This window comes from Salmonella sp. NW38 (assembly GCF_051807745.1).
In the GTDB taxonomy this organism is placed as follows: Bacteria; Pseudomonadota; Gammaproteobacteria; order Enterobacterales; family Enterobacteriaceae; genus Salmonella; species Salmonella enterica.
Map to the genome: position 1 here is coordinate 1 of NZ_JAMMTO010000005.1, position 56,856 is coordinate 56,856.

General features: G+C 52.8%; 63 protein-coding genes (2 of these 63 cut by a window edge). 2 read left to right on the plus strand and 61 right to left on the minus strand.

Annotated features, from left to right (window positions below):
- Nucleotides 1–83: 83 nt before the first annotated feature.
- The 57 genes from NA624_RS10125 to ripC form a co-directional block, all read right to left on the minus strand.
- Entirely contained in the window at nt 84–359 is a 276-nt protein-coding gene (locus NA624_RS10125; protein ID WP_234947416.1) for a hypothetical protein, read from the minus strand.
- A gap of 102 nt (nt 360–461) precedes the next feature.
- Nucleotides 462–839, minus strand: coding sequence for a hypothetical protein (locus NA624_RS10130; protein ID WP_000089017.1), 378 nt, complete (start codon nt 837–839; stop codon nt 462–464).
- Nucleotides 836–3,634: a conjugative transfer ATPase gene (locus NA624_RS10135; RefSeq protein WP_000459281.1), complete on the minus strand. Its 2,799-nt coding sequence runs from the start codon at nt 3,632–3,634 to the stop codon at nt 836–838. The genes NA624_RS10130 and NA624_RS10135 overlap by 4 nt, the downstream gene beginning before the upstream one ends.
- Entirely contained in the window at nt 3,634–4,059 is a 426-nt protein-coding gene (locus NA624_RS10140; protein ID WP_000815287.1) for a TIGR03751 family conjugal transfer lipoprotein, read from the minus strand. The genes NA624_RS10135 and NA624_RS10140 overlap by 1 nt, the downstream gene beginning before the upstream one ends.
- Nucleotides 4,060–4,072: 13 nt before the next feature.
- The gene (locus tag NA624_RS10145; RefSeq protein ID WP_000224029.1) at nt 4,073–5,560 is read right to left on the minus strand and encodes a TIGR03752 family integrating conjugative element protein; all 1,488 of its coding nucleotides are present in this window, start codon (nt 5,558–5,560) and stop codon (nt 4,073–4,075) included.
- Nucleotides 5,560–6,417: a TIGR03749 family integrating conjugative element protein gene (locus NA624_RS10150; RefSeq protein ID WP_000750313.1), complete on the minus strand. Its 858-nt coding sequence runs from the start codon at nt 6,415–6,417 to the stop codon at nt 5,560–5,562. Before NA624_RS10150 ends, NA624_RS10145 begins: the two co-directional genes overlap by 1 nt.
- Nucleotides 6,414–7,076, minus strand: a complete 663-nt coding sequence (locus NA624_RS10155) for a PFL_4703 family integrating conjugative element protein (RefSeq protein ID WP_000051877.1) — start codon at nt 7,074–7,076, stop codon at nt 6,414–6,416. Before NA624_RS10155 ends, NA624_RS10150 begins: the two co-directional genes overlap by 4 nt.
- The gene (locus NA624_RS10160; protein WP_000190809.1) at nt 7,073–7,462 is read right to left on the minus strand and encodes a TIGR03750 family conjugal transfer protein; all 390 of its coding nucleotides are present in this window, start codon (nt 7,460–7,462) and stop codon (nt 7,073–7,075) included. Before NA624_RS10160 ends, NA624_RS10155 begins: the two co-directional genes overlap by 4 nt.
- Nucleotides 7,463–7,470: 8 nt before the next feature.
- Complete coding sequence (locus tag NA624_RS10165; protein WP_000770371.1) at nt 7,471–7,809, minus strand: TIGR03745 family integrating conjugative element membrane protein; 339 nt, start codon at nt 7,807–7,809, stop codon at nt 7,471–7,473.
- 23 nt (nt 7,810–7,832) lie between these two features.
- The gene (locus NA624_RS10170) at nt 7,833–8,069 is read right to left on the minus strand and encodes a TIGR03758 family integrating conjugative element protein (RefSeq protein WP_001070658.1); all 237 of its coding nucleotides are present in this window, start codon (nt 8,067–8,069) and stop codon (nt 7,833–7,835) included.
- Complete coding sequence (locus tag NA624_RS10175; RefSeq protein WP_234947418.1) at nt 8,066–8,347, minus strand: RAQPRD family integrative conjugative element protein; 282 nt, start codon at nt 8,345–8,347, stop codon at nt 8,066–8,068. Before NA624_RS10175 ends, NA624_RS10170 begins: the two co-directional genes overlap by 4 nt.
- A 189-nt stretch (nt 8,348–8,536) precedes the next feature.
- Entirely contained in the window at nt 8,537–9,301 is a 765-nt protein-coding gene (locus tag NA624_RS10180) for a TIGR03747 family integrating conjugative element membrane protein (RefSeq protein WP_000797044.1), read from the minus strand.
- The gene (gene traD / locus NA624_RS10185; RefSeq protein ID WP_001549880.1) at nt 9,294–11,450 is read right to left on the minus strand and encodes a type IV conjugative transfer system coupling protein TraD; all 2,157 of its coding nucleotides are present in this window, start codon (nt 11,448–11,450) and stop codon (nt 9,294–9,296) included. The genes NA624_RS10180 and traD overlap by 8 nt, the downstream gene beginning before the upstream one ends.
- Nucleotides 11,451–11,568: 118 nt before the next feature.
- On the minus strand, nt 11,569–12,123 hold the full coding sequence (locus NA624_RS10190; RefSeq protein WP_024134575.1) for a restriction endonuclease: 555 nt from the start codon (nt 12,121–12,123) through the stop codon (nt 11,569–11,571).
- Nucleotides 12,124–12,151: 28 nt separating this feature from the next.
- Nucleotides 12,152–12,682, minus strand: a complete 531-nt coding sequence (locus NA624_RS10195) for an integrating conjugative element protein (protein WP_001549879.1) — start codon at nt 12,680–12,682, stop codon at nt 12,152–12,154.
- Complete coding sequence (locus NA624_RS10200) at nt 12,679–13,368, minus strand: lytic transglycosylase domain-containing protein (protein ID WP_000024014.1); 690 nt, start codon at nt 13,366–13,368, stop codon at nt 12,679–12,681. Before NA624_RS10200 ends, NA624_RS10195 begins: the two co-directional genes overlap by 4 nt.
- Complete coding sequence (locus NA624_RS10205; protein ID WP_000843672.1) at nt 13,347–14,087, minus strand: TIGR03759 family integrating conjugative element protein; 741 nt, start codon at nt 14,085–14,087, stop codon at nt 13,347–13,349. The genes NA624_RS10200 and NA624_RS10205 overlap by 22 nt, the downstream gene beginning before the upstream one ends.
- Nucleotides 14,088–14,105: 18 nt before the next feature.
- Nucleotides 14,106–15,026, minus strand: a complete 921-nt coding sequence (locus NA624_RS10210) for a hypothetical protein (RefSeq protein WP_000214160.1) — start codon at nt 15,024–15,026, stop codon at nt 14,106–14,108.
- Between the two features lie 526 nt (nt 15,027–15,552).
- Nucleotides 15,553–15,825, minus strand: a complete 273-nt coding sequence (locus NA624_RS10215) for a glyoxalase superfamily protein (protein WP_000019903.1) — start codon at nt 15,823–15,825, stop codon at nt 15,553–15,555.
- A gap of 16 nt (nt 15,826–15,841) precedes the next feature.
- Entirely contained in the window at nt 15,842–16,363 is a 522-nt protein-coding gene (locus NA624_RS10220; protein ID WP_000799127.1) for a hypothetical protein, read from the minus strand.
- A gap of 57 nt (nt 16,364–16,420) precedes the next feature.
- A complete protein-coding gene (locus tag NA624_RS10225) occupies nt 16,421–17,071 on the minus strand; it encodes a hypothetical protein (protein WP_000193306.1) in 651 nt (216 codons plus the stop codon).
- A 64-nt stretch (nt 17,072–17,135) separates the two neighbouring features.
- Nucleotides 17,136–18,332: a conjugal transfer protein TraF gene (locus NA624_RS10230; RefSeq protein WP_000671040.1), complete on the minus strand. Its 1,197-nt coding sequence runs from the start codon at nt 18,330–18,332 to the stop codon at nt 17,136–17,138.
- 145 nt (nt 18,333–18,477) lie between these two features.
- Nucleotides 18,478–19,353: a hypothetical protein gene (locus NA624_RS10235; RefSeq protein WP_024134443.1), complete on the minus strand. Its 876-nt coding sequence runs from the start codon at nt 19,351–19,353 to the stop codon at nt 18,478–18,480.
- A 212-nt stretch (nt 19,354–19,565) separates the two neighbouring features.
- On the minus strand, nt 19,566–20,033 hold the full coding sequence (locus tag NA624_RS10240) for a hypothetical protein (protein ID WP_000332229.1): 468 nt from the start codon (nt 20,031–20,033) through the stop codon (nt 19,566–19,568).
- A gap of 98 nt (nt 20,034–20,131) precedes the next feature.
- Nucleotides 20,132–21,283, minus strand: a complete 1,152-nt coding sequence (locus tag NA624_RS10245) for a site-specific integrase (protein WP_000113650.1) — start codon at nt 21,281–21,283, stop codon at nt 20,132–20,134.
- A gap of 414 nt (nt 21,284–21,697) precedes the next feature.
- Nucleotides 21,698–23,125, minus strand: a complete 1,428-nt coding sequence (gene pilV, locus NA624_RS10250; RefSeq protein ID WP_000744278.1) for a shufflon system plasmid conjugative transfer pilus tip adhesin PilV — start codon at nt 23,123–23,125, stop codon at nt 21,698–21,700.
- Nucleotides 23,125–23,784 (minus strand): prepilin peptidase, encoded by a 660-nt coding sequence (locus NA624_RS10255; RefSeq protein ID WP_000214977.1) that lies wholly within the window; start codon nt 23,782–23,784, stop codon nt 23,125–23,127. The genes pilV and NA624_RS10255 overlap by 1 nt, the downstream gene beginning before the upstream one ends.
- A complete protein-coding gene (locus tag NA624_RS10260; RefSeq protein ID WP_000954133.1) occupies nt 23,781–24,260 on the minus strand; it encodes a lytic transglycosylase domain-containing protein in 480 nt (159 codons plus the stop codon). The genes NA624_RS10255 and NA624_RS10260 overlap by 4 nt, the downstream gene beginning before the upstream one ends.
- Nucleotides 24,261–24,272: 12 nt before the next feature.
- On the minus strand, nt 24,273–24,866 hold the full coding sequence (locus tag NA624_RS10265; protein WP_000665948.1) for a type 4 pilus major pilin: 594 nt from the start codon (nt 24,864–24,866) through the stop codon (nt 24,273–24,275).
- Nucleotides 24,867–24,907: 41 nt separating this feature from the next.
- Nucleotides 24,908–25,993, minus strand: a complete 1,086-nt coding sequence (locus NA624_RS10270) for a type II secretion system F family protein (protein ID WP_439040266.1) — start codon at nt 25,991–25,993, stop codon at nt 24,908–24,910.
- Nucleotides 25,990–27,705: a GspE/PulE family protein gene (locus NA624_RS10275; protein ID WP_001289223.1), complete on the minus strand. Its 1,716-nt coding sequence runs from the start codon at nt 27,703–27,705 to the stop codon at nt 25,990–25,992. The genes NA624_RS10270 and NA624_RS10275 overlap by 4 nt, the downstream gene beginning before the upstream one ends.
- Nucleotides 27,698–27,889 (minus strand): hypothetical protein, encoded by a 192-nt coding sequence (locus NA624_RS10280; protein ID WP_023262087.1) that lies wholly within the window; start codon nt 27,887–27,889, stop codon nt 27,698–27,700. The genes NA624_RS10275 and NA624_RS10280 overlap by 8 nt, the downstream gene beginning before the upstream one ends.
- 9 nt (nt 27,890–27,898) lie before the next feature.
- Nucleotides 27,899–28,492, minus strand: a complete 594-nt coding sequence (pilP, locus tag NA624_RS10285; protein ID WP_001125685.1) for a type IV pilus biogenesis protein PilP — start codon at nt 28,490–28,492, stop codon at nt 27,899–27,901.
- The gene (gene pilO2 / locus NA624_RS10290) at nt 28,479–29,768 is read right to left on the minus strand and encodes a type 4b pilus protein PilO2 (RefSeq protein WP_000808019.1); all 1,290 of its coding nucleotides are present in this window, start codon (nt 29,766–29,768) and stop codon (nt 28,479–28,481) included. Before pilO2 ends, pilP begins: the two co-directional genes overlap by 14 nt.
- Before the next feature lies 1 nt (nt 29,769).
- Nucleotides 29,770–31,452: a PilN family type IVB pilus formation outer membrane protein gene (locus NA624_RS10295; RefSeq protein WP_024134573.1), complete on the minus strand. Its 1,683-nt coding sequence runs from the start codon at nt 31,450–31,452 to the stop codon at nt 29,770–29,772.
- Nucleotides 31,453–31,463: 11 nt separating this feature from the next.
- A complete protein-coding gene (pilM, locus tag NA624_RS10300; protein WP_000539772.1) occupies nt 31,464–31,901 on the minus strand; it encodes a type IV pilus biogenesis protein PilM in 438 nt (145 codons plus the stop codon).
- A 2-nt stretch (nt 31,902–31,903) separates the two neighbouring features.
- Entirely contained in the window at nt 31,904–33,133 is a 1,230-nt protein-coding gene (locus NA624_RS10305; RefSeq protein ID WP_001095935.1) for a TcpQ domain-containing protein, read from the minus strand.
- 95 nt (nt 33,134–33,228) lie between these two features.
- Entirely contained in the window at nt 33,229–33,453 is a 225-nt protein-coding gene (locus tag NA624_RS10310) for a hypothetical protein (RefSeq protein ID WP_000765638.1), read from the minus strand.
- A 163-nt stretch (nt 33,454–33,616) separates the two neighbouring features.
- Entirely contained in the window at nt 33,617–34,579 is a 963-nt protein-coding gene (locus NA624_RS10315) for an Rpn family recombination-promoting nuclease/putative transposase (protein WP_000368218.1), read from the minus strand.
- 65 nt (nt 34,580–34,644) lie between these two features.
- Complete coding sequence (locus tag NA624_RS10320) at nt 34,645–35,181, minus strand: single-stranded DNA-binding protein (RefSeq protein ID WP_000157065.1); 537 nt, start codon at nt 35,179–35,181, stop codon at nt 34,645–34,647.
- Between the two features lie 12 nt (nt 35,182–35,193).
- Complete coding sequence (locus NA624_RS10325) at nt 35,194–35,412, minus strand: hypothetical protein (RefSeq protein ID WP_000958196.1); 219 nt, start codon at nt 35,410–35,412, stop codon at nt 35,194–35,196.
- A gap of 80 nt (nt 35,413–35,492) precedes the next feature.
- Nucleotides 35,493–35,942 carry an STY4534 family ICE replication protein gene (locus NA624_RS10330; protein WP_000032522.1) on the minus strand — a complete coding sequence of 150 codons (450 nt, stop codon included), beginning with the start codon at nt 35,940–35,942 and terminating at the stop codon, nt 35,493–35,495.
- Between the two features lie 705 nt (nt 35,943–36,647).
- Complete coding sequence (locus tag NA624_RS10335; protein ID WP_070794302.1) at nt 36,648–38,666, minus strand: DNA topoisomerase III; 2,019 nt, start codon at nt 38,664–38,666, stop codon at nt 36,648–36,650.
- Between the two features lie 28 nt (nt 38,667–38,694).
- Nucleotides 38,695–39,534 (minus strand): PFL_4669 family integrating conjugative element protein, encoded by an 840-nt coding sequence (locus NA624_RS10340; RefSeq protein ID WP_000662487.1) that lies wholly within the window; start codon nt 39,532–39,534, stop codon nt 38,695–38,697.
- Nucleotides 39,535–39,844: 310 nt separating this feature from the next.
- Nucleotides 39,845–41,125 (minus strand): STY4528 family pathogenicity island replication protein, encoded by a 1,281-nt coding sequence (locus NA624_RS10345; RefSeq protein ID WP_000035552.1) that lies wholly within the window; start codon nt 41,123–41,125, stop codon nt 39,845–39,847.
- A 135-nt stretch (nt 41,126–41,260) separates the two neighbouring features.
- Nucleotides 41,261–41,509 (minus strand): ParE family toxin-like protein, encoded by a 249-nt coding sequence (locus NA624_RS10350; protein ID WP_000362955.1) that lies wholly within the window; start codon nt 41,507–41,509, stop codon nt 41,261–41,263.
- Nucleotides 41,509–42,081 (minus strand): DUF2857 domain-containing protein, encoded by a 573-nt coding sequence (locus tag NA624_RS10355; RefSeq protein ID WP_000122404.1) that lies wholly within the window; start codon nt 42,079–42,081, stop codon nt 41,509–41,511. Before NA624_RS10355 ends, NA624_RS10350 begins: the two co-directional genes overlap by 1 nt.
- A gap of 63 nt (nt 42,082–42,144) precedes the next feature.
- On the minus strand, nt 42,145–42,867 hold the full coding sequence (locus NA624_RS10360; RefSeq protein WP_001276345.1) for a DUF2786 domain-containing protein: 723 nt from the start codon (nt 42,865–42,867) through the stop codon (nt 42,145–42,147).
- Nucleotides 42,854–43,117, minus strand: coding sequence for a hypothetical protein (locus NA624_RS10365; protein ID WP_000167458.1), 264 nt, complete (start codon nt 43,115–43,117; stop codon nt 42,854–42,856). Before NA624_RS10365 ends, NA624_RS10360 begins: the two co-directional genes overlap by 14 nt.
- Nucleotides 43,114–43,338: a TraR/DksA C4-type zinc finger protein gene (locus tag NA624_RS10370; RefSeq protein ID WP_000020906.1), complete on the minus strand. Its 225-nt coding sequence runs from the start codon at nt 43,336–43,338 to the stop codon at nt 43,114–43,116. Before NA624_RS10370 ends, NA624_RS10365 begins: the two co-directional genes overlap by 4 nt.
- Entirely contained in the window at nt 43,328–45,127 is a 1,800-nt protein-coding gene (locus NA624_RS10375; RefSeq protein WP_001029722.1) for a ParB family protein, read from the minus strand. The genes NA624_RS10370 and NA624_RS10375 overlap by 11 nt, the downstream gene beginning before the upstream one ends.
- Nucleotides 45,120–46,484, minus strand: a complete 1,365-nt coding sequence (gene dnaB-PI / locus NA624_RS10380; RefSeq protein ID WP_000078394.1) for an SPI-7-type island replicative DNA helicase — start codon at nt 46,482–46,484, stop codon at nt 45,120–45,122. The genes NA624_RS10375 and dnaB-PI overlap by 8 nt, the downstream gene beginning before the upstream one ends.
- A complete protein-coding gene (locus tag NA624_RS10385) occupies nt 46,481–47,503 on the minus strand; it encodes a ParA family protein (protein WP_000551878.1) in 1,023 nt (340 codons plus the stop codon). Before NA624_RS10385 ends, dnaB-PI begins: the two co-directional genes overlap by 4 nt.
- A gap of 313 nt (nt 47,504–47,816) precedes the next feature.
- Nucleotides 47,817–48,197: a VOC family protein gene (locus NA624_RS10390; RefSeq protein WP_000582672.1), complete on the minus strand. Its 381-nt coding sequence runs from the start codon at nt 48,195–48,197 to the stop codon at nt 47,817–47,819.
- A gap of 63 nt (nt 48,198–48,260) precedes the next feature.
- Nucleotides 48,261–49,586: an itaconate CoA-transferase RipA/Ict gene (gene ripA / locus NA624_RS10395; protein WP_000982331.1), complete on the minus strand. Its 1,326-nt coding sequence runs from the start codon at nt 49,584–49,586 to the stop codon at nt 48,261–48,263.
- A gap of 24 nt (nt 49,587–49,610) precedes the next feature.
- A complete protein-coding gene (ripB, locus tag NA624_RS10400) occupies nt 49,611–50,138 on the minus strand; it encodes a (R)-specific enoyl-CoA hydratase RipB/Ich (RefSeq protein ID WP_001094307.1) in 528 nt (175 codons plus the stop codon).
- A gap of 23 nt (nt 50,139–50,161) precedes the next feature.
- Nucleotides 50,162–51,004 carry an itaconate degradation C-C-lyase RipC gene (gene ripC, locus NA624_RS10405; protein ID WP_001112900.1) on the minus strand — a complete coding sequence of 281 codons (843 nt, stop codon included), beginning with the start codon at nt 51,002–51,004 and terminating at the stop codon, nt 50,162–50,164.
- Between the two features lie 91 nt (nt 51,005–51,095).
- Here ripC and ripR point away from each other — a divergent pair, with 91 nt between their 5' ends.
- The gene (gene ripR, locus NA624_RS10410; protein WP_000423179.1) at nt 51,096–51,974 is read left to right on the plus strand and encodes an itaconate degradation transcriptional regulator RipR; all 879 of its coding nucleotides are present in this window, start codon (nt 51,096–51,098) and stop codon (nt 51,972–51,974) included.
- Between the two features lie 47 nt (nt 51,975–52,021).
- Here the strand turns inward: ripR and NA624_RS10415 are convergent, their stop codons facing one another.
- Nucleotides 52,022–53,761 (minus strand): arylsulfatase, encoded by a 1,740-nt coding sequence (locus NA624_RS10415; protein WP_000745176.1) that lies wholly within the window; start codon nt 53,759–53,761, stop codon nt 52,022–52,024.
- Between the two features lie 68 nt (nt 53,762–53,829).
- Nucleotides 53,830–55,014 carry an anaerobic sulfatase maturase gene (locus NA624_RS10420; protein WP_000933443.1) on the minus strand — a complete coding sequence of 395 codons (1,185 nt, stop codon included), beginning with the start codon at nt 55,012–55,014 and terminating at the stop codon, nt 53,830–53,832.
- A gap of 511 nt (nt 55,015–55,525) precedes the next feature.
- Here NA624_RS10420 and NA624_RS10425 point away from each other — a divergent pair.
- Nucleotides 55,526–56,209, plus strand: coding sequence for a helix-turn-helix transcriptional regulator (locus NA624_RS10425; protein ID WP_001275364.1), 684 nt, complete (start codon nt 55,526–55,528; stop codon nt 56,207–56,209).
- A gap of 104 nt (nt 56,210–56,313) precedes the next feature.
- On the opposite strand, the gene NA624_RS10430 is transcribed toward NA624_RS10425, so the two are convergent.
- Nucleotides 56,314–56,856, minus strand: the 3' portion of a protein-coding gene (locus NA624_RS10430) for a DUF3156 family protein (protein WP_000100109.1). It continues 15 nt past the right edge of the window; 543 of the gene's 558 nt are visible here — the last part of the coding sequence; the start codon falls outside the window, past its right edge; its stop codon occupies nt 56,314–56,316.
- Nucleotides 56,849–56,856: the 3' portion of an APC family permease gene (locus tag NA624_RS10435; protein WP_000475960.1), read on the minus strand. 1,492 nt of this gene lie beyond the right edge of the window; the window shows 8 of its 1,500 coding nt (coding positions 1,493–1,500); its start codon lies off the right edge, out of view; it ends in the stop codon at nt 56,849–56,851. Before NA624_RS10435 ends, NA624_RS10430 begins: the two co-directional genes overlap by 23 nt.

Genomic DNA, 56,856 nt, shown 5'->3' on the forward strand with positions numbered 1-56,856 from the left:
GCCGGAGGAATATCGGCAACACAATCATTTGGCCGGGATCTCAAAAAATGCCTGGAACTAAAACGGGTCTATTTACATTATCATCAAACAACTGACAACCTCAAAAGTGAATCAATCATTTTAGCAAGACGCATACTATAGAAATTTAGTAGATTTAAATGATGAGTTAACGTCGCGGCCGCAAATGCCGCATCCGGATCATTGCTCATCATTCCCTTATGCATATCATCATGCATTTTCTGCATTGAGGTCCTCAGTTCCTGATGCATTTGTGCTGCTTGTTGTGCAGCCAGATCGCCGGCCCAGGAAACAGTGGCTGACAGGCCCATCAATAAAACAGCAATAGTTGTAATTTTCACAGGAAACCCCTCATGGTTCATTATGTGAAGCCATAACCCTAAACCTTCCCACTGATGGAAGGTCAAGCCACTATTTTTATCCCGGCAATAAATGGGGAGGGATTATATCTCACTCAGCCAGAGCACCAGATACATTGCATCCACCATATCTGCGACATCGATATACCAGCGTGGAGAAAGGTAATCTTCTTTCTGGGGGAACTGCGCCCGGCCGCTGACAGTGATCAATACATCAGTCCTGCCCTGTTCCCCCTGAAAACACAGGGACACACAACCACGATGGCCAATACGATGAGGGTGGCACGTCATCGTCACCTCACCCGTCAGCCGGGTTCGCAACGCTGACTGAAGCTGCTCCCACTCTGTCTGCAGCGTTGACGGTATCACCGGAGCAGACTGCGGGGTGATATCAAACAACGCGCCATGACCGTTTTCTTCTGTCACAACGGGTTCAGGATATTTGAGAACCAGCCTGCTCATACACTTACCCCACGTCTTTCATCCAGATTTCGCGCAACCATAAATACAGCCTCGAGTTCACTGCACTGATGCGTTTTCATCAGCTTCCGGCGCTGCGCCTTTTCATCTTTCTCCGTCATCCCCAGCGCCAGATACAAACTGGGCGGAACAGACCGGAAAAGCGCGTTCCAGTTTCTCGCCAGCACCACACCCTCGGTATAACAGGGGATACCGTTCTTTTTCTCCCCTTTTCTGGCCGAGGCCAGCATCGCTTTTTGCTCCTCCGTGAGACTACGGAACCGCGCTATCTGCTCTATCTCATCCGGCGGCATGGTGAGGCAAATCCACCACTCCGCCATATTCAGCATTTTTTCTGCCGTATCGGGGTAATCCTTCAGGTTTTGTGTCGCCAGCCACAGCCAGGTACCGAGCTTACGCCACATTTTTGATATCTTCGCAAAATACGGCGACACCAGAGGATTTGCTGTCACCACGTGTGCCTCATCGATGGTGAAGACAATATCGCGGTCATCATGCTGGTCACGCTCTGCAATATGATTCACCGTGTTAGCCAGCGATATTACCGCCAGCGCCATCTGTGATTCATATCCTTCACGTGCCAGATACCCGAGATCGACAATGGTGACGTCCGCCTCAGGCCAGGCTTCACCCTCCCGGTTAAATAACTCGCCCTCAAATCCCTCCGTCATCAGTTCAAGCGCCAGCGCCATTTCCGACGCTCTCGACTGCATCTTCGGATGCCAGCGGGAACTGCCCTTATCGTTGAGCGATTTATCTGTCGAAATAGACTCCAGAACCGTTTTCAAATCTTCCGGCAGCATCTGACGGTTTTCGTCATACGCCATATCCGCCGCCATCTTCAGGGCCTTACGTAACAGCCCACGATCCGCGCGGCTCAGTTTCTCGTCCCGGTCGCCTCCGGTGACCATCAGAACCGCGGCAATCTCCATTTCACCCAGAATATCGCGCTTCTCTTCGTCATCATCCTCTTCGTCATCATCCACATCATCGATGTCGCGCAGCTGACTTTCATCCAGGGCCTCGTCGGAAATATCCCTGAGCAGGTGCGCATCAGCAAATACCGGCAGACAGGTCCCTTTCCCGGGTTTAATACTGACCTTGTTGACCGTCAGCCCCAGACTGCTGTAATAGTCTGCAAGTGGCCCAAACGAGTTACCCGACTCGACCAGGAACAGCCGTGGGCGGTGTATGGCCATCTGCTGGCACAATTCCACCGTCAGCGTCGCGGATTTTCCGGCCCCCGTTGGCCCGAAAAGCAGCTTGTGCGCACTCTGGATACGGTCCTTTATCGGGTCAAAATTGAGCAACTCGCCGCCCCGGTTAAAAAAGGTGAGCCCCGGGTGCCCTGTCCCCGTTGAACGGCCGTAAATGGGAGCCACACCGGCAAAATGTTGCACAAACGTCAGCCAGGTGTACCACCGGTTCGTATCCATCTCCGGGTTAAAGCACATGGGCAGGGCGCGCAAAAGCGTATTCAGCGGAGTCAGCTCGTGTTCCGGATTCACCGGCTGCAGGCCGTCATTCATCAGGGTGGTACTGAGTGACAACTGATATCTGTCCAGCGTACTCATGTCTGGCGCCCTGATAATAAACGTCAGCGCCCCCCGGTAGAGTTTATGTTTCTGTTTGAGCCACTCCAGCGCTTCTCCCACCTGCTCCCTGGCCATCTCCGAATCCAGATTGTCACCCAGCGACTTCTTCCCCTGCTGCTTAAACTCCTCCTCCAGCACATTCTGGGGCTGAACCATCAGAGTAAGACAGGCCAGTGTGCCCGGCGGCATCATATCCATCAGCGCATTGATATGTTCCCCCCGGGGCTTTTCACCGGTCAGACACCCCGAGCCAGGCGCTGAGGTCAGCCGTTCGACCGGTACCGCACGATGCGCCATATTGTCGAACCACCACACCCCGTTTTCCGCGTCGCTGCGGGGCGGTGTGAAAAACAGCGTTTCACTGAAATCGTTATTCACCGGCAACGCATCCTGCCGGTTATCACGCCATGCCGCCGTCCGGTACAGCGTCTGCGGGTCAATCCATTCAGGTGCCGGATTAAATAACCGCAGCAACCAGGCATGGATCTGCTCGCCGTTCTGCCGCTGGCACACCACGCCCGTCTGTCCCAGTGAGGCAACCAGCCGATCACAGACCTGACGCAGTTGTACTGCAGGAGGATAAGGCTCCCGGGTTCGGGGATTGACATACCGGTATACCACCATCCGGGTACGGCGCATCTGTCCGCGCCAGTCCACTCCCGTCACCACATTGTCTTTAAACAGGCCTTCCGGCCGGCTTATCTGCTTAAGATGGCGTTCGGTTTCGCCAAGCCAGGCCCGGGTAAATGCAGTACCCTGTGCTGCCGGGCTGACGTACCCGCGTATCCGGTCCATTTCCACCGTCAGATCTGATTCATCCTGACAGAAGAACTGAACCACCCACTGGTGAGTATCCCGTTCGTCCAGCGAGCTCTGTAGCGCTTTTTCGGTCATATCCCGAATTTCATCAAGCCTCTCCTGTGTCCTGCCCTCTGTTCCCGCCGGCGTTATCAAAAAGACCGCGCCGACCGACACACCGTCATCGAGCAACAGGCACTCATCTTCGGGCAGGTACTCAGCCCAGGGCAGAAAATCAATCACTGACGGGCCATGTTCATATACTTTCGCTTCTTCCCGCCGGCTCAGGTGCCGTTCCCTTTTCAGGGGGGTACGCCCCGATGCAGGCGTCACCGTATTTTGTGCCGCAGGAGACGGACGTCTTCCTGTCAGAAAATCAAACATTACAGCGCCTCCGTGCGTTCACCCGGAAGGGCATACTGCGTCTGAGTGTAAAACGGAAAGACGGTGCTGTACCCCGGTACCGGGGCACTGCCGCCTGCCAGATGTGGAAAGACATACATCACCATGTCGGGGTTCGGCAGTCGTGGAAACTGCTGGCTGATTTCGCTCTCCTGAGTGCGGCTGTAGCTTTCAGCCAGTGAGGTGTCACCGCGCTGCTCCGTCTGTGTCAGGGGGCGACGAAGTGCTGCCCGCGCCTGTACTGCCGGCTGTCCTGACGGCGCTTTGTTCTGCCACAACGCCAGCATGGTGTTATCCCCTGCCGGTAAAATCGCCTCTTTACTCGTGCCGCAGCCTGACAAGATGACCACCGATACCAACATAGCCACCGGCATAACCGGCCAGCGGCATTTTGTTGTCTGCTTCATTGTTTTCCCCTGCTTAGTCAAGACCCTGCTGTGTCGTCCCGGTACCCGGCAACGTAAAGTCATACTTCACCCGGCGCCCTTTTTCGGCATAGTCAATGTTCAGCTGGCGGGTGATATGAACGGCCACTTTTGCCCCGGGAGGGACATACACGGCATCAAACGTCTGGGCATAGCGCTCTTTGACCCACTGGGCGACTTCCTTAAAACCCCCGCCCAGCGCCTGCCCCAGTACCGCCTGCCCGGCGTTGCCGGTCAGTGCCGAAGTGATACCACCACCGTCAGTGGTGTTACTGGTATACTGGTTGGCCGTCAGCGCATCACCGGCCGATGTCCCTAACCCCAGCAGTCCGATGGTCGGCAGATACGTAGACGCATTGCTTTTAAGAGTGCCGCTGATACACGGTATACCGTTATCATCCGAGAGCCAGCCAATGCTGCCCCCGTTGCCGGATGTGCCGCCGTTATCGCTCCCGCTGTTACCGGTTCGCCCCGATGGCGCAGGCACGGTACGCACCGTGCCGTCAGAAAACACGAACGTGATGGATTTCACATCGCCCCGAACACAGGACAGCGTCCAGTCGCCGCTGGCGGTCCCTGACACAATAGCCCCTTCCACATCCGGCAGTTCGATACCGTTTGCCGTCAGGTTGTCCCGGCCAATCATGACCTTGAACGGATAAGGGTCGGTCACCTTGTTATTGACAGGAATTCGTCCCAGCAGGGCAGTCATTGCCGTGCTGCCCACCAGTGTCGAGTTCTCCGGCAGCGTGTAAACCGGGTCAACCAGCCCCTCATCCTGCTCGTTGTTCAGGCCCTGACGGTTATTCGCATTCCGTTCCAGTTCGTTTTTTTGCCGGGTAAGGGCATTGTCATCAAGAAATGAGGTGGCAAAACGGGGTGGCCCGCTCTGGCTGTTCTGAGGGTCGACCGGAACCGTATCCTGAGGCTCCACCCACTGGTACCCGTCTCCGGAAACCTGTCCGGTACCACCGGCATCAAGCCCGAGTCCCACCGGAATGTCACTTCCATTCATGTTACCGGTGCCGGACGTGTTCGCCTGCACTTGCGCGGATCCCCCCTGAAGCCCCGCCAGCATCGAATCAAATGTCTCCGTCAGCGACTTTTTCTGCGTCTCCAGGGCCTTTTGGGTCTTTTCCTGCGCATCACTGACCGCTTCATCAATGCGTTTATCAACCTGAGACGTACTTGCCTGTAAGGTCTTATTCTCTTCTTTAAGCTGTTTATTCTCCTCAAGAATATCGCCCTGCTGGCGCTGGATCTCTCCCAGTTTCCCCACCAGAGTATTGAGCGTGTCCTGAGCCGTATCCCCTTCCACGCCCAGTTCGCGCAGTTGCTCAGGCGTAAGCGTGGGCAGCGTCGTCACCGCAGCCTCCTGCTCAACACGTTTGTCACTGCAGGCACGGATCCCGATAGCCACTGCGCCCAGCGCGACCACAGGGATAATAATTTTGACCAGCGTATTAGAGCGAAGTGTGGCCATCAGTGAGCCTCCCTGCGATAAACGGGTTCAGCCGGAAAAGCACTCTCCGGGCGGCCCTTTATAACCAGATACAACGTTGTGGTATCCTCCGGCCGGCCCGCTTCACCCAGCCATCGATGCTGAAATGTGGCGGAGATAAACTGGCCAGACAGGATCCGGGGATCTAGAACAATTTTCTGGCTGCGCGGATTTCGAACCTTAAGCGCCACCACGCTATATTCACCGAGTGCCCAGGCCGCCAGCGGGGTCATCTCCAGCGGTGCAGCCGGGTATAATGCGGTCAGTCTGGCAGGAAGACGGAGCGGGAGTGCATGGATCCCTGCGACGGGCTCCACTGTACGCAGTGGTGCATAAAGCGTCTGGGCAGCATACCGGGTCAGAACGACGGGTACCGGGCCATTAAGTACGGCCACTTTTGGTTTTGCGGCCTTGTCTGGCTCCCGGGTCTGGCGGGTTCCTCCGGAGGCTGAATCATCTGGCTGGCCGGCTGAACTGGCCGTACTCACCGTTCCCTGGTAAACCAGCTGGACGGGTTCCCGGACAATTTTCCCGTCGCCTGCACTCACGTCCAGCAAAATCATTTCCCCGTTTTCCACGTTTTTGAGCACCAGGCGGGTGGCCGGGAAAGCGGCTCGTGCATCCAGATAAACCGTGCCGCTGTTGCTCTGAATACGCAGCTTACCGTTCAGGCTCGCAGGAAAACCAACACGCACATTTTTATCCACAAAAATGATACGTTCCTGGCCGACGGTCAGCGGAATTTGTAAGGGAATACGTTCCCACTTCATCAGTTCAACCGCCCCCGCACAGGTACAGAAAAACCAGAGCACACTCAGCAACGAGACAGACTTTTTCATTGTGTCCCCCCGGTTCTGGTTTTATCGACTTCATCAAGACCTGCGACCTGCAACCGCTGTGGGGTGCTGGCATAACAGTCGAGAGCCAGACCAAAAGGATTACGCTCCGGATCGCCTTCCCAGCGCACCACATGCAGGGGGTAGCGGGTCAGCGCACGCTTAATGAGCACTGACTGGTAGTATTCATCTGCGACAAGATCGAGATCTACCGTCCAGTTATCCATTCCCTGCTCGTGCACGCTGTTACTGCTGTATCCGTGCATGGGAATTTCATAGACCATACGGACACGATCCTGAAGTTCGCCGTTAGTGCGGCGTAACCTGACGTCTTTATTGAGAAAATCCTGACAGGCTGGCGTCAGGTAAGGACTCAGTTGGGCAATCCGCGCCGGATAGTCCACGCTGCCATTTTTGGGCCACGCGTTAAGCTGCTGAAAGATATAAAATCCAAAGCTGTAAACTGTCGACGCGGGGACTTCCCACCATTTCTGTGTGCTGCCGGAACGCAAATCCGGAGGAATGCGGATCGTTAAATCCCGGGGGGCCATATACCAGCCGCCCATAGAGACAGCGGCCAGAATGCCCAGAATGACACAGGCCAGACGCAGGGTATGAATATGACTGTCACGGGCTGAAACAGCATTACGAAAAAGACTCATATCAGCCCCTTACGACGTGTACGTTTGAGTTCCCAGGCCCGTGAAAGGGTGATAAAACGATAACTTCCCGTAGCAAGACTCCCGTGCTCTCCGGGGCTCAGTAAACGTGCGCGTAGCAGAGAAACCCGTTGCCAGAGATAGTGGTCTGGTTTGTTGCGCTTGTATCTCATCAGCCAGCCACCACTCACCCAGGCTGTCGGTATGGGCATCAGGATCATCAGCATGGGAAACGCAATCCAGCTGGTGAACGGCATGATAAAAAAGGCCAGTACAAACCCGATAGCAAGACCGGCCAGAGCAGTCAGCCCCAGTTCTTCAACAGTAAACCCCCGCCAGACTACCGGACGGGTATTGAGCTTATCCGGAATAAAATCAATCGTAGCCATGGCTGACCTCAGATAATGGTGACGGCTTTATTGAGGAAGTAGATGCAAAGCACGATCATAATGGCGCCGACCACCACCCTGACGCCGAAGTCAAACCAGCTGGCTTTGCCATCGCCGATTTTGTGATAAGTCCCCACACAGGAAATCACCACCACAATAAAGGCGATGGCGCATATCACCAGGGCACCGTAGGCAACCCCGTCCTGGCTCATCTTTTTAACGTCCCCCATCACATCGTTGGAGCTGCTGCCTCCCGACAGTTTGGGCAGGTCAGCACTCGCATACGCAGACCAGAACAACCCACTTCCCACAAGGGAGAGCTGGCGAAAACGATCGAGCAGTTTCATATCGACATCCTGTATTTAATTGACTAATAGCTGAAAAAAAGAATGGCCAGTTCAAGCAGAATGACCGCACGAATGACAAAAATGCCGACGGCATCACCGCGAACATCCTGGTTTGACCAGCCCACATAGACGGTACGTAATGCCCAGGAAGCCCAGAGGAAAAGGAGGGCAAAGAAGATCGCAACGACCAGATGTTTAAGATCCGAAGGCGCAATCCCGCCGGCGCCGGTACTGAATGCTGATATCTGCGCTTGGTTCATTGAGCGCGTTCCTGGCGATAGTGCCCTTCCACGGCGGCAACATCACGCGGCTGGGCACGGGAAGGGTCAAGATAGTGTGAAATGCCCTGCTTCATCGATACGATGTCCTGGCTGGCGCGGACGTAATCAAAATAAAAGCGCCCGTCATCGGCTGACTGGGCACTGAGCGCCCGGGCACGTTCAAGCGAGGCCTGAACCTGATCGAGCTGGCGTATCACCTGGGCAAGTTCATCTTTTTCTGAGGCCTGCGCGATAACAGGCAAACAGCTGCAACTCATCAACAGCACGCCTTTCAGCGCCAGGCGGGTAACGTGGTACATATCGCATTCCTCTGATTTCGGACATAGCGTCAGAGTGGCGAATCTGAAGGGAGAAAACAGCAGGAAACTGTTGAAAGGATTTTGAAAATTAAATGACGATGAAGTCTCAGGCGCCGTTGAAACCGGCGTAATAACGCCGGCACATAGCTAAAGATATTTCTTAAACGTGGACATAAGCACAGTGACCGAAGCCCCAAGCAGCAGGGCTGCCGGTAACAGAATCAGATTAGGATATATCGCCGTTGGCCATGACAGATAAAGCATACAAGGGTATATGACAGAGGGTTTGATAAACCGCTTGGCATGATGATAGAGAAAGCTGGACTCATAGCCGGCACCATAGCGGCGTAGATCACGACGGCTTAAGCCTTCAACCATAGCAACCATAACCACCATGACAAAGAGGGGAACTGAAAGCACCAGAATCGATACCCGCACAACAAAGACCACAGTGATATAGACCGTTGCCTGAAGAAAATCCCTCAGGTGTGTCAGTAGCCAGTTCCCCAGAGCCGATATTTCCGCCGTTAATAACGTATTCGAACCACTTCCCGCGTCTGTCCCCTGGGAAATAAACCGGATAAATCCGCTGTCCACAAATATCCAGTGATAGCCGAGGTTTATCCAGGCCATTGCCGTCACCGCAGGCTCCGGTATGAACAGGCTGCGGGTAAAATTCGAAGACAGGTATCCGAGTTCTGTTTCCATCATTCCCCGGGCGTGCAGGCTTCCCTGCTCCGGCCACCAGAAGATTAACCCGACATATTCAATCAGAAGACTGAATAACAACGATGCCAGCAGGATCCCCACCACATGCCACGGCAACTCCCATAGCAGAAAACGCAGCAGACCCGGGCGTTTTGTTCGTGCAGACGCGTCCTGTTTCGTCCCCTGAGTCTGTTCTTCAGCCATTCAGTCCCTCCCCGGGCATCCCCGCAGAAACCTGAAAATCCTTTGCCGCAGGAACAGTAACCTGTGCTGGCGTATTATCAGGGAGTGTCGAAATAACAGGCCACCAGGTGTCTCCCGTGCGATAGCTTTTACGCATAGCAGTGACCATCGCGGCCATATCGGGCGGCATCATATCGTCATTTTCAGCGGAAGGGAGAGGCATGCGAATTTTCCATAACCGCCCCCCCTCCAGTAACGCAAAGGCCTGCCCTTTCGGAAGATTAATCAGCTCAGACGTGGAGAGAAGGGGCGTGCGTACACTGCTCACCCTGTCCTGGGTGTTCGACGTGAAGTCACTCCCCTGTTCCGGATTTGAAATATCGGTAAATCCTGACACCAGCGTTTTGGTGTAGACCTCCACCTCAGGGAGCTGAGTTGTCAGCAGTTCCGCCGTCATTTTTTCTCTGACCCTGAGCATGACCAGCGTATTGAAGTTCCCTGTCACCTGAGCGGCTTTCGCCGCGTTACCAATACGCGCCTCAATATCTGACCACGTCTGCGTATAGGCAGTCACTTCAATCCCTGCCCCGCCTCCTTTGTTAATCATGGGAATGAATTCAGGGCCCATAAGTTCATTAAACTCATCGCAATGCAGGCTTATCGGCAGTTTTTTCGTTTTACCTGAGCCATTTGAGGGCAGATCGCCTTCCAGCCCGAATTTATAAATATGCCCCGCCACTGAGACCAGATCTGCAAACATCGAGTTCCCGACAGCGGATGCCACTTCAGCATCTGACATAGCATCAAGCCCGATGTACACAATGCCTTTTTTACGGATCACCTGCTGCCAGTCCAGTAACGGACGGGGATCTGACATATCTGTATAATCCGGAGAAAGGAGCGCGGACACTTTCCCGCTGGTCAGTTTTTCAAGCAATGGCAAAAGGGAAGCGACGATTTTATCAAAGTACTTCTGGTCATAGCGAACCGCATTGCGCAGGCTCTCCAGGATGGCATCATTCAGATTTTCAGCCTCTTCACTGTCGAGTACCTGTTCCGTTGCAGCTTTGCGTAACAATGCCTCCGGCGCACCAGCATTTTGTTTAACCTGTCTGAGCAACTCAGTTTGCGTGTCTATCAGAGCCAGCAGATGGGGCGCTTTTGCCTTCAGAAACCAGGCAACATAACGGTCGTGCAGACCCGTGATGTTCATGACATAACGACGAACCAGGTTATAGTCCGGGCGTTCCCCCAGAGCAACCAGAGCCTGAGCGATAATATTGACAACACGCCACGCAAATTCTTTAAACGCCGCACTGTTCCCTTCTCCACTGAGCTGGTTTGCCAGTCGGGTCGGCACTTCCGATGTACGGCCGAAACGACCTATACCGTTATAACGAGCGCTGATTTCTGGCCATCCCAGGTGAAAGATGTAAAGCTCATCATCACGCCCGGCGCGGTGAGCCTCTGCCCATACCCGCTTAAGCAGATCGGCGTCACCTTTGGGATCAAACACAATAGTGATATTTCCACGACGTATATCCTGGGTAATCAACAGCTCCGCCAGACGCGTTTTTCCTACACGTGTGGTGCCAAGAACCAGCATATGGCCGACTCGCTCGCCTAAATCCATACTGACATCAGTTTCATCCGGCTCGACACCATGAATCGCCGGATTACCCCCCACTGGCGGTAATGGCCTCACAGGATTAAAAACAGAATCCTTACGCAACAACTGACTGACGAAAGGTAATCGGTATTCTGACCACCGCTCAGTCGTTCTGGCCAGACGATAGGATAATGAAGGCTGAAGGAAAGCCTGTACCTCGGGACGGCGGGTTTCGAGCAGTCTTTGCAGGTGCTTTTGCTCCCACATAAATCCTTTTCCCAGAAACAGACGATGACGGCTGACGGGAACCTGCCGGCTTGTCATCACATAGCGGGGTAGCCGTTTGAGGTTGCGTCGGTAACGCAGGATCCTCAGCCCCTGTCGTGCACGGACCACAGACAACACAGCAAATCCCCCCGCGGTCACATAACTCACCGACGGGGCAAGAGCCACCGCCCATGGCGCGCAGACGCAAACGAAAGTTGCACATCCTGCAGCTACGGCCGAGTTCAACTCCACAGCAGGACGCAACATGGCCTCCATCACATAACGGTCGCTCATCCCTGCACTCCCCGGGGAAATGCGGCACTCAGCGATACGGGTCTAAAGTCAGGCAACGTACCATCAAAGGGAATAACGTCTATGGACATTTCTGCACTCTCCATTTCATTTAACTTATTTAACGCTTCCGGCACACGGTCTGTCGCGTCTCACATCCCGTCAGCCCCCCGGACAGCAGATCCAGCAATCTCTGACCGCTGATGATGAGAAGACGTGGAGAGGCTGAACAGAGCGTCCGACTCATGTGGCCGGTACGTCCCGTGTGAATGAAAAAACCGCCACAGCCCTCCCGGGCAAGTAACTTGCCAAATGCCTGAATATGCTGGGGAGAAATACTCCGGCTATTGCGTTTGGCCTGAATCAGCCAGCGCTCACCATTAATAAAGACCTGCCCGTCCAGACCGCCATCACCGCTGTAGGAACGATTTCTGATGACCTCCAGTCCCTGTTTTTCCAGTGCCAGTAACAGCAACTCTTCAAACACATACGGGTTGATTTTCCGCAGATAGCTCAGACGCGCCCCGTCAGAGGACAGTTGCGGCAGACGTCCAAGTACCCGCTGCGCAGTTTTGCGGTAACGTCGGTGCCGGCGGACACGGGTTGATACCGTTCGCCGCCCCCCCCTCGCCGCGACAACGATGAAACACAGCAGCAGGAAAAGAAAAATGGCCATAAACATCATCAGCCTCTCTGTCTCAGCGCTATTGCGCCAGCCCGGTCGAGGTGATCAGTACCGGGTAATGACTGAGCTGAAGCCGGCGCGCAATTTCGCTGGCGGATGCCGGTAACAACGTCACGCCAGGAACCCGCTGCTGCAATTCAGTGAGCACGGCTTTATCGCTGACATTCACCACCAGACCGGTAGCATGAAGTCGCTTAAGCTCGTCATGGCGCAATGTCAGCCATTCACGCGACAACTGATCATCGCCCACCAGAAAGACCGGCGTCATACCGGCAAGATGCAGTTCACAGGAGACCACCTTCCCTGCACTCATCTCTGGCGTGGTCACCGGCAGCATGTCACTGATATCAGCAGGTGCCGGGGCAGGTTCAGCACTCAGGGAGCGGGGTGGTGTGAACTCGTTATTTTCATTGTTGATGGCATCAAAAAGCGGTGCCGTTGACTCACCGCCCAGATCAGCAATTACATTGAGTGCCGCCATCGATGATGTGGTCAAAAGCACACTGACAACGAGAGTTCTGAGATAAAAACCAACGGAATACAATTTCACTGACGAGACTCCCTGGGTTCAACCCATTGCAGTTCACGGTTTTGGGGTAATAAATGACGTTGTGGAGACGGTATCCGCGCCAGCTGAAGTTCGGCGTAGGAGACGGGTGTGCTCAAATCCAGTGTGGCCAGCTTGCGTTTCACGATGGCCTTATAGGTTCTGGCAGGCTTTCCACCGGCAGGATGGTGATAACATCCGCCTGCCTGCATCCAGCTCCCCGGATTGCTGTCATAGCAGGATTTAAGAATACGGGCTGCCACGCGCAGATTGGTGTAGGGCTCCAGGGCCTCGTAGTAACTGCTGAAATAGGCACCGTTCCAGCCGAGATTGACCTGGGCAATACCCACATCGATGCGCTTTAACGGATAGCGACGCATGAAGGACAACAGTGCGTCATACGCCTCCTGACGGGTGTTATACCGGTACCCTTTCCCGGCGACGTTCAGGGTCCACGGCCACGGGCGCTCACCATGAGGTAACTTTCGGGACGTTTCTGCGAGAGAGACCGAATACAATGCCTCAGCCGGAACGCCAATTTCACTGGCCACCAGATGGTAGCCGGGAGGGATAGTCTGCAAACCAGGCCCCTCCCCTGCTGCAGTAACTGTGCTGCCGAGCAACCCGGCCAGCAGGCTCAAAACAGGAAGTATTTGTCGGGACGTATTCAGAACGCTGCTATTTGCCATCCTGATGCTCCCTGCTGAAGCACGACTGGCATACGCCCCTGACCGTACTTCAGCCAGTTACCATTATCGTGGTTAAGGGTTATTTGCCGGCTACGAACCTTATCAACGGGAATATGGTGTGCCAGTGCCCACTGGCGAATGGTGTCATCACTGCCGGCACTGTCGACCAGATAAATATCAACCGGGCGGTTATCCGCCAGAACAGCACTGAGTCTGGCATCGCACTGAACACAGTTTTGTTTTACAAATAACGCCAGCCTTCCCTGCGTGTCATGTGCAATGCCGCTGGCATTCCCCATGTTGACGGAGAGCGTATTGGGATAAAGACGTTTCCAGGCCGCATCCACTTCCCGCTGAAAGGCCAGCTCCTTTTCAACACGTGCATACTCCTCCCTGACCCACATTTCCGCAAAGTGACGGCGTTCACTGGCAGATTTTGCCTCCAGACCCAGCGCCATCAGCGGATCGATGCCCGGAGACTGGGTGGCCCGTGGGCCCTTTAACACCTGCTGATACTGCTGCCACTCTTTATCACTGAGTCCCCATGCCGTACCGGAAGTCTGCATCCGACCTTCCGTGGTGGTATTCTGCTGCAGTGGTGCCGTGACGCTGTTGCCGGTACTGACAGAGGCCAGCGCTGTCTGTCCGACGCCTACCAACACCGTGGCTAACAGCCCCCAGGTGAATAAAAAATTGCGCTTGTGTATCACCGATTTCATCGATTATTTCTCCCGGATTCAGAGCGTTAAACGCTGAACCTGACCATTGACCTGGAACTCTGCGTGGTTACCGCTGACACTCACCAGTGCCCAGCCGGATACTGAGTCTCCAGGACTCAGCATCCGCAACTGCGCCCAGCCACCTTCCCCGGCAGGTAAAATCACGGCATAGGTCTGTCCCCCCCGAAGCTCAGTGCTCACCAGTGTGAAGGGGGGCGTAAGTTTACGGGGCCGGGGTTTTGACTCCTTTTTTACCGGAGACGGGCTCCCTCCCGGGGCCTGAACCGTTTTGGTCGTGGCAGGCGCAGACCGTTTATTCCATGCTTCTTTCCAGGTCTCCAGCGCATCGATGCGCAATGTTTGCGTATTAAGCGCGTTCTGCAGCGCGTCGAGTTTCATGCCTGTGTCATCCTGCCCGGCAACAGCCCTTGCGGCCTCGGCCCGGGCTGCCTTAACATCCGTGGCCAGCGAGGAAAGTTGCTGCTGAAACGTGGTGAGGCTCTGCGCCTGCTCACTCAGGCTCTGCTGCCATTTTTCGGACTGAGATTTGAGAACGTACTGCTGCTGCCTGTCTTCAATAGACTGCATGCGGTCAGGGAGCGTCTGCAGCTGTCCGCTGCGAAATGCCGCATCCAGCGTCGTCAGCTGTATCTGCTGCTGACGCACGGTGAACCAGAGAAAAAGGACTGCGCCCAGCAGTACACAGAACACCAGAACTGAGAGCACTTTAAGCATGAGAGAGCGTTGGTCTGAAGAAGGTGGCCAGCTATGGCCCCCCTTGCCGCCCAGTCTCTGAGCGGCAGACTGCGCTGAATTGCCTGGTGCGACCGGGATTTCCGGCATGTCAATGGTCGGTTCGGCGGGTTCAGTAAGGTGCGCGGATAAAGTTAAATCATTATCTGACGGAATATCGACAGTAGATGCCGTCGTGGTCGTCATGGTCAAAGTCCTCCGGAAACAGTTTTCGCCATGACTATGCAAAAACCGCGATGCGGATACGACCAACAAATCAAAACTGAGAAATGAAAATAAAAGCGATGAGGACGATTAGCTGATGGCAGAAAAACATCGACGCCCCCGACAAACCATGTGCCCGATGCCGTCCTTCTGTACCGGGAGATACATTTATCAGACTAACTACCTGATGTTATCCTGTCCAATAGTAGAACCACGGCCTGCCTGGCAACTCCCGTTTCTGAACACAACTCTTTTGAGTAACTGACAAGTGGCGAAAACACACTTTATTGCCAGGATTGCTGTTGAAATAACTGCGAAGATAACACCAAAAAAAAGGATTAAAAAAATCCCTCCATCTGCCATTAAATCTGGCATCGCTCACACCCCCTGAATATGGATTTAAAACGTCGACGGGGCTCTTTGCCGCCCCACCCCCCGCAGACTGCGTCGCCACCCTTCCCCGCCAGCGGGCAATGCCGGCAACGCAGTGATGATGAAACCCCGTGAGTCACGGCTTCAGCCCGACAATCGCCGCCTGCCAGTTCCTGAAACCATGCTTACAGGCAACCAGCTCCTGTGCATGCGTGGTTTTCAGCGTGGTACCTTCCGCCTGCAGTTTTTTTCGCAACAAATGTGCATGCAGTTTTAACTGGGTGATATCCAGTTGCCCTTCAACGACAAACCCTGTAATAACCTGCTTTATACTGTCCTGAACTGCTGTCAGCTTCAGCGCCTCAATACGGGTACAGAGCAAATTGTCGTTATTTTCTGTATGACTCATTTGGTCTCCTGCGCTATTAGTGATTCGGTGGTACCTCTTTGACCAGCATTACCGGCGGTTCTTTTGTGTCTTTTGTACAGCCCTGAATGCGAACAGCCAGCCTGTCACCCGGATGTGCCTTCTCCTCGAGCAACAAGTTGTAGGTGCGGGTCAGGTGTATTGACATCTGAGGGTCAGATGACGGCGAATACTGCCTTGTAAAACAGTTGAAAGTCCCTTTCAGTACCATCTTTGAAGTTCCGTCCGCATTAAAAACAGGCGTCGCTACCGCCTGAAGCCCCACACGAAACGGCTCAGTGAGCGCCTTACGGATAATCTGTCCGTCTTTTCGGTTATCCGTACTCACGTCTTTCGTGATGAATATTTCATCGTATCTCGCTACAGGGATATCCTTTGCAACGTCACGACTGGCCGGGAATTCACCCAATGAGAGGTATGATTCTGTCGACGGTTGTTCTGTCTGGTCATGACTGTGACTACAGGCAGACAAGAGAAGACATGCCAGTGCCAGAGGTGCAAAAGTGATTGTATTTTTCATATTTTGTTCCGTTTAATTCACTATCGGAAAAGTAGTAAGAAGGCCACACGCAGAACATCACGAAGTTAATTGCGCATGCTGACTGCTGGCCTCAATACTGGTGTCTGAATGAATGTCGCGAATATAGCGAAGCGCTGCCTCCAGCCCTGGAAAACCGGTACGCTCTTTTTCCCGGCCATACACCCGCTTCATCACGCTAACCGCCTGAGTTCGTGCATCCACCATCAGGGACAGCGCAAATTTATCGCGCTGCGGCTGGCAGATACTGATTTCCCGCTGGCCCTGGCTCCCGGCTTTCACAAACGGCAGGATAAACTGCACCCCGCGCAGCTTCTGCTGCAGTTCGGTTTCACTGTCCGTGCTGAACCCCAGCCAGACCACTCGCTGACCGGTTTCCATGTTAATCATCGATGTCCCGAGCCCCAGACGTTCCAGACCATCGCGCGCCAGCTCATACATCACTGGGCTCCGGTTTTCATCGCCATCCAGCAGTGTCAGCCAGTCGGGCGTGTCGCCCCAGGAGGCAACCAGAGCACGGTCATACCGGTACTGAGCAACCGCCTGCGCATCCTCCGCTGCCCCATGGCGTTTTTCCGCTTTCTCCATCGCGGTCCTGTATCTGGCCGTCACCTTACGAGCGGCAGTCAGTTCAGCTTCCAGTAGCTCCAGTTGCGTGGCTGTCTCTTTTTTCCTGGCAGGTTGTGTCATCGCCGTTTCTCCTCTCGCATAAGGGGATACGCTGATAGCGTATCCCCGTAGTTGTACTTACAAATCAGAACGTCACGCTCAGCTGTGCCACCGCGCCATACGTACGGTCAGTCCCCACCAGTCCGGTCAGGTCAAGATGCATTACATCAAACGGGGAAATTCCAATACCAGCGGTGAAAGCACTGCCTTCTGAGGTGGCCATATTCTGGCGATAACCGGCGCGCAGCTGCGCCCATTGCCAGGCATTGAATTCAGCCCCCAGGGAAGCGAACTGGCGTTTTTTGTCCGACGTGAAGCCACTGGCCGGGGTCAGGTCAACATCGAGCGCCGTTGTCACCAGTGTGTTGTGCCATGAGGCGCCAGCCGTCGCCTGAGGGCGAATTTTGAACGTTTCTTTTAACCCGTTGACTTCTTTGGTATCGATACTGCGCGGAACAATATTCTGAGCCACCAGGCCCAGTGTCCAGTTAGCGTTCAGGTCTGTGGCAAAGCCAATGTCGGCGTTAAATCCGGTGGAAGTGTTGCGATAGTCACTGCTGCGGAAATCATGGCTGTCATAGTTCTGTACAGTGACGTTGTAATTAAACAGGTCAACGCGCTGGTATTTTGGGGTTACGCCCACTGAGTATTTAAATCCGTCAGTACCAAACTCGCGGGCCATCGAAATCCCCACATCACTGACTACCGCGGCACGGCCATAGGCACGGGATGTCAGCGAGTCACGGTCAGCGTCAGTCGGGATAATTTTGCCGTTGGCCACATCATCCAGATACTGCAGGTCATGGTCGCTGACTTTGCCGTCCACTGATGCCGTTCCCCACGATTTAACCATGAGTGCAAAAGGCACGACTTGATTCGGTACGGTCGCCACAATACCCACGCTGGCCTGCGCACTGGCATGCGTGTTTTTGAATTTCAAAAGCTGCTGCTTCAAATCAGCTGCTGAACCCGGTGACAATTCATTGTCATAACGATCCCAGGCATCTTTAACGTCATCCACACCATTCTGAAGATGGTCCGGATCGGATACCTGCGCGCCAACAGACGGCAGAATAAGACTGAAATCATCAGATGCGCCAAAGTGAGTCAGCAACGCAGGGTTTGCCAGCGCTGCCGTTCCGTAATGAGACGATGCCACACCGGTTCCCCCCATGGCATCATTTCGAGCCTCCATATACGTTGTTGCCGAATGGGCGGTTCCTGATAAAGCGATAAGAACAGAGATAGACGCCAGAGAATATTGACGAGCATTAAATTTCATTTTTCATCCTTAATAAATATATACGCTACATGTTTCAGATAAAGGGATCCCCTGCCCGACGCTATGCCGGAAAATAACAGGGATTTTTTTGGATATTACAATGACAATTAAAATTACAATGAAATACGTTTGAGTTTTATCCCTGTTATGGAATTCCAGGATATTCCCCCAGTGGTTTATTAAATATCATGGCAGGTATAATTTCCCCGTTGTCTAATGCCTGCATTTGTCGGGCTGAAAATGAGAAGCAGCGCATCCGGACAGGCGGATACTTTTCCACGTTCTCTTTGATATGCCCGGACGGGGTGATACTGGTTACGCGTTGCAGCTGGTTATAAGCCTGCCGGACCTGTTCATCCCGCCAGTCGAGAGACTGATAAACTCTGAGCAGTGTGACTGGCTCTCCTGAGATAACGGGGCGATAACGCAGACACAATCCCACATTGTGGGGCTGGCGCCCCTGTTGCCAGAAGAAGATCAACTCAATAGGGTCTTCTGACTGCAGTGACTGAAGGCGACACAGAATTGAAGGCGTCTGCATACTCCAGTCCCGCAACCCGTCGGCCATATCGACGGGATAAGATGAGTCACCCAGCAGCCAGTTGACGTCCACATCAAACCAGGTCGACAATTGCTGCAGTAAGGGTTTATTAAGCAGGTCCAGCGTACGATCCTGACTCGCCAGTACACTGGTCCGGATCCCCCAGGAAGCCAGTAACTGTGCCTGCTCGACAACATTCAACCCATGCGCATCCATCAGCAGGCAGAATCGCTCATAAAGGGTGGATGCTCTGTCCGCGATACTCCCTCGCACCTCAGCCAGAATACCATCGATACACAGGCCAAACAGGGCTGCACGGGAAATGCCCAGATGCTCGGCGCACCGGTCCAGAAACACCCGACTTTCTGGTCGTATTCTGACCGAAAACTGCGCACTGGATGCCGGCAAAGACTCTCCGGGTTCCATTGAGATCTCACCCGATCGCATTAATGCAATTAACGCTGTATAAGTTGCATTCATATTAACAACCTTAATTATTTATCCGGAATGTAAAAATAAAAATAAACTCATTTCATTTTTTAACTCATGCGTTCCAATGTAATAGAAAGATTAATCCCATTTATTCATGAGGTATAATGAATTATTTCGATCGGTTCGATCTAATGTATGCGGAAGATTAAAACCATGTCGTACTGAAATCGACGGTAAAATATAATTCTGAAAAAAAAGATTTATTGCGGCAAACGGTGAATGACCACCATGACCGCATGAGCGGGAGGTAACCGAACAAACCGCCACTCCTGTAACAGCATCTGCGCAACGATGGCAGTACGCTCCCACCGCGGCAGCGTCACAGGTACAATACGACAGCGATATTCAGCACGGTGAGAAAGAACCTGACAGACAAGCGCCACCTGAGCAGGCCGCATAAGGTGTGAGCGAAAAAAAACGGGCCGCACCGGCCGTGAAGTCAGGGCTTCCTCCAGCGCCTGAACAAATGCCTGATGATAACGCCTTGCACGACGGCGATTCATGGTTCCCACCCGGTCCAGTAATGCAAGATGAACAGCCCGGTACTGACGGTGCCGGTGCTTCACACTGAACACCGCAAATCCTTTCCAGGGTGTAACCAGCGCAATTAACGTAAAGAACGGGCAGTACAGCGCCAGACAGACCAGTACAAAGACCACATACGCCACCAATCTGAAACCTCTCTAAAGACTAACGAATGGCAGCAGCGTAGCCCTTCAACAGCGTGAAAAAATCATTTAAATGACTACCCGTAATGGCAAATTATCTAAGCGGTGCTCATAAGAGGGTGGATCATCACCCGCTCAAGTTTTCCTTCAGGCAAATCTCCCGGCCTGGGGACACGTTCTCCCCGCTGTGCGGCGTTGGCCAGCGTCCGTAACAACAGAACACCTGCCGCCTCCAGCGCACTCGCCCTCGATGCGCCAGATGCCGAAAGTCCATCAAAATCGGGCAAATGAACACGATAACCATGGTCCTGACCCGCCTCTTCATTAACAGATTCAATGCAGGCAGGATAAGGGACAAAATACGGCGCTATCTTTTGGGTTTGTCTTCGGCGGGCATCAAGCTTACTGACCAGTTGGTAAGCCCTCAGGTGAGTATATCGCTTGAGCATATTGAGTGAACGGTGCCCTGAAATTGCCGCCACCTCCATAACATTGAGTGTTCCCAGCTCAAACAACCGGCTGATCGCCTCATGTCGCAGGTCGTGAAAATGGAGGTCAATGATACTCAGACGCTGCAGGGCCACCCGCCAGGCACTTTTAAAGCCGGATGACGTATAGTTGAAAACACTACCAGTAAGGGCAACCGTCATTCCCTGTAGTAGCTGACGTGCTTTGCGGGATAAGGGGACGTCCCTTGAGCTACCGTTCTTGGTCAGTGGCAGGTGCGCGACCCCGTGCTGCAGGTCGATATGTTCCCAGCGCAGTGAGAGGATCTCCCCCTGTCGCATGGCCGTTTCAATAGCAAGATGAAATATGGCGTGAAGGGCAGGATTCTGATTCTGAAAATAGCGGGATAAACACCGCTCTTCATGCGATGTCAAACGTCGATCCCGTCCACCTGATATTTTTGGTTTACGAACCATCTCAACCGGATTGGTCCGGCATGTCCCCCACTCCACACTGGCCAGATTGTACAGCGATGACAGTAAGGCAAGCTCCAGTCGTACTGTGTTTCCTGAAATGCACCGCCCGGTGCGCGTATTCATCTGAGCCAGGCGATCATCGCGGTAAGATGCAATATCCACGGTGGTGATTTCATCCATCGCTTTTCTGGCCAGGGGATGCCGCTGAATGACATTAACACGGTAGAATTCCTGCCGATGACCCCGTTTGTGAACAGATGCTGTGGCGTAATATTTATCGAGAGCTTTTGACAGAGACATTTTTTTAATGCGTTGAGGACGGGCCATAGCGTATTCCTTCGCGAGCAAACTTAAGATTTTTCTCAACCCTAACTAAAAATCTCAATGTACTCAATTTACTGAAGGACATACGTGCCAATCCGGTATCTGGAAAAATATTAAATTTTCTTTCAAAATCGGGGGGACGTTCCAGGTCTGGCCTGGGCAAACAGTAAATCTTGGGCGGTTTAAACTATGTATTAATACATACCGCATTGACGGCCGCGAGTTGGCAATTACTGAATTAATTCCTACCGATGGCCCCGACGAGAACGGTTATATGAACTGGCGAGCTACGAACGCAACTCAGTATTCACCTTACTATATGGGTATTCACTGCTTTATTTGATGTGCTCATCGAGAGCACATAGCGTAGGCATAAGTAGCCACTGATACAGACGAGACTCAGCTTTCTTAGCCCGATCAACCGGCCTTTACAATGTAATTAAAAGCGATATTTTTGGGCCTGACTTCGCGACTGTCAGTATGATAATAATGGGCCATCCCACTGTGATGTCCCTGAAGATGTCCCCCCGGGTTATAGATCATATCGCTCTGGTCAGCCTGATAACTCAAAATCGTTCTTCCGTTATCAAAACCTCGTCCATTATCCCATCCCCGGATAAAAGCCCCCCGAAGATCGGGTAAAACACACCCAGGGTATACACGAGCAAGTCCGGGATAGGAGCCGCAGGGAAAACGTTGTCCGGCCATTAAAAAATATCCAGGGGGAGGTGTTACAGAGGGCCATGGGATGGGGCTGCCGATGGGGTAACCTTCCAGTTCTCGCCAGATACCGGATTGGCACGAAAGTGGGGCACCTGTTGCGGTGCGGCTTACAGACCCGTCTTTAGGACAATAAGTGTTGGCAACATTGATTTTATCAAGGTCCAGTACCCCGCCGACAGACACATCACCATCTGAACGAACTTTACCTCCGCGAATTTCACCACCGGTATAAAATCCCTTGTTATTCAGAATACGTAACCAGTCGTTATCCGACATATAAAGACCGCCGCCGTGGGTTTCGTCCATCCACCCTTTTCCGCTGCGGGTCACTATCCAACCCCCTGTGCTGCGGATATCGCCACCCGCCGTGACCGGGCCGTTACTGACCAGACTGACGCCAAAGTTACCGTTCTGAGCCGCGACGTTACTGGCCGTAACCGTACCAACGCTGTTCAGGTTATTCCCGCCCATATCAATAGCCGTGTGCATCTTGTTTAAATCAGGACGGCCGTTAACCTGAAAACGATACAACCGATCCCCGTCTTCACGCGCCCCGGACAGGTCATCGGTACTCAGCATGACGGCCAGATGGCCCCTTCCGGTGCTGGTCCCGTAGGAGGACAGGGCAATTCGCCAGCTGCGCATCGCCCCCACCGCCGTTTGCCCGTCTTCAACGTATCCCCCGAAGCCGGCAGTAATATCTTTCGAAATCTGGTTGAGCGCGGTAAAGGGCATGGCATGCCCGCCCCGGCTGACCACCATGCCCTGAAGCAGTTCCTGGTTTTGCTGATTCCGCACTATCATCGCCTGATACTGCTGACCATAGCTGTTAGTCTCGCTGAAACTCGCCGGCAACAACCCGGTGTTCTTCAGCATCTGGGAGGTGACCACCACCGGCTTGGTTGTGGTGGCTGACGCCAGTACCGTCGGGTAATACCGTCCGACATAGGATGAGGCCGCCTGCGTGAAGCGATTCGTTTGCATGGCCACAACTTGCCACTCACGGGATTTCAGGTAATCTCCCATGTATCGGGCGGCCATCGAGGCCATCACCAGAACAATCAGTAACCCGGCGCCTACGCTCATCGCCACAAAACCGCCATCATGTTTTTGTTTTTTCATCACAGTATCCACTCTGGCTGGTACAGCCGCTCTACAATGACTGGAATACACCCGGCACACAGCCAGGGGCCCAGAACCCCACATCGCTGACAGTTCCGATGGACTGTCCACTGCCACAACATAAAACCGCTCAGCCCCATAAAAGCTGCCTGCAGGGCATCCGTTACCCCCATCCAGGCAACCAGAGCACAGAGCAGCCAGACATCGCCCACGCCCAGCTGTGGGCGCCGGCGGTTCACGCCGTGACAGACTGCCCCCATTACCACCGCCATCGCCGCAGTTTCCATCACGCGAATCTCCGGCTCCCGATGAAAGGCGAAACAGAACAGTAATCCGCTACACAGACAGGCAGCAGTAAACGGCCGGGGCAACCACCCACTGGCCGCATCCATCACCCCCAGTTGCAGCAAAAAACCGCACATCAGCAGCATCCCGATACGTATCATCCCGTCCTGCGGCGCCATGAGTATCAATAAACCCGTTACCGCAAACAGCCAGATACCGACCACACCGGCGCAGTGGCGTGAGATATCCACCTCCGCTGCGGCCAGGTAAAGGCGTACCGGTAGTAAAAGCACCGCCCCCAGAATGGCGCTCCCGATAAACGCGGGTATGGCATACACCGTGGGGAAAAAGGTACCGACAAGCGCGACCGTCATTGCGCCCCCTGTTGCTGCTGGTAAATTTTCCAGATCCGGTTGGCATAACGCTCCCGTGTTTCATGCCGGTCAGCACGGAAGCCGGCGTTATAAGAGCCCAGGCAGTTCCAGCTCACCCCACAGACTTGGAAATGTTTCGCGAGGATCCATGTTCCAATCTGCACATTCAGGCAGGGTTTGTTCAGCAAATCGTTTTTGTCCCTGATGACGCCCATCGAGACAAGGCGGGGAATATGCGTCGAATTAATCATCATCAGTCCGTAGTCGGTACTTTTGATTTTCCCCGTTTTTTTATCCCGGTTATCATTTGTCGCATGTGGATCAAGATTGCTTTCACCGATAGCCATGGACTTAATCAGCAGCGGAGAGACATGGTATTTCGCCGCAGCCGCATCGAAACAAAAAGCCTGCGCCCACAGAGGCACTCCGCATAGCGTCAGCACCAATAACGGACGAAACACCCGCCAACTCAGCATCCGTCTTCACCCTCAGCCGTTAAACGTGAATACCAGCGTGTTGGTACCCGTACGTCCGTTATCCGCTGTACACTCACTGCCGGCGATTTCCGCCGTCACTCTGGCATCGGTATGGTTGTTGCCATTAATTTTGATACCAGAGGTACCGCCTGAACGGCTCATGCCGGTTGAAATAGAGACACAGGCTGACTGCGGAACCTTGCTGGTCGTGATAGTGAAGCCGTTGTTAAACCCGGTTCCTCCGGTCGCATCCGGCGCCACAACCACGGGACCGCCCCATGTATTTGCCAGCGTTGCTGTGCCTGAAGCCGGGTCTCCATTAATCGTCATCCCTTTTGCCGCACCGTTTTGAATCAGGATCCCGGTCATTTTTGCCCCGCTGCTGAAGGCATAGCCATCCACACCCTTCATCAGTCCGATGGTATTGGTGGCCAGATTCTGATAGTTCGTCAGCTCCGACCCTGCATCCTTTTTCCCCCACATAGCCCATACACCCGCCGCAACCAGACCAATGAACACCAGAATAAACAGTGCGGTCGCACCAGCATCGACCGACATTCCCTGGTCTGGCCTGTTATATGCGTTTAATACTGATACCTCTTTCATTGTCTTTCCCTCTGTTTCGTTTTTCATTGAACTGAACCTCATCAGTACTGCCCCAGACTTTGGGTCATCGAATTCACCTCCATCACCGCCATGACCACCACGCCGATAAGCGCAAACAACATCACCATCGAGAACAGCATCACGGCTATTCCCCGCCGGTTAACTCGCTTAACCGTTTCCTCCAGCCACTCCTGGCCAAACCGCGCAATCATCTGCGCCGCACCGTCACCGTCCACCATAGACAGATAGTTCACGGCTTCCTTTGAAGGGAAGGCATAACCGCATTCGCGCAGCGCCATACCGAAAGAGGCCCCCTCCGCCACCTCCTGCATCACTGCATCGAGACGAACGGTGAGCCAGGGAGAAGCAAAACGCTGGATAACCTGCAGAGCAGTCAGGGTCTTGACCTCAGCGCACAACAGCGCCCCCATATTGATAAGAAAAATCGCACCCTGAATATCACTGTAAACCGCCCAGGCTATGCGTCTGTCAGCCAGACGCCGCAGGCGATCCGGACGTATCCAGTTCGGCAGCGACCATCTTATCCATACCAACACCAGTGCCAGACCTGCCCCCGTCACCAGGCCGTGCTCAGAAAAAAAAATCAGCAGGCCATTAAGACCGCCCAGTACCCCTGTCCAGTCGTCCGGATCTGACATCCCGGCCAGCGTCGGAATAAGCTGCGTCTGAATAACACCCAGCGTCCCACCCAGCATCGCAATGCAACCCAGAGGGTAAATGGCCATTCTGAGCACCGCGTTACGGATACGCCGGCGGCAGTCAATCAGGATCTCCGCCTCAGAAAGCGCCTCCGGTAACCGGCCGCTGAACATACCCGCGCTGATGAGTGCAGCCTCCTCGGCCGGGACCCAGTTCGCCAGGGCATGTTCAAGGGAGTTATCCCCGCTGTTGTCAGTGAGTGCCACCCGGCAGTCGTCCACCAGATAACCGAAACCGTGGGTCCGGCGCCCAAAATCGGTATACATGTTGCTGATTTGCTCCAGCGCTTCTAGCAGCTTCACGCCATTTCTCATTTGTAACGACAGCATGCGGTAAAACCGCAGACGGTATCCGGACGTAAAAAATCGCCGCGCCAGCGCCCGACGAAACAGGTAAAACGGACTCATGCAACCTCCTTCAACGCAGCCATTCCGGCGGTAATGCCGGCTTTAATGGCGTCTTCAACGCCCTGTTTCAGCCCTTCTCTGACGCTGGCTGCAATCACCAAAGCAAGGCGCTCAATCTGCGCCGTATCAATATCAGACGACGAGGTAACAGGGTCACTCACCGACAGCGTCACCTCATCCTCATCAAGAGGAACAATCAAATCCGCATCCAGTGGGTCAACCAGCCCCGCGTTCAGTTTGTGGAGCAGGTGAATACGCCGGGTTATTCCTCCCAACTCACTGAGCCAGTACGCTTTCGCGGCTTCTTTCCCTTCCTGAATAAGCAGACGGAACAGCATAGTGTCAGGACGTACCACCTCCGCCACCACACTTCTCCCGGCCACGCCCTGGCCTACGGTTGCCACCTGTTTGCCACCGATAACCACCGCCTTCCGGCAGGCAGGACATCCCGATTCATTTCTGAAATGAAGATTTTCAGGCCGGCATATCCCCTCCACTGAGCAGTACTTTTCCAGATATTCACGTTCTTCGGTGGTGAGCTGGTCTTTTTTGACCGACCATGGAACACGGCAGTGCGGGCACAACACCTGAACCAGGCGCTGGCTGATGAGTCCGATAAGCAGTTGCGCGTCGGCAACCAGTCCGGCATTCGCGCCCATGGTTATCATGCGCTCGGGGATAGAGAAGGCCGAGTTGGCATGCAGCGTAGTCAACACCAGATGCCCCGTCTGGGCGGCAAAAATACCCGCCAGTATCGATATCAAATCACGCAGTTCACCGGGCAAAATGGCGTCGGGATCAAGACGTAACGCCGACGACAGCGCACGTTCCCAGGCTCGCCGGACTTCGGCCTCATCGGCCTTGTCGCAAAGTATCGGGGTCTGTATCGCCCCCCTGATGCGCCCCTCTGGCGGATCTTCCACCGTCAGCAGACGTTTTTTATAACGGGTACGCCCCAGATACAGATCACTGCAGGCACGCAGGGTGGTGGATTTGCCGGCCCCGGTCGGGCCGGACAAAATAATCAGTCCTTCCGGCAGGCGCAGGATGCGCTTTATCAGACGGATTTGTTCCGGCAGAAAACCGAGTTTTTCAAGCGTGGGTACCACATCACCGTCATCCGGAATAACGCGCATCACAAAGTGAAGGCCATCTGCTGTCGGCGTGTGGCTGTAACGGGCGCCAAATAACCCCACCTTTCGCAGAAACTTAGCAGCCACTCGGCCATCCTGTTTTCGACCGGCGTAGAACTGGGGTTCGGTCACATCACACATGGAAAGGATGATGGTGGCCGCCTGTGCTTTTCCGTCCTCTTCGGCCAGCTCCGAGATAGTCTCCAGCTCGCCATGAACCCGCATCTCAATGCGGGTCAGCCCCGGAAGGGTGGTACCGTGAATATCAGACGCCCCGATTTCTTTCGCGACCATAAAGTAGTTCAGAATATCGCCCTGACGGCTGCTGACCTCTTTTTTGATATCCTCCAGGCGCAGACCCTTCTCACCCTGCTCTGACAGCTGGCGAGCCATTTCACTGCACCTGAGCAGCTCTGAACGGGTGACCAGCCTCATGGTGACGCCGGGGTTTTCCTCCATCAGGGACATCACCCTCTGCTGCACCGCCACATCGGTGCGCTGCTGACTGTCAACCAGCAGCTCGTGAGCCGTGGTCTCCGGATTGTGGTAAAGCAGAACCGCATCGTTATGTTCAGACATGTGATTCCCCTGAAATACCCTCTGGCGCTTTGGGCCTTACCGGCGCCAGACGGGATAAAATCAGCAATCCTTCTGATGCTGGCTGGAGCATCCCCTGCAATATCTGAAGGTCATGCGGCGTGAGTGCAGGGTTCTCTGACGTCACTGTGCCAGGACCGGAATACAACAGGTCGGTGTCAGACATACTCTTCTCCTAAAACGTCAGTTGCTGACCGTCGCTGAGCGTGACCGATGACAGTGTTATCGCCTTCACCTTCAGCGACGTCCCCGGCACCACACTGCCCGTCTGTACCTGACTTTGCCGGCCATCCGGAAATGACAGCGTGGCCTGCAGCGCGTTTCCACGGCCACTCACCTCCAGAACAGTGATCCGCCCCGGCACCCGGGCAGGAGCCGGAGCAGACTGAACGGGCGTTGCCCCCATATCAGCAGGCATGCCCACAGCAAACGGACCGGTCGCAGGGACGTTGCCCACCTCCGCCGGCGTCAGAGCAGAAGTCAGTTCTTTTTGCAGCCGGGCCGCCTGAACCTTCGCTTCCAGAAGCAGGGTTTTACCCTGCAGCACTTCCAGTTGCCCGCCCGTCAGACCATCACCGGGGTTAATCGGGACAATATCTGAGGTGTCTGTGGTCGACGTCGACGGCACGGCAGCTGCCGCAGGTTCACGGCCAGACGCTGCAGAAGCAACCTCTGCGGACGGAGTGATCGCCGGCGTGGGCTGCGCAAACGCACCGGTGCTGAGCGCCATCAGGACAGCGCCACAGATGAAAACACTATTCTTTGGCATAAAGATGCCCCTCAATCTGATAAGTAAACTGTCCCTGAGGACTCAGGGTGTAAGCCACAGAACTCAGGCGTACGCCCTGCATAGCCAGTCCCTGTAAAATCCACTCCGGCATGTGTTTATCCGTGATACTGAAGGTATATTCATGCCAGTCCTGTATCGGCTGGACCCCATCAGTGCCGGCATCATTACCCGGCATGACAGGCGGAGTTTTCACTTCGGAAAGCGAAAAACTGACCTGACGAGACTGAAACCACGACACCGCCTGCATCAGTTGTGTTCCCGCATCCGGCGCGGCCTCATCCTGCAGGGTGAATTTCGCCCAGGGAATAAACACCACACCTTCGTTTCCACCTGACACCAGGTTGAATACCGGTGTACGGTTAAAAACCTGCTTCACCCGTTCCGCAAAGCGCGACGCCGTCCCACCGGGCTGTCGCTGATACATGGTTTCCAGCCCCTCAGCGCTGCAACGAACGCGCTCAAGGCGCCACCGGTCAAGACTCACAGGCACCCTGAACCGCCAGCGCTGACAGCGGTTTAAAAAGTCTGTGGCCACGGGCATCTCTGCCCAGGGATGGGGAAGGTAAACCGGCTCAGGGGCTTTTTTAAACACGTCCTGCACCGGTGCCGGTAACGCCGACACGACAGGCACGACCGGCGGTTCAGGTAGCCTGTTCCACCAGACCACTCCCCCCAGCAGAGCAGCCAGTGACAGCACACCCGCCCCGTATTTCTGCACAGGATTTGACACGCCCGCCACGCGGGAAAACCGGAGCTGTGCCGAAGTCACCTGGCCGACCAGCGTCTCCCATGACAGAGGTCGCGCAGGCGTTGACGGTATTGTCCATCCGTCCTCGGGAGCGGGATTGAAGGACAGAAATAATTCCTGCGCCCGGATAATTTGCTCTGGCGTACCGGTCACGTCCGCCATCGGCGATGGCATCCCCTTCACCGTGGCCAGAAAGACCTGCCTGCCGTCGTCGAGCTGGTACACCCCATAGCCATTGGGCGTACACTGCTGACTGAACAGCGCCGCCAGGGAATACAGCTTCTGGTGACGCGAACCCGCCTCAATTTGCCCCTGCGCGGTCAGCCGGCTCTTACCCTGCTTCACCGTCAGCATCACGTTCAGCACACCGCGACGTTGCACGAGGGGACGGCGTACCGACCGTACCGACTTTTGTTTTTCCTCCCAGCGAAGTCCCACCACCCAGCACTGCCGCTGCCAGCGCAAAACCTGCGTACGGGACTTCCCGGATAATGGGATCTCCGCCATATCAGCCCCCGTTCCCCATCAGCTCCGGGGTGATAATAATGACCAGCGTACTGCGCGAGTCATCGCCGTCCCGGTCCCCGCCCAGCAGGAAGTTGCCTGGCGTAAAGGTGCCGTTTTTGGTCATCCGGGTATTACTCTGATCAAACCCGGTCAGCACCAGCGCCTGCCCGGCACGCAGGTTCGTTTTCTGGCTGAGCGAGCGCAGTTTGGTGTACGGCATCTCGATGTACGAGTTGCCGTCTTTGGAGGTGAAGTTACGAATAGTCGGTGGATCAGACAGGTTGAACGCCACCTGCAGCTGTACATCCCCGTCATCCTGAATCAGCGGCAACAACGTCATGTTGAAGCCGGTGGTCATCATCCCCGGCGTCAGTGAAGTGGTCGCGCCCACATCGGTGGTCGTGGTGGTCGAGCTCTGCGCCACATACACCGTCTGGTCGGCCATCTGGATAGGCACCGGCGTCAGGTTCGTGGTCACGCTGCCCTGCGAGGTGACCACACTCACATCACCCTGCTCTGACAGCGCTTTAATCAGCAGGCTGGAGCCGGCAAATTTCGCCGCGTTGCCTGTTGCGGAGTCCAGAATAGACACCGACGCCGAGGTGGCGTTGGCAATATCGCCGCTGACATTATTGAGCGAGGCGCCGGCTGAACGCAGGGATTTGTAAACAATGTTCCAGTCCAGACCCAGCTGCTCTTTACGGGAGGTGCTGACACTCAGCACCTGAACGTTGAGCCTGACCTGGCGGTTCATCTGACGGTTCTGCTGCTCAACATACGCCGCGATACTGTTGAGCACGGAGGGGGTATCCGTCACGGTCAGCGTGCCGGTACTGGCCGACAGCCAGAAACGCCCCTTTTGCGGGGTCAGCATGGTTTCCAGCGTCTTTTTCATGTCGTCATAGACATTACGACTCTGGTCGACCGTCGTCTGCTGCGAAGAGCTGGAATCCCCCGAGACCGAACTGTTTGTCGTGCCCCCGCTGGTTCCCATACTGCTCGTGGAACCCGAGGTCACACTCGCATTACTGGTGATATTGGTATTGAGGAAGGTGAACTGGAACGTCCGGGTCTCCAGCAGTGAAAACAGGATAGCGCCGTTATCCATCCGCGGCGTGAGACCGGTTCTGGCCGCAATCATGTCCAGCAGGCCGGACAGTTTCCCCTGCCAGCGCAGGCCACTCAGTACCAGAGGCGTGGCGGTCACGCCAGCCGTATCCACAGCACCGCCCAGTTGATCCAGTGGGATCCGTCCATTGTTATCCGGTACCGGCAGCGGGCCATTCAGTGCCCGCGTGGTACCGGATGACTGTCCGACAGCCAGTACATCGGGTGAAAAAATCACCCTGACGCCGCAAAGTGCCGTAATACGCTCCCCGATTTCCGGCAGCGTCAGCCCATCCCGCGCCAGCGTTATCTGGCAGTCCGGAAAGTTTTCCAGAGGGGTATCCCGTGACACTGTCGGGACGGGTTTAAGATTAACCCAGGGCTTGTCCGTCCAGACCAGCGCGCCCTGTGAAGAGCGCATTTGTTCGCTGACATGCCCGCGCGCAATATCACCGCTGGCCTGCGTCTTGCGCGACATCCTGTCCATCTCCTGAAAAGTACAGGCTGACAGTGAAAGTACGGCGGCGACGGCGGTGGCTGCAAGACGGAGCCTGACGTTGTAACGTTTTCTTGTCATTAAAGATTTTCCTAATTGAGGTAGACCACATCCCCGTTCTGAATACCGGCCGGTAAAGGCAACCCTGCGCTCACTCCGGATAACCAGACCAGTTGTCCCTGCGTCACGGTGCCAATTAATGCCGAGCCACCGGACTGTTCACGCAGTGCATCCACCAGACCCGGAACTTCAGGCATCCAGACCCACAACCGGTTGGCCACGATGACATGCCGGATACGGCTGTCGGGCGTCACCGGCAGGGCCAGTGCTGACAAAGCGACCGTGCCGTTCGTCAGGGTATGCCGGTAGCGCCAGTCGTTAATGCCCGCGGCCAGCGACAACAGCTGTCGGGCCAGCAGGTGACTGCTCCCCGACTGCTGCATTTTCACGACCTCGACCCGCTGACTGTTCTGGATATGCCCGACAATGAGCAGAAATACCGTGCCGAAGGCGACAATGAGCCAGCCCATGATTACGACCTGTCTGCCGGTTTATCCGTCACCGAGACCAGGCACTGCAGGCGGGAGGCCTCAGCAAACAGCGGCTTGTCGGCTTTTTTGTACAGGTCAAACACCTGAACCAGTGCCGATTCAAAATTGCCTTTGAATACCAGCGGTGCATCGATGCGGTAGTCGGTGCTGGTCTGCCAGATAACCACCCAGTGTCCCCCACTCGCACAATCAGCTTTACCAGCCCAGTCAGTCAGTGACTCTTTGAGCGTGCTGCCGGCAACCGCCTTCCATTCAGGACCACTGGCCACCACCGCCACCGGCGTGCCTGTTAACGGTTTTGCCACGGCTGCCGTCGCGGTGGCCGGTTTAACCGGTGTGACGGTGGAAGGCGCCGGCGTGCTGACATCAGGTTTCCCCCCCACAGGAGATGGCGATGCCGGCACCGGCATCGTGGTACCTGTCAGGTTTTCACCCGTGAAAGGATTACGTGGAGCAGGGAGGGTCGCAGACACAGGTGCCCCGACTGATTTCACGGAAGTGGCAGGTGGCTGCAGTGCGGGTACCGGCAGGGACTGGCTGACCGGTTTCTGCCCGGTTTCTTTTTTCGATGCCAGCAACTGACCTGCCACCACAGGCACAGCTTTCTTGCCTAGCAGAACGCCAGTATAAGGATTGCGGGAGGTCTCAACTGAAGCATAGACGCCGGGAGTGCCTGAGACTGTTGCGACCGGGGTTGTCGATACCGGCGTTTTCGCCTGTGCCAGATAGGCATCGCGCAGAACGAAGCAGACTTCGCGGTTGACTTCATCCACGGACATACGCCAGGCCGATCCCGCTACAACCTGAAGGGCTTCACTCAGGCGCATCGGGCCGATTTTACGCTGAACGGCCGGCAACGGCCGTTTCAGCAACTCAGCAAAGTCGGCGCCATAACGACCGCACAACGAATAGCCGGACTGAAATAACAGATAACGAAACCCGTCGCCGACTGAGTTAACCAGTTGCCCGGGCATCGTGATATCGATCAGTTGGTTAAGGGGTTCCCGCTGTGCATCCGCGCTTTTAACGCTCACCAGCGTGTAGCGGCCGCTGCGGGTAACCTCCGGCGAGCGCTGGTAGATATCAGAAAAGACGGGCGGTCGCAGGCTTTGTGCAAACGCGCTGTCGCGGGCGGTTGAGGTGGAGGTCTGCTGCGCACACCCGGCAATCACCAGCGGCAGGCTCAGGCAGAAAAGCGCTTGTGTGTTCATGAAAAATCCCGTGGATGACCATAATTACGGCAATCGTGCGGGGATTTGGGTTAGCGCTCAATAAACAACTCTTTTTGCAAAAATGAAAAAAAACGTCAGCGGGTCTGCTTGATTCTCTTGCGCTCTTTCTCACACAGCGCCCATATCTGTTTTTCAGGCGCCGTATTACCCTGCGGTGTGTTTTTGAGCTCACAAACGCTTTCCGGCTCAGGCGGGACAACAATACGGCAAGTAAAAAAGACACCCAACAGGGCAGCTATCACACCAGTGGCAATCCCAAAGTCGAACAAGGATACAGGCCCCAGAGAAAATAGTTTCATCAGCACACCTCATTCAATCACTGTCGTGATGACCATCGTGAGGCAACACCAGGGCTGACTCAATAAACAACTCCTTTTTAAACGCCAAAAAAAACGCCGACATTGCTGTCGGCGCTCTGCATACATGGATTAACTCAATATAGCGGGTCGAGAACCCGTAATGTTAATGACGCGGTTGTTCCAGCGTCTCGCGGCTTAAGCCCGTGGATTTGATAACCACATCAAGGCTGACGCCATTGTCAAGCAGCGCATAGGCGGTCTCCAGTAACTTCTGCTGTGCCACCAGTCGCGCCTGTTCGATACCTTGTTCGATACCTTGCTGGATACCTTGCTGGATACCCAGTTGGATACCCTCTTCTTTCAGTTGCTGTGCAATTGTGCCCATGATCAACTCCTTATACTCCGGGATCTCACCGGCCAGTTCGTATAAAAACGGCGTGATACTCTCACTTGTCATGCCATTGTAGATAATATAACACAGGACGGCTTCTACCTGCTCACGGGTGTTACCGGCCAGCCGGATCAGCTGTACCACGTCTCGCAACAGTGATGCGGCATCGCGGTGTCGGATATCCCGCTGAACCAGCTCCAGTAATGCCATGCGTCGGTGAGACTGCAGATCGCTGTCCTCCATGACGCTGACATCCACCAGGGGCCACGGTCGGGAGTAAACTTCCCGCGCCAGCGCCGGTACATCGAAACAATCCATCCAGTCGGTACTGTAGGGATAAGGCCGCACCGTACCCTGATAAAACAGCAACGGCACCACCACCGGCAGCGTGTCGTTGCCTTTTTTCAAGTGGGCATCCATTACCGCCATCGAGTAACGCATCATCCGCCAGGCCATCATGCGGTCTGCGGTCGACTGGTGTTCCACAAGACAGTATATGTACCCGGCATGACCTTCTGCGGTCTCCACCGAATACAGGACATCCGAGTGCAGTTCACGAAGCTTCTGATCCACAAAACTCCCCGGTTCAAGCTTCAGCGTATCGAGACGAACCTGCGCGCGAATATCTGCGGGAAGATGCACTGCCAGGAAATCCCTCGCCGTGTCGGGCTCACGCAGAAAAAGCTTAAACAGGCCATCGTGCCCGGGCCGGTTATGGCCCTTTTCGTTATCCATTCTGTATCCTTCTCATGTTCAGAACATAATGCCTTCCACCGGAAGGCATTACTTAGCGACAGTCCTCAGGACAGGGCATACAGTGCATGTCTTGACACACTGTGCCCGAACGGCGCAAAGGGGATGTCATCGTCAAAGTCCATTGGCGGCTCACTGGCCGGATGCTGTTGAGGTGGCGTCCCGCTGTGGGAAGGCGCAGCAGGTTGCTGAGGTTGCCCCCAGCCTCCCTGTTGCTGGCCATTTCCCGCGTTACTCCGTCCGCCCAGCATCTGCATCGTGCCTGACTGGCTGACCACCACTTCTGTGGTGTACTTTTCCACGCCAGACTGATCCGTCCATTTACGGGTGCGCAGTGCACCTTCGATGTATACCAGGGAGCCCTTACGCAGATACTCGCTGGCAATTTCAGCCAGTTTGCCGTAAAGAACCACACGATGCCATTCGGTGCGCTCTTTTTTGTCACCGGTCTGCTTATCTGTCCAGGTATCTGAGGTTGCCAGACTAAGGTTTGCCACGGCGCCGCCATTTGGCATATAACGCACCTCAGGATCCTGCCCCAGATTTCCCACCAGAATAACTTTGTTTACACCTTTAGAAGCCATGAGTATCTCTCCTTAAGCCTGTTCACGCTGTGACCATGTGCCCTGTTTGAGCGCACGTTCAGCCTGAGAGTGAGTGGCAAAATACTCCACGGATTCACGGGATACCGGTCCTTCTTCATTTTGCGTGCCGATGTAATACCCGGCGCCGCTGCGAAGAACCTTTAAAGGTAAGGATAAACCGGCAAATCGGGCAGCCAGTAATCCAGTCGAAGATGAGGATGAAGTTAACATTGATTATTCCTTATACAATCAATAAGGAACACACCTTCCTGACGGAAAGTGTGTTTCCATCAGGAAGGGTTAAGAAGGTCTCAGAACGAATCTGTCGCGTACTGCTTCTGCGCAGGCTGGCTCTGTGACGGAGGAGTGGAATCCGGCTTTTCAGCCTTGTAAACAATCTCACCGTCGATTTTTATCCAGTCCACACGGATAAGACGTGTCTTAAGACTGACGCGGTTTTCACCGGCATGATCACCTTTGTTCAGCGTGAAAATGTCAGGTTTAATCCCGCTGAGAACAAAACCGATCATCACTTTTTTGTCCTCATCAGACGACTTCTGGCAACGGTTGATTAAACTCGTTGCGTCTTTGCCGGCGACGGTGACATCAAAGCGGGTATAGTCTGCATTATCTGTCGGGCCACTCAGGGCATTCAGCGTACAACAGGTAAACTTACTGTTACCGTTGACAACCTGACGCACATTGGTGATATAGCCCAGACCGTTAATATTCAGGTTAAAGTAGTTAGTTTCTTTGGACATGATGTTTCTCCATGGAGTGAAATATAAAAACGTCAGAGTGGAGAACGCATCATCCCTGTCGGGAAGTTGCATTCCCGCAGGAGGTCAGTCGAATAGGTTTTACAACTGACTGTCGAAGTCAAATTACGCCCCCGTTGTTATGTACAGTGACTTAACAACGTCTGTTCCCAGGGGTGACAGACGTACCGTCCGAAGACGCTACCTCTCAGGCTACGGCAGCATTGGCATGGGTCGCCCTAAGGCGTCAGTCTCAGACCCGCTATGACTTTGGCATGTGATCACCCGAAGGCGCTTCTCTCAGATCACTCAGAACTCACAGGCACCTGAAGCATTGGCAGTTATCCGGAGATAACGAGTTAGCGTGTTCAGTTTTAAGCCACAGGAAAGGGAAGTCAATGTGAGGTAAAAGGGAAATTAGATAACCGGAAAAAACAAAAAATGGCGGCTCCTTTCGGAAACCGCCATCGCAGAGTGCACTATGCTCTTAAGTCGAAAAAAGGCACCGTGGGGTCAGGTAACCCGGCACATATTTCACACGGTTTTTGTACCTTATAAGCCCATCCTGTTCAGGGAGATGTCTTATTGGGTTGCCGCCAGCATCACTAATGCACAAGCGATACAGACCCTGCAACCACAGGAGTGCGGCACCTTCAAGTACCGCAGTTACCATACGAAAAATGCGTCATGAAAACAACCGGGATTTTGCTACCTGAGTTTAATTTTCAGGCGCGTGGGAAGTGATGTTCTCCCCTGTCCCTGAAGGGTTTTCGCGTTTCCGCCGTCACCGACAATGCCCTTACAATCGGGGTAATTCAGACACCCCCAGAACGAACCATTTTTCCCCTTGCGCTGACTCGTTTTGCCGCCGCACACGGGACAGGGGGGGGAAGGTGGGACCTGCATGGCCAGTGGCTGTGATTTCCCCTGAGCCACTAACTGACTGACCCACTGGCTCTGTTTTGCCATAAAGTCATCCAGACTCACCCTGCCAGCGGCCACCTCATCCAACATCTGTTCCCACAGTGCAGTAAGGCCCGGATTCGTCAACGTTCCTGGCAACACATCCACCAGACTACGTCCAAGAGGCGTTGACCGCAGCGCCTTTTTCTCCCGCACTAAAAATCCACGCTTGACCAGCGTGTCAATTATCCCGGCCCGGGTTGCTTCAGTCCCTATCCCCGCATTCTCTTTGAGCACTTTTTTCAGCGCGGCATCGGTGACAAACGCCGCCGCATTGGTCATCGCGGCAATAAGCGTACCGTCATTGTAAGGGGCTGGCGGTCTGGTCTGCTGCGCCCTCTGCTCCGCCCCCTGTACCTGGCAGACCTGACCGGCCTGCATGGCAGGCAGGACAGCCTCATCACCCTTCTCGTCATCATCGGCCATTTTTCCGAACAGAGACTTCCAGCCGGCTTTCACCACCACATTGCCACGGGTACGAAAGAGCTGACCGCCTATATTAAAGGTGGCCTCAGTCGCGTCAACCTCCATCAGCGGCATGAACTGGGCCAGATAGTGCAGCCTGACCAGCTGATAAACATTGCGTTCTTCATCACTGAGCTTGCTCAAATCACCGGTGTGTTTTGTCGGAATGATGCCATGGTGAGCAGTGATTTTTTTGTCATTCCAGATGCGCGACACAAACTGCGTGTCCAGCTGCGCGACCACCGGCTGTAATGCAGGGTCAGTACCCACGACCGCAGACAGAACCTGCGGAATTTCTTCCCGCATCGAGACAGGCAGGTAACCGCAGTCGGTGCGGGGATAACTGGTAAGTTTGTGGGTTTCATACAACTTCTGAGCGATATCAAGTACCGTCTGGGCCGGCATCCCCCAGTGACGTGAACAGGCCTGTTGCAGTGAACTCAGGCTGAATGCCAGCGGCGCGGACTGTTTCTTTCTCTCCGTCTGGCTGTCAATCACGGCCCCCGTCGGTGTCTGCCGGCAAAGCTCTACCACCTGCGCCACCACGCCCGGCTGGATACAGCGTTTCTCTTCATCGCAGTACTGCGTAGCCGGTACCCACTTTGCCGGAAATGCGGCGCCGTTCACGGCAAGCGTAGCGATAACCTCAAAGTACGGCTTTGCCACGAAGTTCTCTATCTCGCGGTCACGCTGTACCACTATCGCCAGCGTCGGGGTCTGTACCCGTCCCACCGAAAGCACGTTGCCGATACCCGCCTCCCGGCCTTTGAGCGTAAACAGACGGGTCAGGTTCATACCGATAAGCCAGTCAGCCCGGCTACGGCCCACGCCGGCATAATACAACGCTTCGGTTCTCGACGATGGCCACAAATCAGACAACGCGGCACGGATACTGGCATCGTCCAGTGCCGACATCCACAGCCGGAATATCCTCCCCTGAAACTTGCAGTAATCCAGCAGTTCCCGGGCAATCACTTCACCTTCCCTGTCGGCGTCAGTGGCAATCACCACCTCATCGACCTGCTTGAGCAGACGGTTAATCACCGCGAACTGGGCTTTGGCATCCGCTTTGACCACCAGTTTCCACTGCTGGGGTAATAAAGGAAGCACCTCGGTACGCCAGGGCTTGCCATACTGCTCGCCGTAGACCTCAGGTTCCGCAGTTTCCAGCAGATGACCGCGGGCCCAGGTGACCGTCACCCCGGGGCCGCTAAGAAACCCGTCTCCCCGCTGCGTGGCCCCCAGAAACTTCGCAATATCTCTCCCCTGAGACGGTTTTTCACACAACACCAGACGCATACAGATACTCCTCGATAGCAACCCCCTGTCAGCGGGTCAGAGAATCAGTGCCGGTCTGTGGATCAACCTGTAAACGGCTTTCAGAAGGCTCTTCAGGTGCAGACATGCTTTCTGGCCGGGCATTTTTAACTGACTGGAGAAGAGCGATGCTCTCTTTACTGACCGGGGGGGAAAAAGAAGATCGTTTTTTACCCAGTAAAATATCTTCATCCAGAGAAGTCATTTGTTCCGTCAGCGCAGAACTGTTCTGAAGAATATCGCGACGGCTGATCCCGGACGAACGATATCCCAGTACCAGGCCATATGAACGATGAATTGACTGAGCCCCGCGACGCAGATAGTCATCACGCTGGGCATGAGAAATCAGACCATAATGTGATGCCTGAAAGGCTTTCAAAGCCAACTGGTCAAACCCAACCAGTAACCAGACACACCGGTATCCTACAGGGGTGCGGCTGAAAACAGAGATGTTCACGGGGGAAACAGATAAAGCTTCAGACAGCGATATACGGGCAGGGACATTTTTCAGTATGTTGTCCAGTTCAGTGACTAATCTCTCCAGCCTCCCGGTACCCCGGTTAAATTCCTGCTCGAGAAGGTACATCTTCTCATCTGCAAAAGGATCGTCCTTCAGGGAATCTTCATTTATACGGTTCACCAGATGCAGAAAGTAAGGCATTCCCATAATGCGGCGATGAGAAACTTTTCGGCCATCTTTTTCCTTTTTCTCTGTGTGCTGGCCTTCCCATAACAGGATGGCATACCGCGTGTGTAGTTCGACTGCAAGCGACGAGCGCAACGCGCCACTTCTTAACTCCGACTTTTTTTCTGTTTCATCAGAGGTGCCTTTCTCAGTATTTTCTTTCATAACTGTTCTTTCCTGTAAACTCAGAGACAGAGCAGAAAGAATGAATGAGAGGCGGCTCGTGACTCAAGGCTCAATTCATTTTCCATTTTTCGCAAAAGCGCAGAAACATCAAAACCACCTGTACATTTTTTGCACTTGCTGCCCGGGGCAGCAAGCTTACTTTTTAACCAACACTTATCTTCTGTCATCTTTATAATTGAAACGATCATTCAGGTCGCTTTTTAGGCCCCCTCCTTTTTGTCTATTTTTTGTACTTGCTGCCCGGGGCAGCAAGTTTACTTTTTAACCAGTTGCATGCGTACTATCTGATTCAGCAATTTAGCTGCTGGCGAATCCGGGCTACCATCGCTTTTACGGTTTCCTGACCTGCAGGGATGTGAGGCCCAGTTGGGCATGCAGGGATTTGTACCTCAGTGGATGAATTGGCCTGTACGACAGGTCTGGCAGGGGTTTGCTGAGGCGCAGCAGGTTCCACGTGATACTTACCCTCTCTCGCCTGTTTTAGGGTGGCCAGCAGGTAGCCCACCGGGTTGCTGATGCGCTTCTGGCGCCAGCCATTCACCACGCTGATGGCAACCTGCTCAGCCACAGACGGTGATTTCTGTGCCAGCTGGTTTAGTTGATGAGCCAGCATCGGCTGCTCATTTTCAGGCAGGATGTCCTGCAGGCCGTCAGGCCACACAAAACCCTCGGGCACCCCGGTTAACGGTTTTTTGTCGGCCTCCGGAGATACGTACGTTTTTTTAATCACACTTTGTGTGAAAGAACGTACGTTATTATGGTGCGATTTTCGAACTCTGCTGCAATCCCTTGATTCTCCACTGAGTTCTCTTTTCGAACTCAGTGTTTTCTCATCCCCACTATGACTGAGTTCGATATTCGAACTCAGTCTCTCAGCCTGATTTTTAGCGTCCTTTTCACTGAGTTCGATTTTTGTACTTGACTGTATTCGGGCGCACTGCGCGGCATCGGACAAACGAGTCAGACGTTCGGCTATCATCGTCACCCGGGAATGTCGATGCCGCATCATTGGGTCGTCCTGAATGGATGTCAGTACCTGCCATGCAGTTTCATTCACGGCCCGGCTTTTGTGCCGGCAGGCATCAGCCACCAAATCCAGCCACCCCGGGTCAAAGGTTTCCGCATCACGTGCACTCAGGGGTTCATCGTGTTGAGCATAAATATTCCCCCGCACGCGCCCTTTACCATCTCTCACTTTTTTACACAGGCTCAGCCAACCGGTCAGACGCAACATCGTCAGTGCGCGACTCACCGTCCCCCGGGAAGCCAGTCCAGCCCCCGGAGACGCCAGCAGCTGTTGCAGTTCATCATAAGAAGGGAAAATCGCCCCGTCATTCTGCAGGGCGTACTGGCGTATCATCATCCATGCGACCTTATCCAGTGGTGACAGACGGGTGTCGAGAAGCAGCGCCCGTGGATAGGCATCGTGGACATTCCCCATAAAGAGCAGACCGCTGCGCTCCTGACCTGCCTGTGCATCATTACGCATTGCCAGACGCTCCTGCATTCTGGCAAGCGTATAGTCAATGATGCTGTCGGCCGGCAGCGTACTCCGGTTTACTGGTGCCATGTTTTCTTCTCGTTGTTATATCGGTACAGATTTTTTCGCGTTCAAAAATAGCGACGATAATCATCACTGACAGAACCGGTTAGCTGAGCACACCGCCCGTCCGAAGATCGAGTGACAAGTGGGTGATGATTCCCCTCACCGCTTCAGCTCCCGGTCATAAGTCTGGTGAGACATAAATAGCCAGTTTTTTCCGGCGTCCTTACTCAGCAGACGCCAGCGCACTCCCAAATCAATCTTGAGATAACCCGTCTGACCAATCTGGCTGTAAACCCGTTTTCCCTGCTGATACAAAGTGAGAAGTGAGCGAGCCTTTAACGTTATCGACTTACTCACATGACGTGGGTCGGTTCGGTAAAACTGAAATGTGGGCGTAAACAAGTCCATCAGGCCACCTCCGTTCCGGCAGCATTTTTACGGCTCCAGACCTTGACCTGAGTCCATACCGACGTCAGATTCACGTTTTGTTCCTCAGCCATCAGCATCATGACATCCAGACCTTCCGCGCTGTCGGGACTTATCATTCCCGCATCACGCCACTGTTCCCATAACGCGGATTCTTTATCTTCTTCAGGAGAACTGCTTCGGCCTTTACGGGTCTGGATCCCCTCCAGACGCCTGCGGGCACTGACCTCTGAAGCTTCAAGACCGAAATAGGTCTGCATCATTTCGATTGAAGCCCCCAGTGCCAGTGCCCGGTCAATACGCTCCAGTCGTTTCTGTTCCCGACGCGCCTGCGTCAACATCAGGCTCAGGTTCTCATGATGGATACGCACATCCAGAACGCTGACTTTACTTTCAGACAGGTACAGCAGATCATCAGAAGATAATTCACGCAACATCCGCATCTCTTCTGGCTCAAGCCCCAGCGATTCACAACGCCGAATATTGCCGCTCTTAAGCTCCATGACCAGATTAAATAACAACGTATTGGCAGCCTGCGATAATGAATAGCTCATATTCCACTCTCCTGACGATACTTTGTGAAATTAACCACAACAGATTGTGTACCCATGAATGACTTATCCATTACCCACCTCACTGAATTGCACTTCATTGTTGCTCACCGTCATAGCCGGAAAAATCTCAGCCTGACTGCCTGCGGTCCATGCCGCGTGCCTGACTTTACTGGCATTGCGGCACCCTTCCGGCTGCCGGACTTTAGCGGGAGTCAGACTACGCTGCTGCCGGGATAACCATTGGTCGAGTACTGCTTTCTCTGATGACTCAGGCTCGACCGACTCCAGTACCGACCAGACGCCCGCCACCCAGTACAACCGGTATTCATCCATCCGGCGTCGGATGGTGGACAGCTTCAGCAACGGGTGTGTACAGGCAGTATGCAGGTAATGTTCCGCGTCACGCTTGAGTTGCCGGCATACCACGCCAAAGAGGTAGCACGCGACAGCCGGGCGTTCACCAATGCCATAGAACGTCACGCTGCGGCGCTTCTTCCTGTCACTGTGCTGATACCAGCCGTAATAGCTGCGACAACCCGCAATCATGCAGACCACAGTGACCAGCGCATTCAGCCAGCCCGGCACCGAAAGCGCATTACTGGGGATATTCCTGCAGGTTTCACTCGTTATCTCTGCTAGTGCAACGGCCTCCGGGGCCACACCGTATTTCATCATCAGCACCTGAGCCTGACGCAGCGCCACCGCCGCTTCATGAACATTGCCGGTGTTATCAGCCAGAGCCATCAGCTTTTTGATGCGTGAAAGCACTTTTTCACTCGCCGACATGGGGCACCTCCTCAACGTCCGGATATGCCACAATATCGAGCATCTCTGGGCGAATACGGGTCAGCCGTAACTGAACACCGCAGCAAGGACAGGCATCAAATACCACCGACAACCCGCGCTTTGCGCCTTCAACCACGCCACGACTTCCCGCAGGAATAACCGCAACGCCACTGCTTAACGACTGCGTTGTCACTACCGTCGCCCCCATCCACTGGTAATGTGCCCGGGGTTTTTTCAGGCTCTTCGTCATTTTTTCTCTCCCGCTTCGCGCCATTCCTGACAGTGTGTACACAGACTTACGCCGGGGATTGACTCACGGCGGGCATCAGGTATCTCATCACCACAGTCCCTGCAATGTTTGCGTGAGGTATTTCCCTGCGCCCGGAGGGCTGCCCTGATTTCAGCAATCCTGCTGTCGATGTGTATCTGCGATTCGATTTGAGCCATCGCATCATCGGTATCAATGCTCATAAATCCCCCCGTCATTGTGTTCAACTGGCATATTTCTCTGCAGTTCACGCAGACGACGAATAACACGAATAAGGCGAAGGGTTTTCACCACATGTATATCGTCAAAAACAGGCGCATCACCCGCTGATTGCGAGCCAAAAAAGTTCATGCAAAACATAAACATGTTGAACTGCTGATACGGTAAGTGACCGGAAACACCCGCCAGAAAAAGGGCAAATTCTCCTCCGTGTTCAGATACAGCGAACCCGGCCGCACCGGTACTTTTATCTTCGCTGACGTGCATCTCACAGCCCATCGCTTCCGCAAGTTCGAAAACCAGCCGATAGGCCATGTCCTGCAGATGGTCGATATCATCCTGAAGTGCCGAAATCGCCCAGATGTCGTTCACTGGCTCCAGTCCAACATTGGCAAATGCCACAGAGGACAGGGAGGCATTAGCGGGCAAAAGCGGAATATCAGATGCCTCACCGACGGCATCATGATCACCCTCAAATGAGGAGTCAGCTGTTAACAACGCCTGAGCGCCAGCAAAGGATGACGCCATGACGGCGATATTTCCGGCATCAGGAATAAATGTGGACTCTCCGGGGGGAATATCACCGGATATAACAGAGGGCCCTCCGAGGAAATCGTTCTGAACTTCAGTTTTAGGCGGACGCGATGATTCAGAAGACCCAAACCATCCCCCGGCTCCGTCATAATCATTATCTGAATCAGGTTGTTGAGTTAAGACAGCGCCGTTATTTGAAGTTGATATCAATGTTGAATCTGAAGAGGAGTTGCTCTGTTGATTATCATCGTTTTCAGCACCCGACAATGATGCAGAAGCGTTCTGCCATGCCTGACGGTCTGCATCCACCAAATGAGGAGCCACGGGCTCTGGCTCGCCAAAAAGCAAACGTTGGTTCTGTACTTTGGGATCAAGTTCGATAAGCCAGCGCTCATAGTTCAGGGAGGGATGTGGTAATGCTTTAATAAGGCTACCAATCAGCTCATCACGGAACATCTCAAATGAGTACAAATCTGGATCATCAAACTGCCTGCAAACCTCACCAAATACAGAGTTTACGTCACTTTCACTCTCGATCTCTGTACTATGCAATTTCCAGACTTTTTCGATACATGCACGTAATGACAGTAACTGTTCAACCTGATGTTTTCCCAACCCAGAAGTCAGTAATCCAGGCATATACGGGTAAAGAAACTCAACAGTATGCTCCATCCGGCTAATCATACTGTTGTGTATTGGATAGCCCTCCAGTTTCAGCAATTCGGAGAGTTCTCTCAGTGTTACTACTCGCCCCAGCGTTTCCTCATGAATAGTTCTGGCTTTTCGGACTCCTAATGCCCTGTCTATAAACGTCAGATCACCGCGAACATCATTCTCGGCCAGATGACCCAGGAGACACTTAAGTCTGCCCGGCCAGGGTTTAAACAGCACATGGAAACGGTAAAAATGCTCATCCCTGGTTTCCTCATAAAGCTCACGCAGAATGGCATAGCGAGTATTACCGCCGTCGCTGAAGATATAAGGGGAACCGGGGATATCCGGATTTTTTGTCATCTTCGGAACCGTATCCAGACCACGGGCCCGGATAGACTCCTTGATTTCATCGTACTTTGGATTACGCGTGGTGCGGGGGTTATCCGGATTCGGCGCCATCTCATCCAGTGTCAACACCATAGGCATTTCACTGGTCGGCATGATCGGGACTGCGGGCGCTGAAGAAGGCTCTTTTGCGCCCTGCAGCAGTGCATCCCCCAGATTCAGAAGCGGGGCTTTAGCCATGACTCACCTCCCCATAACCGAGGTGATACTCTGAAAAGCGCATATACTCGCCGTCGAAGCGGACTTTGACAGTCCCCAGCGGTCCCTGACGCTGCTTGCCCAGAATGATTTCCGCTATCCCGCTGTCAGGTGAGTGCTCGTTATAAACTTCATCGCGATAAAGGAACATAATGACATCCGCATCCTGCTCCAGTGAGCCGGAGTCACGTAAGTCACTGAGTGTCGGGCGTTTGTCCTGACGCTGTTCAACGCTGCGATTAAGCTGGGAAAGTGCGGCCACAGGGCACTTTATTTCTTTGGCCAGCGACTTGAGGGAGCGCGAGATTTCCTGAATTTCCTGCGTACGGTTCTCCCTGCCCGGGCAACTCATCAACTGAAGATAATCGACAAGAATGAGCGAGGACTGCCCGTACTTGCGCACATTACGCCGCGCACTGATACGTAACGTGGAAGGTGTCTGATAGCTGGTATCATCTATCAGTAACCTGCCCTCCCATGAACTGAGCTTCGCCATGGCATCGGACAGTAATGCCCACTGCCCCTCACTCAGCTGTCCCTTGCGTAATTTGTCAAAGGGCACCATGGCCAGCATTGAAAGCAGACGCAGTATCAGCTGTTGGGTTGGCATCTCTATGCTGTAGAACTGAACAGTCTTGTCGGGACTGCCTTCCAGAGCGGCAACGGCATGTTTCAGCGCTTCTGCCGTTTTCCCCATTGATGGCCGGGCGCCCAGTAAAATCAGGTCACCGTCCTGCCAGCCACAGGTTTTCTCATCAAGCTCAGCAAAACCCGTCGGAGTACCCGTCACACCGCTTCCCCCACTGACTGATTCCAGCCAGCCGACCGTGTCAGCAACCTGAGTGGTGACGCTCAGACAAAGTTCGGGGTCACTGGCCTGCTGAGCAAGACTGAATAACTGCTTTTCGGCCTTTTCAATCAGACCAGATATATCTGCATCACCAACTGAAGCCTGTTGATGTAACTCATGCCCCAGCTTCACCAGCCGTCTCTTGCGACTGTACTCACGTACAATTTCGGCATAGGCAACAATATTGGCGGCGCTGGGCGTGTTTTTTGATAGTTCGGCCAGATAAGCGAAGCCCCCGCACCGCTCAAGCAGGCCTTTTCGCTCCATGGATTCGGACAGGGTAATCAGGTCAATGGGCTGGCCGGCACTGACCAGACGCTCGATCTCCCTGAAAAGGAGTTGATGCTGGCCATAATAAAAATCACCGGAATTAAGAAGCGGCGCAATTTCATCCCAGCGGTCGTTATCGAGCATCAGGCCACCCAGAACGCCAGTTTCAGCCCCGACGTTAAACAGCATGGATTCTGCAGAAACAGATATCTGGCTCATACCTCATCCGCCTCCTGACCAAATCCCGGCTGAGGCCTGTTAATCAGAACCACATCAAACTTGTCTTTCCATTGAGGAAATAACTCACAGACCAGATGGTGCATGGACTCCGCTGCCGGCAGGCTTACACGGTCAGTTTTATATTCAAGACGATGAACTGGCTGCCCGCACGCATGCCCACGTTTGTAGACTTCCAGTTGTTCTATTTCGGTATTCAGCATCGATATGGCAATACGGTCTGACTGAGGGTACTGACCTTTATCCACGATTGCCTTGAGTTCGTTGAGGGTGTTTCGATCCAATACAGTGGGTTCAACACAGTTGGCGAGAATTCGAATATCGGGAATATGGATACCGTAGGGCTCCAGAACCAGAAGTTTGGATAAAAGACGTACAGTGCCACGCAGGAACTCGCGTACATCGGGTAAAATCGGCTTGATAACCCCCATAACGCTTTGAGTCGCCGCGAGCACCACGAGCTCCACCATCACCCCGCCAGCGCCTTTGGAATCGACGATTATGACGTCATATTGTCTGAAAAGAGGATGCTGCAGGACATTACGCAGACGCATTCTGCCATCTGCTGCATGCAGCATATCATTGGAAAGGCGATCGTCGGGATCGTTGGAAATGATGACGTCAAGATTGGGAATGATTGTGCGGGAAATTATGCTTTCAGGATTACTTAAATCGGCAGTCTGCATGAGCAATTCATACAGGCCACAGGGCGCTTCATAGAGAAGTTTAAAAATACTGCTGGCTGTTGGCTGATTATAATCACCATCGATTAGCAGTGTTTTCAGACCTGCATCGGCGGTATAACCCGCAATATTTCCCGCCTTAGTTGACTTACCTTCTCCACCTTTTGTTGAAACAACAGGTAAAACAACAGGTAAAACAACAGGATATACCTGCTCCTGAAAACCAGACAGGCTTTTGTTGCCCTCAATAACTGACAGTGAACTTTTAATACTCCCTGCCAACAATGAGGTACGGTCAAGATCGATTCTATTGTGCATTTTGTCCACCTGAACATGATTCAGGAGTACAAAATTGCTAATTTATAGTTAATTAGAACAAAACTAATTGCTTAAATAACGTTAAATTACTGTGTTTTTCGGCGATCTGATTGAAAATCCCCGTGTCCTTGGTTCGATTCCGAGTCCGGGCACCACCTTTCCTTTTTTATGCTTCCCTATGAACTCCTCGATGTCTTCAAGTCAATAAGTTTGAACATAGACTCTTTCCAGAAATTATTGTCATATGATCTCCATTAGACCAATATAAACGGATGCGTGATCATAATAAAGGCAGCAATAGTAAGTTTTAACATTAAACATACTGCGAAATTTCAATTAAGTTTCCATCAGGGTCCCTGATGTAGATAGACATTATCTCGCCTGTGGCTCCAGTTCTCTCAACCGGGCCTTCAACAATGGGAATGCCTGCCTGTAAGATCTCAGACACAACATCATTTATCGGTGTCGATGTAATAAAACATAAATCGGCAGATCCCGGCGTTGGTCTACTCGCTTTTGGTTCGAACTCCATTTCTTGCTGATGGAGGTTAATTTTTTGCGCTCCAAATATTAACGCTTTTCTGTTTTGTTTAAATGTTACCGCAGAAAAACCAAGTACCTCTTCGTAGAATCTTATTGTGGTTGATATATCAGATACCGTTAATACAAGGTGATCAATTCTGTCAATTATCATTTGAATAGACTCATGATGTTTATATTTTGGGGATGCTACATTAAAAATAGCATTAACCTACTTTTAAATCAGATGCATTTTTTTTGCATCTACTCTAAGTTGCTGCCGAAAATTGGGATGCGCCAATTCAATGATCCTGAGCGCACGCTCGGTTGAAGAGAGCCCCTTCAGGTTTACGGAGCCAAATTCAGTGACTATCCAGTGCGTATCCGTTCGTGGGGTTGTTACAGGCCCCTCAAGGCGGGGAACAATACGAGAAATCGTATCATTCGCGGCCGTTGAGCGGGTCGTAATAATGGAACGACCTCCTTTAGATGCATATGCGCCTCTGACAAAATCCAATTGCCCTCCTGAAGCACTGTACTGGTGTCCAAGCAAATATTCAGAGTTACAGGCACCAGTGAGATCGATTTGTAAGGTAGCGTTAATGGAGACAACATTCTCATTTTGCGCAATGATCCCCGGATCGTTAACATAATCGACAGGCCGACTAAAAAAAGAGGGGTTGTCGTTGAGATAGTCATACATATCCTTTTGTCCCATAGCAAAAGTAAATACAGACATTCCCCGGTCGATATTTTTACGCTGGTTGGTAACGACGCCTTGTTGAATCAAACTTACCAACCCCGGATTCAGCGCCTCTGTATGGACCCCCAGATCATTATGTTCCTTGAGCGCATTACAGATGAGCTCCGGTAATGCGCCGACCCCCATCTGGAGACAAGCGCCATCTGGCACAAGAGAGGCGATAATCTGACTGATAGCAATATCTTCGGCTACGGCAGTACGTATTGGTAGTTCAATTAAAGGGACATGGTTTTCAACAATGGCGTCAATTTCTGAAATATGGATTGCAGCACCTTCTCCATGAACGCGCGGCATATATTTGTTAACTTCGACAATAAGCTTTTTAGCTGTCCTCGCAATCCGGGTGGAATAATCGTTTCCAGTTCCAAAATTAAAATAGCCATACTTATCCATAGGGGACACGGTGTGAATAAAGGTATCAATACCAATATCATCAGCCAGTAATCGCGTCGCCTGATGAAAATTTGAAGGTACATAGTTAACTATTTTTCGCCCGGAACTCTCAATCCCCTGACGTATTAAAGCCCGTTCAATACCGGTAATAAACATACTGTAGAGATGAATATAGTCACTTAGCTCATAACGGAAAATAGTGTTCCCGGCAATGCTGGCTGTTTCATAACAGTAAACCCGCAGATCGTTGATTTCTCCCCTTTTCGCTCGCTTTGCCAGCGCATTCAGCAAAGCTGGAGGCTCTGCTGCAAACATTCCCATAGAGAGGTGACTGCCGGAGGTAATTAAAGTAACCGCCTCGTCAGGCGTCACGCATTTTTCGGCATACGCTGCATTAACATTCATCATGACTCTAAACCTCAGGGCGATTTCTCAATAAGCGGCGTCTTCTTCAGGCGAACATCCACAGCAATAAACTAACATTGTTCGTTCGAAGCGCATGACCTCTACACCATTCTGGTTAATACCACATGTCCGAACGGTAACGATGCCTTGTCCCGGGCGACTATTTGACAGGCGTTTGCTGAGTACAGTGCTTTCAGCATAAAGTGTATCCCCTGCGAAAACCGGATGGACGGCTTGTACCTTATCCCAGCCAAGATTGGCCACGACCTTGGCGCTGACAGTACGCACGCTCATACCGGTTAAAAGCGCCAGAGTGAACGTTGAATCAACCAGTAACTTTTTCCATTCCGTTTTGCTGGCGTAAGCCGCATCGAAATGGACCGGCTGCACATTGAGAGTGAGCAGGGTAAACCACACATTATCGGCGTCCAGAACCGTCCGGCCGGGACGATGTTCAAAAACATCACCGGGATGAAAATCCTCCCAGTAAAGACCCGAAATTTCTCGGTAGCGCCCCTCGCTAATGGTTTTATAAGCGGGTAATAACGTGTTCATAATCAATTCCTCTGTTAATAAAATCAGGAAAAGATCCCTGCCCGGGCGAGTAATCTCCGGGCCTGACGGGCAACGGCTGCATCTATCATCATGCCGCTAACGATCCCGACGCCTTTGGCATTCTCTGTCAGTACTGCACGAGCATGATTAATTTCTGCCGTTGTAGGAGTAAATGCGGTGTTGATTACACTAATCTGAGCGGGGTGAATAGCCGATTTTGCAGAAAAACCAAAACTGAGCGCCTGCAGCGTTTCCTCTTTCAGACCTGAAAAATCGCCTATATCAAAGAAGGGAGCATCTATTGCAAGAAGCCCTTTCATAGCACAGGCAGCCACTATTCTGGCCCGCGCCAGCGCAAGAGGCTCCCAGGCGGGTGTGGCGCCAATGTCAGCCGCCATATCTGCGGCGCCAAACATCAACCCGCAGAGTCTGGGGGTGGCGTCCGCAATAGACTCTACGGCATTAAGTCCGACAACTGACTCAATAATGCCAATAAGGCGAGTATCAGAACCAGCCATCATGATAAGACTATCCACGATTTGCAGGTGCGCGGCTGACTCTGTTTTCGGAAGAATAATGTAATCAGGAAAAAAACGGCATTCCAGTAACATATGCAGGTCTTCAATGCCAGCATGAGTATTCATTCCATTAATTCTTAATGCTATTTTCAGCGATGAGTTTGGTCGGGATGAAAGGAACTGCATCGCAATTTTCCGGGCCTGCGCCTTGTCATTCGGGGTGACGGAATCTTCAAGATCGATAATAGAAATGTCCGCCGCACTTTCAACTGCTTTTATGAAACGTTCTGGTCGAATTGCTGGAGTAAAAAGCCAGCTACGTGTCGGTGTATGAGAAATATCGGGCATATTGCACCTCCTGTTAACCTCACTATGCGCTCGCCGGTTTCATTCTTCCAATATATGATGGTGCCATTCTTAATTGCTTTTGGAGATGAGGATGGAACTGCGCCATATTCGCTATTTTCTCGCCGTCGCTGAAGAGCGGCATTTCACGCGGGCTGCGACAAAAGTAGGCATAGGTCAGCCGCCGCTAAGCCAACAGATTAAGGATCTGGAAAGCGAGCTGGGAGCGCAGCTATTCCGGAGAGTGCCTCATGGCGCGGAATTAACCGAGGCTGGAAAAGCATTTTATGATGTTGTTAAAGGGATGCCTGCTACCGCGACAAGAGCCGCGCTGGCGGCGCAGCGTGTTGCCAGGGGGGAGTCGGGCGTGTTAAGGGTGGGTTTTACTGCCTCTGCGGCATTTAACAGTGTGGTGCCCGGCGCAATCCGTACTTTCAAGCGGGCTTATCCTGACGTTCGTTTGCAGCTTGAGGAAGGAAATACAACCCAACTGGCTGATGAATTGAATGAAGGATCGCTGGATGTTGCCTTTCTGAGACCCGGTTTTACAGGCAATGAACGGTTCCAGCTCAGGTTACTGTCTGAAGAGCCGATGGTTATTGTGCTGGCAGAAACGCATCCTGCTGCGGCGTGTAAACAGATTGCACTCTCGATTCTCAAAGATGAGTTTTTTTTACTCTTCCCACGTGAAATCGGCCTGTCGCTTTATGACGTAGTGATCGAGGCCTGCGGTAAAGCGGGCTTTGAACCGAAAATTGGTCAACTCGTGCCGCAAATTTCGTCAGTCATTAACCTTGTGTCGGCAGAGATGGGCGTGTCGATGGTTCCAGATTCAATGAGACAGGTTAATGTCAAGGGAGTAGTATACCGCCCCGTTGCAGACCAGATGCCCGTCGCAAAGCTGGCTCTGGCATACCGGCGCGGCGATACATCACCAACGCTGAGAAACTTCATCCTGAAAGTCACTGGCTGAATGCGGTTATGTGAGCGTTGAATAATCATTTGAAACGTAACCAATAATTATTGGTCCGATTTTGTGTCTAAAGGAATCGCTAACGGAGCAGGAACTGGCTGCAATGTCTGTGGATCGACAGCCAGATAACGCCCGGTTTTACTGTCGATACCCACATAATCGATAAGCTTGCCTTTGGCATAAAGCACCATTGTCTGTTTTGCAAATGCCTCATATGCACTGCTCAGTATTTTCACTTTATCCACATAATCTGCTGCGAGATTATGCGTTTCCAGGGGGTCACGTTGCAGGTTGAATAATTCCCATGGCGCATTACCCGCCTGTGGGAATACTGTGACAAGACGACGCAATTTCCATTCCCCATCTATCCAGGCCGCCTGATTATGGAGTTCAACACCATATTGTGTGCGAGGCGCGTGCAGACTTTCACCGGTCAGATAGCGTTTAAAACTCACGCCGATCATTGGCAGTGTCGGTCTTTCAGATAATGATTTACTGACATCAATACCTGCAAATTCATAGAGCGTGGGCGCGACATCATACGCCGCCATTGTGGCATTATCTATGGCGCCATTATGGATGATACCAGGACCGGAAATCATAAAACTGGTATTAATTCCCCCCTGACCGCTGGTCGTTTTGTGATAGCGACCATAAGGCGCATTGCTGACATCAGCCCAGTGGGGACCATAAGAGATAAATGAATTTTTACGACCAATATTTTCGTAACGATTATCGAATTGCTTCCAAAAATCCGGTTCAGATTCATAGTGAAAGCCCTCCGCCGGATTCACCCCATTATCACTTAAGAAGACCAGAATCGTGTTTTTATCGCGCCCGGTCTTTTTTAACGTCTCAATAACGGTACCAATCTGTGCATCCATATTGGCGATCATAGCAGCGTAAACCTGCATCACCTTTGCCGTATATTTCTGCTGTTCCGGGGTCATCGCCTGCCATTCTTTCTCAAGTTCCAGTCCTGGCAGAGGTATGTCATCACGCAGGAAACCCAGTTTCTTCAAACGAGCAATACGCTGACGATAGACGTCTGCATAGCCCTGTTCATACTGACTTTTAAAACGACTAATCCATTCATCCGGTGCCTGCAGAGGATCATGTGGCGCAGTAAAGGCCAACCACGCGAAGATAGGTTGTTCCCGTGGCGTCTCGCTGATCCAGCGATTAATCTGGCTGGCATAGGCTTCGCTGGAGTAAAAACTGGAGGGCAGTGAAATGCGCTGATTGTCACGGGTATAATAGGTATGAAATATCTCCACGGTTCCCAGCGGCACGGCATCATCAAAGTGACTGGCGCCTCCCCCCATCAAGGCGAAAGAATGACGAAAGCCCCGATCTTTTGGCGTCGAGCCTGGCGTAAAACCAAGATGCCATTTACCCGCCATCAGCGTATTGTAACCAGCATCTTTAAAGCGTTCAGCCATGGTCGTCACCCGATCAGTCAGGCGCAATTCATAGCCTTCCTTACCTATGGTATTTTCATACCACCACATACCGCCTATACCCGCTTGCTGACTGGTGTTCCCGGTTAATAGCATCGCACGGGCGGGAGCAGACATGGGAGACGTGTAATATTGACTCATCCGCACGCCGTTCTCAGCCATCGCCTGCAAATTAGGCGTTGGGATTTCCCCACCGAAGGGAGTGATATCAGAATATCCCATATCATCAGCGATAATCACGATAATATCAGGACGTTCGTTTTGCGTACTGTGCGCCGTACCGGAGAAGATAATGCTGAGTGTGGCAAGTGTTACTTGTTTTTTCACGGCTTATTCCCCATTTCAGACTACGGATGTTGTACAAGAGCGGCGGGCAAATGCGGCAAGAGGGACCATCAGCCCGAAAATCTGCCCATAACGTCAGCACGCCAGGCTTTCAGTCCATTCAGATTCCGGGGCCAGGCGCGTAGCGGAGCCAGAATCTCAGTGAAAAAAGAGTAATAGCCGCTACAAAGTCGGTTGTAGCCGGCACTGTTGATATGTGCGGGGCAGCCTCCCTGGCAGACTATTTTCACAGAACACCGTTGACACTCCCGGCGCTGGCTTTTCTTAATACCAAAGGGAAGCCGGGTTGCGGTATCTACGGCTGGCGCTAACATATTATTAGAAAGCTGTCCTAGGTAATGCTGGCTATTAATCAGATGATCGCAGGCATAGAGTTTGCCGTCCGGCTCCATGACCAGATTCGTGCCGCAGCGGGCGGAATGGACACAGGTGGCGCTGATATGCGTAAAATATTGTGCCCATGCCTGTTCAATGTTGATCACAAAGACCCGCCCCATATCGCCGCGTTTGCGCCATTGACGCCAGATATCAATCATGAAACGTCCCCAGTTATCCGCACTCAATTGGTAACGTTGCTGTAGGGCGTTGCCTTCGTTCATCAGTGGCTGAAATTGCAGATAACGAGCGCCAAGGCTAACAACATGATCGTAGATGGCTGCCGCATGGTGAGCCATGTCATCATGCACGACAATCAGTACGTTAAAATCGACTCGATAGTGTTGTAACAATGTGATTCCCCGCAACACCGCCGGATAACTGGACTCGCCGCGTTTGCCCGGACGATGGTAATTTTGCAAGTCTTCACTGCCCTCAAGACTGATGCCAATAGTAAAATTATTGTCGCGAAACAGACGACACCAGGCATCGTTTAACAACGTCGCGTTCGTTTGCAGACTATTACTGATCGTCACGCCGTCAGGCGCATATCGTTGTTGAAGCGCTATTACCTTTTTATAAAAACCGATTCCGGCTAAAAGCGGTTCACCGCCTTGCCAGACAAAATTAATTTCACGCGCACTGGCAGGTTGCGCCGCAATATAGCGACAAATAAAAACCTCCAGCGTTGATTCATTCATTTTTTCTACGGGCGTTTCGCCCTGTGGGTAATAACAATAGCGGCAGGCCAGATTACACGCAGGGCCTATGGGTTTTGCCAGAATATGGAAGGGTATCTGCGCGCGATATTCAGTCATTACGGGGATTTGTTGTTGCCGTAATGTGTTGAGATTCAACATTATTCTGTCCTGTAATTATCATTTCTGATGCGGAGACATGACTCACATTTCGCAATAGCGTCCGTCTGGTGCTGCGGGCAGAATGCCGAAAGCGGGCTGTATCTATTGATACACCGGTTTTCTGCATAGCGCATGACGCTATTGAAACGTTATTTAGCAAATCCTGTCTGAACCAGAAATTAAGTCTCTGTTAACCTGCGCTATTACAGAAAATCATAGAACAGGCATCTCAAAAGAATATCGTCCTGAAGGACGAGAACCCACGGCATTTTCAGGAGATGAGTCAACCGCGACAGAAAAAAATTATATTAATAATTTTTAATTATTTTTTAGAAAACCAAACAGGATTTAAATTAAAACTGTTTTATTTAAAATAGTTATAAAAAATACCGTAACACGCGTCACATTATTAACATGTGAATGATTGTGTTAACCGAATGTAAATTGTATGTTTCAACATACAACTATTTTACTGCGTCCCGGCACGCTCATCCGGATGGAAGGAGATAACATGTCAGCCTTATCAACTACTGGCCATAATGACGGGATCACTCTCCATTGCTTACAGAGCATTGCGCAACTCATTCCTCTGTCGTCGGCGGTTTTTTATCGTGTTAATGCTTATTTAAAGCCAGAGGCCTATGTTTTACATAACATTTCTAATAGCACACACCAACAATATCTGGAGCATTTTCAACCATTAGACCCGCTATCGCCTTCCCGGTTCGGCCAACAGGTTGTTACCGTAGCGACGATGACGCCCGGTATCTGTGCCCGTCATCGCCATTATTATCATGAATTTATGCTACCTAATCATGTGTGCGACATGATTGAGATCTTTATTCGTCGGGGCCATCGTATTATCGCGGGCATTTCATTAATGCGCGATATACCTTTTTCCAGCGAAGAGCGTTTGCGAGCCCAGGCAGTACAACCATTACTGGGACTGGCAATTCATGATTCTCTTCAGGAAGACAACAATCTGGCGTCAATATTGACCGCAAAAGAGCGTGAAATTGTGGGAATGGTCTGCGAAGGGGCCAGTAACAAATTGATTGCCCGTCAGTTGAATATATCTCTCTCAACAGTGAAAACGCATTTACGCAATATTTTTGCTAAAACAGAAGTGATAAATCGCACGGAACTGGTTTCCCGAACCAGAATGTCCTCGGTACAACATTCACTGAATATGTGAAAGCGTTCTTTTTACCCCGCGTCAAGTGCGGGTCTTTTCCCCATGTGTCATATATGCCTGAATTAATACCATTCTCTGAGCTGATGCCTCAATAAAATGTCATATTATCTGGCGTCGGTATCCTGTTGCAGCCATTGATTCATGGCCTGATTGATCATATTTATCACACTAAGCAGAAGAACACGCTGGTGCCGCTCAAGCCGCAGATAACGGCGCAGCGGCGGCATTTTACAAACCACTTCGCTAGCAGCCCATAGCTCAATGCTGCAATACCATTCCTTATGATGTAAAACCAGCGTAAACCGACGATAATCCAGTTCACTCAGTGCCTGTTGTAAATTGGGGAAACGATTAAGATAGTTAATCAGCCCGGCGGTACTTTTGCTGCCAGTAAAAATGACGGGATAACGTTTCAGCCATCCGGGCTGATGAACGCGAATTTTGCCCTGCAAAGGATAATTGATTGTGCCTTTCACCCTGAATTCACAACTGTGAATACTGGCCATGAATAATCGTTTTTGCTGAACATGGCAGATAACCTGGGTAAATGCATTCAGATGCAGCACGGCGCTATGTTCGGTCAATTTTTCACAACGCCAGCCGCTCAAATCACGTAACACCATGTTCATTAATGTGCTCTTAAACCA

Bases quoted from the DNA above. Each gene is read 5' to 3' on its own strand.
- NA624_RS10130 (WP_000089017.1), bottom strand. From the start codon at position 839: ATGAGCAGGCTGGTTCTCAAATATCCTGAACCCGTTGTGACAGAAGAA.
- NA624_RS10135 (WP_000459281.1), bottom strand. From the start codon at position 3,634: ATGTTTGATTTTCTGACAGGAAGACGTCCGTCTCCTGCGGCACAAAAT.
- NA624_RS10140 (WP_000815287.1), bottom strand. From the start codon at position 4,059: ATGAAGCAGACAACAAAATGCCGCTGGCCGGTTATGCCGGTGGCTATG.
- NA624_RS10145 (WP_000224029.1), bottom strand. From the start codon at position 5,560: ATGGCCACACTTCGCTCTAATACGCTGGTCAAAATTATTATCCCTGTG.
- NA624_RS10150 (WP_000750313.1), bottom strand. From the start codon at position 6,417: ATGAAAAAGTCTGTCTCGTTGCTGAGTGTGCTCTGGTTTTTCTGTACC.
- NA624_RS10155 (WP_000051877.1), bottom strand. From the start codon at position 7,076: ATGAGTCTTTTTCGTAATGCTGTTTCAGCCCGTGACAGTCATATTCAT.
- NA624_RS10160 (WP_000190809.1), bottom strand. From the start codon at position 7,462: ATGGCTACGATTGATTTTATTCCGGATAAGCTCAATACCCGTCCGGTA.
- NA624_RS10165 (WP_000770371.1), bottom strand. From the start codon at position 7,809: ATGAAACTGCTCGATCGTTTTCGCCAGCTCTCCCTTGTGGGAAGTGGG.
- NA624_RS10170 (WP_001070658.1), bottom strand. From the start codon at position 8,069: ATGAACCAAGCGCAGATATCAGCATTCAGTACCGGCGCCGGCGGGATT.
- NA624_RS10175 (WP_234947418.1), bottom strand. From the start codon at position 8,347: ATGAGTTGCAGCTGTTTGCCTGTTATCGCGCAGGCCTCAGAAAAAGAT.
- NA624_RS10180 (WP_000797044.1), bottom strand. From the start codon at position 9,301: ATGGCTGAAGAACAGACTCAGGGGACGAAACAGGACGCGTCTGCACGA.
- traD (WP_001549880.1), bottom strand. From the start codon at position 11,450: ATGAGCGACCGTTATGTGATGGAGGCCATGTTGCGTCCTGCTGTGGAG.
- NA624_RS10190 (WP_024134575.1), bottom strand. From the start codon at position 12,123: ATGGCCATTTTTCTTTTCCTGCTGCTGTGTTTCATCGTTGTCGCGGCG.
- NA624_RS10200 (WP_000024014.1), bottom strand. From the start codon at position 13,368: ATGGCAAATAGCAGCGTTCTGAATACGTCCCGACAAATACTTCCTGTT.
- NA624_RS10205 (WP_000843672.1), bottom strand. From the start codon at position 14,087: ATGAAATCGGTGATACACAAGCGCAATTTTTTATTCACCTGGGGGCTG.
- NA624_RS10210 (WP_000214160.1), bottom strand. From the start codon at position 15,026: ATGACGACCACGACGGCATCTACTGTCGATATTCCGTCAGATAATGAT.
- NA624_RS10215 (WP_000019903.1), bottom strand. From the start codon at position 15,825: ATGAGTCATACAGAAAATAACGACAATTTGCTCTGTACCCGTATTGAG.
- NA624_RS10220 (WP_000799127.1), bottom strand. From the start codon at position 16,363: ATGAAAAATACAATCACTTTTGCACCTCTGGCACTGGCATGTCTTCTC.
- NA624_RS10225 (WP_000193306.1), bottom strand. From the start codon at position 17,071: ATGACACAACCTGCCAGGAAAAAAGAGACAGCCACGCAACTGGAGCTA.
- NA624_RS10230 (WP_000671040.1), bottom strand. From the start codon at position 18,332: ATGAAATTTAATGCTCGTCAATATTCTCTGGCGTCTATCTCTGTTCTT.
- NA624_RS10235 (WP_024134443.1), bottom strand. From the start codon at position 19,353: ATGAATGCAACTTATACAGCGTTAATTGCATTAATGCGATCGGGTGAG.
- NA624_RS10245 (WP_000113650.1), bottom strand. From the start codon at position 21,283: ATGGCCCGTCCTCAACGCATTAAAAAAATGTCTCTGTCAAAAGCTCTC.
- pilV (WP_000744278.1), bottom strand. From the start codon at position 23,125: ATGAAAAAACAAAAACATGATGGCGGTTTTGTGGCGATGAGCGTAGGC.
- NA624_RS10255 (WP_000214977.1), bottom strand. From the start codon at position 23,784: ATGACGGTCGCGCTTGTCGGTACCTTTTTCCCCACGGTGTATGCCATA.
- NA624_RS10260 (WP_000954133.1), bottom strand. From the start codon at position 24,260: ATGCTGAGTTGGCGGGTGTTTCGTCCGTTATTGGTGCTGACGCTATGC.
- NA624_RS10265 (WP_000665948.1), bottom strand. From the start codon at position 24,866: ATGAAAGAGGTATCAGTATTAAACGCATATAACAGGCCAGACCAGGGA.
- NA624_RS10270 (WP_439040266.1), bottom strand. From the start codon at position 25,993: ATGAGTCCGTTTTACCTGTTTCGTCGGGCGCTGGCGCGGCGATTTTTT.
- NA624_RS10275 (WP_001289223.1), bottom strand. From the start codon at position 27,705: ATGTCTGAACATAACGATGCGGTTCTGCTTTACCACAATCCGGAGACC.
- NA624_RS10280 (WP_023262087.1), bottom strand. From the start codon at position 27,889: ATGTCTGACACCGACCTGTTGTATTCCGGTCCTGGCACAGTGACGTCA.
- pilP (WP_001125685.1), bottom strand. From the start codon at position 28,492: ATGCCAAAGAATAGTGTTTTCATCTGTGGCGCTGTCCTGATGGCGCTC.
- pilO2 (WP_000808019.1), bottom strand. From the start codon at position 29,768: ATGGCGGAGATCCCATTATCCGGGAAGTCCCGTACGCAGGTTTTGCGC.
- NA624_RS10295 (WP_024134573.1), bottom strand. From the start codon at position 31,452: ATGACAAGAAAACGTTACAACGTCAGGCTCCGTCTTGCAGCCACCGCC.
- pilM (WP_000539772.1), bottom strand. From the start codon at position 31,901: ATGGGCTGGCTCATTGTCGCCTTCGGCACGGTATTTCTGCTCATTGTC.
- NA624_RS10305 (WP_001095935.1), bottom strand. From the start codon at position 33,133: ATGAACACACAAGCGCTTTTCTGCCTGAGCCTGCCGCTGGTGATTGCC.
- NA624_RS10310 (WP_000765638.1), bottom strand. From the start codon at position 33,453: ATGAAACTATTTTCTCTGGGGCCTGTATCCTTGTTCGACTTTGGGATT.
- NA624_RS10315 (WP_000368218.1), bottom strand. From the start codon at position 34,579: ATGGATAACGAAAAGGGCCATAACCGGCCCGGGCACGATGGCCTGTTT.
- NA624_RS10320 (WP_000157065.1), bottom strand. From the start codon at position 35,181: ATGGCTTCTAAAGGTGTAAACAAAGTTATTCTGGTGGGAAATCTGGGG.
- NA624_RS10325 (WP_000958196.1), bottom strand. From the start codon at position 35,412: ATGTTAACTTCATCCTCATCTTCGACTGGATTACTGGCTGCCCGATTT.
- NA624_RS10330 (WP_000032522.1), bottom strand. From the start codon at position 35,942: ATGTCCAAAGAAACTAACTACTTTAACCTGAATATTAACGGTCTGGGC.
- NA624_RS10335 (WP_070794302.1), bottom strand. From the start codon at position 38,666: ATGCGTCTGGTGTTGTGTGAAAAACCGTCTCAGGGGAGAGATATTGCG.
- NA624_RS10340 (WP_000662487.1), bottom strand. From the start codon at position 39,534: ATGAAAGAAAATACTGAGAAAGGCACCTCTGATGAAACAGAAAAAAAG.
- NA624_RS10345 (WP_000035552.1), bottom strand. From the start codon at position 41,125: ATGGCACCAGTAAACCGGAGTACGCTGCCGGCCGACAGCATCATTGAC.
- NA624_RS10350 (WP_000362955.1), bottom strand. From the start codon at position 41,509: ATGGACTTGTTTACGCCCACATTTCAGTTTTACCGAACCGACCCACGT.
- NA624_RS10355 (WP_000122404.1), bottom strand. From the start codon at position 42,081: ATGAGCTATTCATTATCGCAGGCTGCCAATACGTTGTTATTTAATCTG.
- NA624_RS10360 (WP_001276345.1), bottom strand. From the start codon at position 42,867: ATGTCGGCGAGTGAAAAAGTGCTTTCACGCATCAAAAAGCTGATGGCT.
- NA624_RS10365 (WP_000167458.1), bottom strand. From the start codon at position 43,117: ATGACGAAGAGCCTGAAAAAACCCCGGGCACATTACCAGTGGATGGGG.
- NA624_RS10370 (WP_000020906.1), bottom strand. From the start codon at position 43,338: ATGAGCATTGATACCGATGATGCGATGGCTCAAATCGAATCGCAGATA.
- NA624_RS10375 (WP_001029722.1), bottom strand. From the start codon at position 45,127: ATGGCTAAAGCCCCGCTTCTGAATCTGGGGGATGCACTGCTGCAGGGC.
- dnaB-PI (WP_000078394.1), bottom strand. From the start codon at position 46,484: ATGAGCCAGATATCTGTTTCTGCAGAATCCATGCTGTTTAACGTCGGG.
- NA624_RS10385 (WP_000551878.1), bottom strand. From the start codon at position 47,503: ATGCACAATAGAATCGATCTTGACCGTACCTCATTGTTGGCAGGGAGT.
- NA624_RS10390 (WP_000582672.1), bottom strand. From the start codon at position 48,197: ATGATAATTGACAGAATTGATCACCTTGTATTAACGGTATCTGATATA.
- ripA (WP_000982331.1), bottom strand. From the start codon at position 49,586: ATGATGAATGTTAATGCAGCGTATGCCGAAAAATGCGTGACGCCTGAC.
- ripB (WP_001094307.1), bottom strand. From the start codon at position 50,138: ATGAACACGTTATTACCCGCTTATAAAACCATTAGCGAGGGGCGCTAC.
- ripC (WP_001112900.1), bottom strand. From the start codon at position 51,004: ATGCCCGATATTTCTCATACACCGACACGTAGCTGGCTTTTTACTCCA.
- ripR (WP_000423179.1), top strand. From the start codon at position 51,096: ATGGAACTGCGCCATATTCGCTATTTTCTCGCCGTCGCTGAAGAGCGG.
- NA624_RS10420 (WP_000933443.1), bottom strand. From the start codon at position 55,014: ATGTTGAATCTCAACACATTACGGCAACAACAAATCCCCGTAATGACT.
- NA624_RS10425 (WP_001275364.1), top strand. From the start codon at position 55,526: ATGTCAGCCTTATCAACTACTGGCCATAATGACGGGATCACTCTCCAT.